The organism is Thalassospira sp. A3_1 (assembly GCF_017744215.1).
GTDB lineage: Bacteria > Pseudomonadota > Alphaproteobacteria > Rhodospirillales > Thalassospiraceae > Thalassospira > Thalassospira lucentensis_A.
Genome location: NZ_JAGHQQ010000001.1, coordinates 922,046 through 979,716, shown reverse-complemented (window position 1 = coordinate 979,716; position 57,671 = coordinate 922,046). Strand labels below are relative to the sequence as shown.

The following is a 57,671-nucleotide window of genomic DNA, read 5'->3' as shown; positions in this document are numbered from 1 at the left end:
TGTTTTTGCCTGTCAGGGATGCGGAACCGAAATAGTGTGAAAGTTATGCTCGTTCGGATAGCTTGACTTGTCACAGGCCGGACGCGAAAAGAAAATCCGTGCTCGCACCAAAGGCTTGCGGGTATTATGAACCACACAAGAATTCCGGTAAGGGACCGCATGTCGCGTTTATTTCAACGTAGCCATATTGCCTTTGTCCATGACGTGATGATGGCGGCGATTTCGTTACCCGCAGCATTGTATCTGCGGGTCGGCGATGGTGTGGTTTTTTACAATCCGCAAAACATCCTGTTTTCGGTATCGGTTTTTACCGTCATCGCCGCAATGACATTCTGGGTTTTCGGACTTTACCGTGGCATCTGGCGCTATGCATCACTGAACGATCTCATACGGATTGCCAAGGCGGTAACGGTTGCTGTTGGCGTACTGTTTCTGGTGCTGTTCCTTACTGCAAGGCTTGAGTGGTTGCCGCGATCAACGCCGATTATTCAATGGTTCCTGTTGATGGCGATGCTTGGCGGGTCAAGGCTGATTTACCGGGTTGCCAAGGACAAGACGACCGCTCGTGCCATGGTGCGACAGGGCACCCATCGTGTGCCGGTTCTTTTGATCGGAGCCGGAGACGAGGCCGAGGCCTTTATCCGTGAAACGTTTCGATCTGCGAACACCCCGTTTGACGTTATCGGTATTGTTTCCCTGACCGATAGCCGTGTCGGGCGGAATATGCATGGCATTGATGTGCTGGCGACCGCAGACAAGCTCGAAGAAACTTTGGGCAAGCTTGCAAAAAGCAAACGTGGTTTGCCGCGCCGTCTGGTTTTAACCGGTGACGCATTGCGTCATGCCGACATTACCAAATGGGTCGAAATTGCGGATCAGAACGGCATGACCCTGGCGCGCTTGCCAAAGCTGAGTGACTTGCGTGAGGGGCTTGCCGATCCGCTGCAAATTCGCCCGGTTGCGATTGAAGATTTGCTGGGACGGCCGCAGGCCCGACTTGATCGTGACAAGGTTCGTCAGATGATTGTCGGACGGCGGGTTCTGGTGACAGGCGCTGGTGGCTCAATCGGGTCGGAACTCGTGCGACAGATTGCGGCCTACGGTCCTGCAAGCATTACCTTGCTGGATGCGGGTGAATATAATCTCTATGCCATTGATATGGAGATGGCGGAAAAATATCCTGATCTTCCCCGCGAGAGTATTCTCGGTGATGTGCGTGATCGCCTCAGGATTGATCAGGTTTTTGCGGCCCGACAGCCGGAAATCGTTTTCCACGCAGCAGCCTACAAACATGTGCCGTTGGTTGAGCATAACCCGAATGAAGGCATTCTGACCAACACGCTTGGGACCCGTAACGTTGCCGAGGCGTGTCGTGCTGCTGGTGTTGAAACCATGGTTTTGATTTCAACAGATAAGGCCGTAAACCCTGCCAATGTCATGGGGGCGTCAAAACGTCTGGCAGAATGTTATTGTCAGGCGCTTGAAACTCTTCCGGCGGATCAGCGGGGGGGGACACGATTTGTCACCGTGCGGTTTGGTAATGTTCTGGGGTCGACAGGGTCGGTGGTGCCCTTGTTCCGCCGTCAGCTTGAGGCCGGTGGGCCGCTGACCGTGACACATGAGGGTATCACGCGATACTTTATGACGATTGCCGAAGCGGTCGAGCTTGTTTTGCAGGCTGCCGAGCTTGGCAAACATGGTGTTACAGAGGGTGGCAAGATTTTCGTTCTCGATATGGGACGACCGGTAAAGATCATCGATCTGGCGCGTCAGATGATTCTGCTGTCGGGGCTGCGGCCAGGTAAGGACATTGATATCAAGGTCACAGGCCTGCGCCCGGGCGAGAAGCTTTATGAAGAACTGTTCCATGATGGTGAGCCGCCGGAACCGACTGAAACCGATGGGGTTATGCTGGCCGCACCGCGTGTTGTTGATTATGCCCTGATCAAGCAGGTGTTCGATGAGCTCGGCGAGAGTGCTGCAAGTCGTGATACGCACAAGACCCTGGAATTGATGAGCCGTCTTGTTCCGGAATTTCAACCGCCTGAGATTGGTGTGAAATCCTTCTTTGCCAAGAGTGAACCCGAAAAGCTGGATAAAGCAGCAAGCGGTCAGTGATCTGATAATGGCTCCTGGCGCTGACATCTGCGCAGTCCGGCCTGCGGCCATGCAACATTTCGGGGTCCACATTTTGGCGCGTGCGTGATAAAGCTCCGCGCGAAACATGGTTCGGACTCATTGATCATGTGTCGGCCCGAATGAAAATCAGCGGTTTTCACTCATCATAAAGCCGATTGCCCGCAAACGTCATTACCCCGTATGCACCAGTAGCAATACGGAGTAGGCCGATATATCATCAATGGGTCCGGGGCCTTCATCATTGACGATGTATTGAAAGCGAACCCGATGACTGCTCGTATTGCGCGCGCGCTGATCTCCGTTTCCGACAAGACCGGTCTGGTCGAATTTGCCAAATCCCTTCATGAACAGGGTGTTGAAATCCTGTCCACCGGTGGTTCTGCCAAGGCCATCGAAGCTGCTGGTATTCCTGTAAAGGAAGTTGCCGATCACACCGGTTTTCCCGAAATCATGGACGGTCGCGTCAAGACTCTTCATCCGAAGATTCACGGCGGCCTTCTGGGCCGCCGTTCTCTTTCCAGCCATATGCAGGCGATGGAAGATAACGACATTTCACCGATCGATTTGGTTTGTGTGAACCTTTATCCGTTCGAGGAAACCGTTGCCAAGGGTGCCGATTTCGATACCTGCATCGAAAACATCGATATCGGCGGACCGAGCATGATCCGTTCGGCAGCAAAGAACCATGAATCGGTTACGGTTGTTGTCGATCCGTCTGATTACGACCGCGTTGTTGCCGAAATGAAAGACAATGCAGGTGCCACGACGGCTGAAACCCGTCGTATTCTGGCGGCCAAGGCTTTTGCCCGTACCGGTGCATATGATTCGGCCATTTCAAGCTGGTTTGCCGGTGAGCTTGGTGAAACCTTCCCGCAGCGCCTGAATGTTTCTGCCGAACTGAAACAGACCCTGCGTTACGGTGAAAACCCGCATCAGCAGGCTGCGTTCTACACCAACGGTAAAAACCGTCCGGGCGTTGCCACCGCAACCCAGCTTCAGGGTAAGGAACTGTCATTCAATAACCTGAATGATACGGATGCAGCGTTCGAACTGGTGTCCGAGTTTGATGAAAAACCGGCTGTTGCCATCATCAAGCACGCCAATCCGTGCGGTGTTGCCGAGGGGGCAACCCTGATTGAAGCCTATAACAAGGCGCTGTCCTGTGACCCGGTTTCGGCCTTTGGTGGCATCATCGCGGTTAACCGTACCCTTGATAAGGCCACTGCCGAAGAAATCGCCAAACTGTTTGCCGAAGTGGTGATTTGCCCGGATGCCGATGACGCGGCGAAGGAAGTTCTGGCAGCGAAGAAGAACCTGCGTCTTCTGGTGACCGGCGGCATGGCCGACCCGGAAGGCGAAGACATGACGCTTCGTTCGCTGGCCGGTGGTTATCTGCTTCAGAACCGTGATGCCGGTCGTGTAAAGCGCGACGAGCTTAAAGTCGTCACCAAGCGCAAGCCGACCGAGGCAGAGCTTGATGACCTGCTGTTTGCCTTCCGCGTTGGCAAGCACGTCAAATCAAATGCCATTGTCTATGTCAAAGACGGCAAGACCGTTGGTGTTGGTGCCGGGCAAATGAGCCGCGTTGACAGCTCGCGCATTGCGGCATGGAAAGCCGAAGAAGCCGGTAAAAATGCGGGTGAAACCGCACTGCGCACCATGGGCTCGGTGGTTTCGTCTGATGCGTTCTTCCCGTTTGCCGATGGCCTTCTGGCGGCGGTCAAGGCCGGGGCAACTGCCGTGATCCAGCCGGGTGGCTCGATGCGTGACGAAGAAGTCATTGCCGCAGCCGATGAGCATGACATTGCCATGGTCTTTACCGGCATGCGTCATTTCCGTCACTGATCCGAACCCGGACAGTCACAAGACAAAGGCCGCAGACAATTTTGTCTGCGGCCTTTTATGTTCGGCTATGTTCAGCGATTAGGCTTTACAATCAGACTACTGGTGACGGTTGATTCCGATTTTTACCAGCGGTTTCCGTGTCTGTCGGATCGGGATTGTCTATGATTGCGCCATCCTGCCTGATCGCGGCGGGTTCTTTTGGTTTGTGCGGATCAGATGAAGGCTCATTATTGTGAACGCGTATGGGTGCACGCCAGTCAATACTGCCAAATGAATGACAGGACGGGCAGGTAACGGCCCATTTGTCTGTTTCCGCACCGCATGCACCACACCGCCAACCCGGATCAGGATTGGCATGGCTTGCCTTTACCAGCAATTCACGGGCCTTGGTGGCATCTTTCTTTTCGCGGAATTCCAGATCGGCCAACATACGATAATGACGTGCCTGCGCCTTTTGGGCGATGGCCTTTTCCAGATTGTTGCGTGCCATACCCCACAAATCGGCATCAAGGGCGGCCTCGGCAATCAAAAGCTGGCTTTCCACATGGTCAGGATTGGTCGCAATCAGCTTTTCGATGCCTTTGACCTTGGTCAGGGCATCTCCGGAAAGGTTGGTCAGATAAATTTTGCCAAGTGCGGCTGATGGTGATGTATGCCAGCTTTGCAGGGCAATCTCGCGAGCCTTTGCAACCTGATCAATATCAGCATAAAGCTGTGCCAGCAGAACCGCCGCACCGGTGAAGTCAGGACGGACATTCAACGCTTTGCGAAGAAGTTTGACAGCTTCCGCATTTTCACCGCTGGCTATTGCTTCTTCGGCCTTGGCGGTAATCAGAAGCGCACGGCGACGGGTCAGTTCATCTTCGTTGAAGATACCCGCCTTTTGAGCATCAACCAGAAGCGTCAACGCCCGATCCCAGCGTTTGGCCCCAAGCAAAAGATCAAATAATGTTATCAGAACGGACGGATTGCGCGGGCGCAGGCGGTGAGCGCGTTCCGCGTAATCAAGTGCAGCCGACCGATTACCGGACTTAAGTGACAGTTGGAGCAATCCCCGCAATCCGAAGAAGGCAGAATCCGGCTTTTCCAGCATGGCTTCAAACTGACGCTTGGCGGCATCATTGTTACCGTCCAGTTCTGCTGCCTGTGCCGTCAGAAGGCGGGTCAGGGTGTCATCTTCAAGATACCTGTCAACTGCGCGAGTATGTTTTAGTGCCTGTCGCACATCGCCCGATGCCAGTTCGAGCAATCCCATGGTCAGGGCCTGCTGACCCTTCTTCCGGCGTCGGCTGCCCAGAATGCGGCCCAGCCAGTTTGGTGAATTTGCAATTGCCGACCAGCAGCGCCAGAGAATGACCAAAAGCCCTGTCAGCGCCAGCAGGCCAAGAGCAACCATGCCGATAGATCCATCAAACCGGTAGCCCAACCATACAATCGTCATGGTGCCGGGGTTATTGGCAAACCAGACGGTACAGGTAACGAGAATGATGGTGATCAGAATAAACAGGCCAAGACGTATCATTGGCTATCCCCCGCGCTGAGGGACTCATCGCCTGTCAGAAGATTGATCGCATGAGCACTGAGTGTGGCAATTGCGCTGTTCAGAAGCTGACGGCTTTTGGCGTCTTCCAACCATTCAGTAATAGCGGTTTTTGCGTTTTCGCCTTCGACACCATCCAGAGCGGCAATAGCCGCATCAAGATCGTCGTTTTCAAGGGCCGTCTCGGCAGTTACCAGACGTCCATCAAGTGAAGCTTCGCCAGCGACATCAACACGTCGAACCGGGATCAGTTTTTTGATATTTGCCCAAGTTGCGGCAAGAATACTGCCGGAATGGTCATCGCTTGCGGCTTGTACCGCTTGTTGTGCCATTGCAGGGAAGGATTGGCGCAGTTTTTCAATTGTCGGTGCGCCGTTGTCTGCGAGTGGTTTTAATGCAGCAATCTGTTCCGCAATAACCGGATCATCGGATCCGCTGCGTTCCAGTTGGTTCAGTGCAACCATGAACGGCCCACCGCGTTGCAATGCATCGCGAAGGAGCGTGACGGCCATGGCAATAGCCTGCCCGCGGCTTTCAACGCGGAGCCCGGCGGTTGCACGAGCTTCTTCTTCCATGGTGGACAGGCGGGCTGAAAGGTCACGCATTTCGGCGGCAACGCCGGAAAGTTCGGATTCAACTCGTGCCAGTTCCTCAATCGGGGCGGTGCGGGTTTCAATTTCTGCCATACGGCGTGCGACCGTATTGTTCAGCGTATCGCCCCGCTCATTGTTAAGCCGTTCGCGCAGCGCATTGATCGTGCCCTCAAGACGCGAAAGTCGTTCGGTCAAATCAGAATCAACAACAACCGTACCTTCGTTCATATCTGGCGAGTTGTCGGTATCGGCCAAAGGCGCGGTTTCGGGTTGCTGCGTCAGACTGTCTTCTTTGCCAATCATCGCATCGTCCCGTTCTGGGGCGCCGGGCGATGATGTAGCTGAAGTATCCGTACTGTTATCAACCGACGTGGATGGAGACGTGCTATCGGCTGCCGGTTCGTTTGTGGTTTCTGTGGGTGTGGGTTCCGCCATGCCTTCCGGAGTGATTTGGGAAAGAATTTCGGTCGGAACATATTGGTTCAATACGGGTTCCGCATCACGCCACCAAAGGGCGCGTGTGAGCCACCCGATTACCAGCGCACCGGCAATAATCAGCACAAACAAAAGAATGGCGCTGCCGCCCCGCTTTTTCGCAGCCGGTCTGGCTTTGTCCGAAACATTTTTATCAGAAGCCGATTTTTGGTTCATACCCGGCTTGATCTCAGGCTTTGTACCTGACGGGTTGCCGTCTGATTTTGTTTTGTCGGTTTTCGTGGTGCCGCTTGCATCAGTATTCGAAGCAGAGGCAGGCTTCGCATTCTCTGTTGCATTGGGGCTCGTTTCCGATTTCTGATCGGCAGAATTTTTGGCAAGGTTTGCATTGCCTTTACTGTCGATCGAAATGGTTCCGGACGAGTCGGCTTTTGTCTCGGCCGGTTTTGCGGAAGCGTCGGTTTTTGGCGTTTCTGGTTTTTTCACGGTCGGACCATTGCAGTTTGCGGTTGTTCCGAGACACCACAGGGCGCGGAAAATCAGGCGAATGCGTTCTCTAGTGCCGAAAGAAGGTATTCCTGTGTCGGGTGTTTTGCCACTTCTGTCTTATGCCATGTAAGGACGCCAAGGCGATCTTTCACCGCTTCACTAAGACAAATTGCACTTGTACCGACCAGATCTTTTTCCAGCTTGTATCTTTCGATCAGCTTAACAAAGCTTGTTGCCGTGCGGGGAGAGAAAAATAAAACCGCATCAACATGATGGGCAGAGATCGCGGTTATCACATCGTCGGGCAGATGATCGCATGGAATGGCATCATAGACGGTTTGGCGGCGAATATTGAAGCCACGGTCTTGCAAAAGTGAACCAAGATCACCTGCAACCTTGCGGGCCGCCGGATGGAAAAGATCCCCTTTTGTCGGGTCAATTTGATCACCAATTAGTCGCGCCAGATCTTCTATATCACCATCTGCGCTATGGATGTCGCCAAAACCGGCCTGGCGCGCCATACGTGCGGTGGCATCGCCAACACACAGTACCGGATAATGTCGTGCGTCGCATTGTTTTGCAAAGGCACGTACCCCGTTGGCCGAGGTAAAGATCAGCGCTTGCACGCCGTCAAGATCCAGACAGTCTGTATGCGGTGGAAACTCAATGCGCAACATGGGGGCTGAAAGCAGGTAATAGCCGCGCGCCAGTAACGCGGCTTCAAGTTCCTGCGAGTCGGTTTCCGGTCGGGTATTCAGGATCAATGGCCCCATGTCATCCCCGTCTATGGTCCTGAAAGCGTGGGCCGCAACTAGACTGAAATAAAGTCCGGCCCGCCACGTTCTTTGAGCTCGTTACCCGCATCTGTTCCGGCGTCTGCAGCACTTGCGATGTCCGGATCATCAATCAGCCGTTCGGTATCAAGCCGTTCGCTGCCGTCTGGTCGAACAATGCTAACCCGCAAACTCATCTTGCCATCCGGCAGATATTCGGCAAGGGCCGCAATAGGCGTACGACATGATCCGTCCAGCGCACGCAACGCAGCACGTTCGGCCGCGACGCGGATGGCAGAAGCCGGGCAGTTCAATGCCGAAAGCCAGTCAAGCGTCTGATTATCATTTTCCCTTATGGTAATGCCGATCGCACCCTGGGCAACCGCAGGCAGCATGTCGTCTTCCGAAATCGGGGCGGTTGCGACTTCCGGCCGGCCAAGCCGGTTCAACCCGGCCATCGCGAGCAGCGTGGCATCCACCTGTCCTTCTTCAAGCTTGCGAAGACGGGTCTGGACATTGCCGCGGAACGTCACGACCTTGAGGTCGGGATATTTGTTCAGGATCATGGCCTGACGGCGCAGAGATGCCGATCCGATCACCGATCCGGCGGGCATTTCAGCAAAGCTTTTGTATTTCAGCGAGATAAATGCATCGCGTACGTCTTCGCGCGGCAGGATCGTTGGCAAAATCATGCCATCGGGCAGCACGGTCGGGACATCTTTCATGCTGTGGACAGCAAGATCAATCTCGCCGCCCATCAGGGCATCATCAATTTCCTTGGTGAACAATCCCTTGCCGCCGATTTCCGACAAGGCGCGATCAAGAATTTTGTCGCCCGTTGTGGTGATAACGGTAATGGCAATCGCGCCTTCGGCTGCGAGCTCGGGATGTGCCTTCGCAAGTTTGTCCCGGACTTCATGCGCCTGCGCTATTGCCAGCGGAGAGCCACGAGTACCGATGCGAAGTTTTGCAGTGTCAGATATGTTTGTCATGAGGCCGAGTTGTAGTGATAAAATCGGTTGAAAACAAGGGTCGTGGCATGTGTGACGTTCCATGAACAGCACCGGATTATCACGGCGAATAACCCTGTTTCATTGACTTATGTGGTAGTGTTTTCGTTCTAGCGTCTTTCTTGCATGGGCCCATTGCATTGCCTTGGGGTGGAAAGCGGCCGCTGTTTGGGCTACATGACTGTCACAATTGTTGCCAATCAGGACGCGTCAGTCGGGACGCGACACATTGCCGGATCTGCATGACATGATCGTACTGGGTATCGAAACAAGCTGTGATGAAACGGCTGCGGCTGTCGTGAATGACAGGCGTGAAATTCTGTCCAACAGGGTTCTTTCACAACTTGACGATCATCGTCCGTATGGTGGGGTTGTTCCGGAAATTGCGGCACGTGCGCATCTTGAACATCTTGATCGTCTTGTGGCCGAAGCCATGGATGATGCCGGGATTGATTTTGCCGATCTTGATGCGGTGGCCTGTACGGGCGGCCCCGGTCTGATTGGTGGCGTTATGGTGGGCGCCATGACTGCCAAGGCGATTGCCTTTGCCGCGCAGAAGCCGTTTCTGGCGGTCAATCATCTTGAAGGTCATGCACTTACAGTGCGCCTTACGGATGATGTTGCATTTCCATACTTGCTGTTACTGGTTTCCGGCGGCCATTGTCAGGTCCTGATCGTTGAAGGTGTTGGCCAATACAAACGAATTGGTACCACCATTGATGACGCGGTGGGCGAGGCATTCGACAAAACCGCAAAAATGATGGGACTTGGTTATCCGGGCGGACCTGCGCTTGAGAAAACGGCGGAAGCCGGAAATCCGGATCGTTTCGGTCTGCCGCGTCCGTTGCGCGGTCGTCCGGGCTGTGAATTTTCGTTTTCGGGTTTGAAGACTGCGGTCCGCACCTATCTGGACGGGTTTCCTGTCGAACAGCAGACTGCTGAAGTCAAAGCTGATTTGGCGGCATCGTTCCAGCGGGCAGTCGGTGATACGCTTATTGACCGCACGCGAAATGCGATTTTCGAGTTCATGCGTGATTATCCGACAGGTAAAACTCTGGTGCTTGCCGGCGGGGTTGCCGCGAACAAGTATTTGCGGACGCGTTTGACGGAACTGACCGATCAGGCAGGCATGACATTGGTGGCACCCCCATTGGAATTATGCACCGACAATGCAGCGATGATTGCATGGGCCGGGCTGGAACGTTTTCGTTTGGGGCAGCATGATGATCTTGATTTCAAACCGCGTCCGCGTTGGCCGCTTGATCCGGAGGCACCAAAACGTCCGGGTGCGGGCGTGAAGGCCTGATTTTTTCCAAACGCCAAACTGTTCGAATATTTATCATCGGGGTCGAAAAGAACTATGTCGGATAAGCGCATAACGGTAGTCGGCGGGGGTGCGTGGGGTACTGCGCTGGCCATTCAGGCTGTGCGGGCGGGCGCTGATGTTGAGCTTGTTTTGCGTGACCGTGCGTTGGCCGAACGGATCGATACATCGGGTGAAAATGACGTCTACCTGCCCGGCATAAAGCTTCCCGAGGCATTAAGGGCAACAGTTGCGATTGATGGATTGCGAGAGTCAAACGCGGTTCTTCTGGTTACACCGGCACAACATCTTCGAAGCACCTTATCAAAGCTGGCACCCCATTGGCCCGAAACGCTTCCTGCCATTATTTGCGCCAAGGGGATCGAAAAAAAGACCGGTGCGCTTATGGCGCAGGTTGTGAACGAAACACTTGGCGATGTTCCGGTCGCGGTTCTGTCTGGGCCAACATTTGCCCAGGAAGTTGCGAAAGGTCTGCCCGCGGCGATTACACTTGCCTGTTCAGACAGGAATTTGGGCAAGGATCTGGTGGAATTGATCGGTACTTCAGCGTTTCGGCCCTATTTCAGTACCGATGTTGTTGGTGTTGAAGTTGCGGGGGCTATCAAAAACGTTCTGGCGATTGCAAGCGGCGTCGTCGCCGGGCTTGAGCTTGGTGACAATGCGCGCGCAGCCCTGATTACCCGTGGCCTTGCCGAAATGTCACGATTGGCGGTGGCGATGGGTGGCCGGATTGAAACCATGATGGGGCTCGCAGGACTTGGCGATCTGACACTGACCTGTACCGGTACGTTGTCGCGCAATTACACCTTCGGGTTTGCCCTTGGTCAGGGCAGCAAGGCCGAGGATATTCTGGCCGAACGCCGTTCCGTGACCGAAGGTGTGCATACTGCCGCATCAATTACGGCCGTTGCGTCGAAATACGGTATTGAAATGCCGATCTGCAGTGCCGTGGATCAGGTTGCCAACCATGATGCGGACCTGCGCAGCACGATCAACGCATTGTTGCAGCGACCGTTTCGTGATGAGCTTGAAACCGGAAAATAATCCGGTCACATCCACGCTATCAGCTTTTGTTCGGCTTGAGCCTTTGAGCAGGTTCTGTCAATTTACCGGTATCAAAACCAATTTTGACAGGGAACGCTGCCATGCATTTTTACATTCGTTGTGTCGACAAACCGGGTCATCTTGCCGTTCGCAAAGCGAACCGGGACGCTCATATTGCCTATATCAAGGACGGTTTCGCCGACAGGATCGTTGCAGCCGGTCCGACGCTTGATCCCGATCTTGAAGGTATGAATGGCTCCGTCTTCATTATCGAGTTTGACACGCAGGCCGAGGCCGAAGAATTTGCGGCCAACGATCCATACGGCAAGGCAGGTCTGTTTGAATCAGTGATTATTCGTCCGTTTAAAAAGGTATTCTGACCCATGGCGCATTGGCTGATCAAAACCGAGCCGGGAAGCTGGTCGTGGGACGATCAGGTCAGGAAAGGTGTCGAGGGATGGGATGGGGTTCGCAACCATCAGGCGGCAAAGAACCTTAAGACAATGCAGATCGGTGATCTGGCTTTCTTTTATCATTCGGTGAATGAAAAACGGATTGTCGGCATTGTCGAAGTGGTCCGCGACGCCTATCCCGATCCTACTGACGCCACCGGCAAATTTGTTCAGGTTGATTTCAAGACCGTCAAACCGGTGCCAAGGCCGGTGACGCTTGCCGATATCAAAGCTGATCCGCGATTTGCCGAATTGCCGTTGCTCAGACAGTCCCGTTTGTCGGTCATGCCGATAGATGATGCATCCTGGAAAGCGATTTGCGAAATGGGCGGTGTTTCGGCATGACGGTTGAGTTGCCGTCACCCGGAACAGTGTTATGCGAGCTTTCCGATCTGGATGCGACCGGGGCCAAGGGCATATCACTTGACGGAAATGCAGGCCGTGCCGGGATTTTTGTCGTGCGCGACGGCGCAGGGGTTTTCGGCTACGTCAACAGTTGCCCCCATATTGGTGTGCCGCTTGAACTTGAGCCCGACGAGTTCATCAGTGATCTTCACAATGAAATCATCTGCTCGACACATGGTGCGCGTTTCAATATTGAAGACGGCCTTTGCGTCGCTGGCCCCTGCGAGGGGGATATGCTGGAACCCGTCGCCGTAAAGATTGAGAACGAGAAAGTCGTTCTGGCCTGAAATTCTGCGTCATGGTGACGGTCCTAGCCGACCGTCACCTTTTCGATAATCTCATCAAGATGTTTGGTGATGACATCAAGCTGATCAGGTTCGGACAGGCGGTGATCACCGGTTTTGATCAAATCTATGCGGACATCTTTGGAAACCAGTGCTTCTGTCAGACGAATTGAGGTCTGCCATGGGACATCCGGGTCCTGCATGCCTTGGATCAGCCGCACCGGGCATTCAAGGTTGATCGGGTTTCGCAAAAGGAGCTGATTTCTGCCGTCTTCGATCAGGGCATGCGTGATCGTATAAGGATCGTCACCATACTCGGTCGGCTCTATCAGTGCGCCGTTTTCGACGATGTCGGATTTCTGGGCATCGGTGAATTGCGCCCACATAAGGTCTTCGGTGAAGTCGGGGGCTGCCGCAATGCCAACAAGTCCGGCGATGCGTTCTTTCCGCGCCAGTGCCGCCAACAGCATGATCCAGCCACCCATTGACGACCCGACCAGAATAAGTGGACCCGTGGTGATTTCGTCAATAATGGCAATGGCATCGCGTGCCCACTGTCCAATGGTTCCGTCTTTGAACATGCCTGCCGATTGTCCGTGACCCGAATAGTCAAAGCGGGTATAAGCCAGCCCCTGCTGTACGCAATGGGCCTCAAGATGGGTGGCCTTTGTGCCGGTCATATCGGACATGAAGCCCCCCAGAAACAGAACGCCAGGCTTTTGTTGGCCTTGTACTTCTGTCAGCTTGCCGGGAGTCGCATGGTATGCGATTTTTAATCCGTCAGGCCGCTCGAGATACTGAGGCGTCGGCATGTCATTTGTCATCCGGGAAGGGTATCCTTGGGTGTTAGTGGTTGGAATTGCATGAGCGCGTCAGAAATCAAGACCCAGTCAGTTTATCGTCCGGAACAGCAGGCGCAAGGTGCGGATTATCGCCCGGCGGTGATTCTGCAAGTTCTGCCGGAACTTGATACCGGTGGTGTGGAGCGCGGTACGGTTGATATCGCGCGCGCCATTGTCGATGGGGGTGGTGTTGCGCTGGTCGCCTCGCAGGGCGGGCGGCTTGAGCGCGAGCTTGACCGGTTTGGTGCCCGTCATATCACCCTGCCACTGAAGTCAAAAAACCTGTTTACCATGCGCCGTAATATTGATGCGCTGGTTGATCTTATTCGTGCCGAGGGCGTTGATATTATTCATGCGCGTTCGCGTGCGCCGGCCTGGAGTGCCTATTTCGCCGCGCGCAAGGCTGGCATTCCGTTCGTCACGACATTCCACGGCACTTATTCAGGTTACAACAACCTGTTCAAGAAGCGCTATAATGCGATCATGACGATGGGTGATCAGGTCATCGCCATTTCCAATCATATCGCAGACCATATTCGCAAATTTTATAAAATGGATCCTGCGCGCCTGAATATTGTGCCGCGCGGAACAAATACAGACTTGTTCAACCCGGAGAATGTCAGTCAGGAACGCCTGATTGCACTGTCAAATCAGTGGCGTTTGACCGGTGAAGAATATGTCATCATGCTGCCGGGACGCATTACCCGATGGAAAGGGCATTGTTTCCTGATAAAGGCTTTGCCCGCAGTGTTTGAAGCACTTGGCCACCGGAACGTGCGTTGCCTGATGGTTGGTTCCGATCAGGGGCGCACGGCTTATCGCGATGAAGTGCTGGCTTTGACCAAGAAGCTTGGCCTCGAAGATATTGTGCATATTGTTGATCACTGTGCCGATATGCCGGCGGCATACATGCTGGCGGATGTCGTGGCATGTCCCTCAATCGAGCCCGAGGCCTTTGGCCGAATTCCATCCGAAGCCCAGGCAATGGGGCGTCCGGTTGTCTCGACGGCCCATGGTGGCGCGATGGAGACCGTTTTGCCCGGTGAAACCGGCTGGCTGGTTACGCCAAATCAAGTTGATCAATTGTCTGTTGCATTGGTGCAGATATTGCGGCTGACGCCAGAAAAGCGTGCCGCTTTGGCGCAAAAAGGTCGCAGACACGTTATAGAAAACTACTCGCTGACCCAGATGGCAGAGAAAACGCTGGCGGTTTATGAAAAGGCGCTGAAAGGCGCGATCAGGAACGCTGCATGACAGAAACGATCACTTCGGACATGCCGCAAGATGCTGAAATTGTTGCGGGTGTGATGCCCGATGCCAAGCAGGAACGCATCCTCGTCATCAAGCTTTCTGCCCTGGGAGATATCATTCTTGCCATGGGGGCCTTCGCCGCGATCCGGGCTGCGCATCCACGCGCCCATATAACGGTGCTGACGACCCGGCTTTATGTCGATCTGATAAAATCGACAGGCTATTTTGATGCGATTGCGATTGATCGGCGTCCAAAGCTTTATCAGGTGCGTGAGGTTCTCGCACTGCGCCGATTCTTGCGAAACGGGAATTTTGACCGGGTCTATGATCTGCAAACATCGGATCGTAGCGGATTCTATTATCGTCTGTTCTGGCCGGGTAAGGCGCCCGAATGGTCGGGGATTGCACGGGGATGTTCGCATCCGCACGATAACCCGGATCGTGACAGCCTGCATACCATTGACCGGCTGGCAGATCAACTGCACCGTTCCGGGATTGAAAACGTGCCACCGCCGTTTATTGCCGGATCGGATATCGATCTGGAACGATTTGGCGTTCGAAGCCCATTTGTTATTATTTGTCCTGGCGGTGCCCCGCACCGTCCTGACAAGCGGTGGCCTGCCGAGCGGTTCGGTTTGCTGGCAAAAAAGATTGCCGACTATCGTCTGACGCCGGTGCTGATCGGGACTGATAAGGAAGCCGACGTTCTCAGCAAAATTGACAGCATGTGTCCCAAGGCACGAAACCTGATGGGGCGCACCGGGTTTCTGGATATTGCAGGGCTTGCGGCGCGATCCGTTCTGGCGATCGGAAATGACACCGGACCGATGCATATTGCCGCCGCTGCCGGGGCACCTTCCATTGTCCTGTTTTCACGCGACTCAGATCCGAAAAAGAGTGCGCCACGTGGAACAACAGACAATGCTGTCAGTATCGTACGTGAAAATGATTTGCGGGAATTGACAGTTAACCGGGTGATGGACGAGGTGCGTCATCGCCTTGATCTTGTCGATTAATATCGCGGTTTCTGCCATCTCGTTCGTCTGTCATTGTGTTCAGCAGGCTGCAAGGCTTTGAATACTGTTGCAGAAGGCTAAAATCATTGCTTTCTGACTGCGGCCCGATATGCTAGGCAAAGGTCCGTTTCACAGTATGCATGACGGGACGTGCGGCCCGGTGACTTTCTGTGTTACCCGTGACTTGTTTCTGTGCTTTTTGTTTGATTACCAAAGGAGATTATCCATAGCACGACCACGTAAACCGATGCAGCCGACCAAGGACGGTCCGCGCGTCAATGAGGATATCAAAGCTCGTGCCATCTGTGTTGTCGACGCTGAAGGCAACATGTCTGATCCGATGACGGTTCGTGAAGGCATTGAAATGGCGATGGAAGCTGGACTCGACCTTGTCGAAGTCGCTCCGAATGCCGAGCCTCCCGTCTGTAAGCTGATCGACTACGGCAAGTTCAAGTACGAACAAAGCAAGAAACAGAACGAAGCCAAAAAGAAACAGAAGGTTATCGAGGTCAAGGAAATCAAGCTCCGGCCGAACATCGATACCCATGATTACAATGTGAAGCTCCGTGCGGCACAGAAGTTTCTTGGCGGTGGAGACAAGGTGAAAGTCACGTTGCGTTTCCGCGGACGTGAAATGGCTCACCAGGACCTTGGTCTTGGCATGCTGCAGCGTTTTTCGGGAGATCTTGAAGATCTTGCCAAAACCGAACAGATGCCGAAGATGGAAGGTCGCATAATGATTATGGTGCTGGCGCCGCGTTAATCCGCGGCGTTTTGCCTTTCCAAGCAAGAGGGAATGCCATGGCAGCCGGGAATGATCTTCTGATCGTTGGAGTCGATGACGACCCCAAAAGTCTCGTGCTTCTAAAGCGGATCGTCGAAAGCGGCGGTTACAGTTTTGTTGGCGTTTCCTCTGGCAAGGAACTTCTTGAAACTCTGAAAACAAGAAAGCCCCGGATTATCCTGATGGATATCATGATGCCGGGTATGAATGGTTTTGAGGCCTCAATCCGGGTTCGGACCCGTTTCCCCGATCTTGCCTGTGCCATCATCTATGTGACGGCCCGTCAGGGGGAAGAAGACCTGCGGGGCGGTGTTGCCGCCGGCGGTAATGACTTTGTCCTCAAACCGATCAATCGTGAAAAGCTGCTAAGCCGAATCGAAAAGTGGATCGGCCGGGTTCATACAATCAAAACAGCGATTTAAGATTTTGATCTCGGGTCACGGATGGCCCGGTTTTCTCGTTGTCCTCGTGATGTAATGGTCGATGACGCCACCTTCTGGCAGTCTTGGCGGATCAGAAGGTGTTATGCCGGTTTTGGCATGCTCCTGACCGATGTTTCGTGATGATCGGCGAGAAGCCTAAAAATCCAAGAGAACCGTCGCGAAAAGGTCCTTGAAAAAGGAAGGGGTGGAGTCTATAACCACCCGTCCCCAAAACAGGTGGTGAGGCTGGAAAGATCATTTGATCTTTCAGGGCATGCCCAGCCGCCGTGGGGAATTTCGTGTTTCATTGCTTATGCAAGGATAGAAAAATGCCCAAGATGAAGACCAAAGCGAGCGCTAAAAAACGCTTTAGCCTGACCGCAAAGGGTAAAGTTCGTCGCAATGTCGCTAACAAGCGTCACCTGTTGACTGCGAAACCCACCAAGATGAAGCGCCAGGCACGTGGCACGGAGATTCTCTGTGACGCAGATGCCCGCATCGTCAAAAAATTCCTGCCGTACGGTTAAGGCTAAGGAGAGTTAAATGGCTCGTGTAAAAGGGGGCGTGTCTTCTCACGCCCGTCACCGCAAGGTTATCAAGGCTGCCAAAGGTTACCGCGGTCGCCGCAAGAATGCTTACCGCACTGCAGTGCAGGCCGTTGAAAAAGGTCTGCAGTATGCATATCGCGATCGTCGCGTTAAGAAACGCCAGTTCCGCAGCCTGTGGATTCAGCGTATCAACGCCGGTGCTCGTGAAAACGGTCTGAGCTACTCGCAGTTCATGAACGGCCTCAAGAAGGCTGGTGTTGAACTGGACCGCAAAGTGCTTGCCGACATCGCTGTGCGCGAACCGGAAGCTTTCAAAGCTCTGGTTACTCAGGCGCAGGCTGCACTCGGCTAATAAACCTTTTGTAAAAAGGTTTAATCGGCACTTGCCTGATTTGATCGGGGGCGGCCATATTGGCCGTCCCCTTTCTTTTGTTTATCCCAATTCACTTTAAGCAAAGCGTCGGAAGTTATGGAAAACATCGAAGCATTGCGCGAAGAGGTTCTGGCCGAAGTCGAAAAAGCAGCCGATTTACAGGCTCTTGAAGATGTTCGTATCAGCGCTCTTGGCAAAAAGGGCCGTATTACCGGCCTGATGAAAAACCTTGGTCAGATGGACCCGGATCAGCGCCGTGAATTCGGTCAGACGCTGAACGCTGTCAAAGATCAGGTTGCCGAGGCGATCGACACCCGCAAATCCGGCCTTGAAGATGCAGCATTGAATGCGCGTCTGATTGGCGAGCGGATCGATGTGACCCTGCCCGCGCGCATGGACGAAACTGCTGGTCGTATTCATCCGATCAGCCAGACGATGGATGAAATCATTTCGATCTTTGGCGAGATGGGCTTTGCTCTTGCCGAAGGTCCGGATGTCGAAGACGATTTCCATAACTTTACCGCCCTGAACATTCCGCCGGAACATCCGGCGCGTGAAATGCAGGACACTTTCTATCTGCCTGAGCAGGAAGATGGTTCGCGCCTTGTGCTGCGGACCCATACCTCACCGGTGCAGATCAGAACCATGCAGTCGAAAACCCCGCCGATCCGCATCATCGCGCCCGGTCGCACCTATCGTTCCGATAGCGATATGACCCATACGCCGATGTTCCATCAGGTTGAGGGACTGGTGATCGACAAGAAAACCCATATGGGCCATCTGAAAGGGTGTCTGCTGGAGTTTGTTAAAACCTATTTCGAACTGGACGAAGTTCCGGTTCGCTACCGTCCAAGCTTCTTCCCCTTTACCGAGCCGAGTGCCGAAATGGATATTGGCTGTTCGCGCAAGGGTGGGGAGCTCAAGATTGGTGAAGGCGACGACTGGCTGGAGATTCTGGGCTGCGGTATGGTTCACCCGCGCGTTCTGGCGGCTTGTGGACTTGATCCGAATGAATATCAGGGCTTTGCCTTTGGCATGGGGATTGAGCGTATCGCGATGCTGAAATACGGCATTCCCGATCTTCGCACCTTCTTCGATACCGATCTGCGCTGGCTGAAACACTATGGTTTCGTGCCGCTGGATGTACCGAATATGGTGAGAGGCTAAGACCATGAAATTCACACTCGACTGGCTGAAACAGCATCTTGAAACCGATGCTTCGATCGACGTGATTGCCGAAAAGCTCACCGATGTCGGACTGGAGATCGAAGGTGTCACGGATCGTGCGGCGGCGCTTAGGGATATCCGGGTCGCCTATATCGAAGAAGCGGGCCAGCATCCGGATGCGGATCGTCTGAAACTGTGCCGGGTCAATACCGGTGAAAAGATCATTCAGGTTGTCTGTGGTGCCCCCAATGCCCGAACCGGCATCAAGGTTGCCCTAGCACAACCGGGCGCGATTATTCCGATTGACGGCTCGAAACTGAAACCGGGCAAAATCCGTGGCGTCGAAAGCCAGGGCATGATGTGCTCGACCCGTGAACTTTGCCTTGGCGAGGATCATGACGGCATTATTGAACTGCCCGAAGATGCCCCGGTTGGTGCCCAGGTGGCGTCAGTGCTGGGAGCGGATGATCCGATCATTGAAATCGGTCTGACCCCGAACCGGCCGGATTGCACCGGTGTTCGCGGGATTGCGCGCGATCTGGCCGCTGCCGGCATTGGCACGCTAAAGGATGACTCGCGCCAGCAGGCGGTTGCGGGCACGTTTGACAGCCCCGTCGGTGTTTCGATTTCGGCCGATATTGCGCAGAATGCGGCGGTTCCGGCATTCTATGGTCGTTATATCCGCGGTGTTAAAAACGGCGAAAGCCCGGCGTGGCTGAAGGCCCGTCTCGAAGCCATCGGGCTGCGTCCGATTTCGGCACTTGTTGATATTACAAACCTTGTAACGCACGACCTTGCGCGTCCGTTGCACGTGTTTGATGCTGACAAGCTGTCGGGTGACATCAATGTCCGCTATGCCACCAATGGCGAGAAGATTGCGGCACTTGATAACAAGGAATACACGCTTTCCGACAGCATGGTCGTGATCGCCGATCAGGCAAAGGCACTTGGCCTTGGTGGTATCATCGGCGGCGAAGAAACCGGTTGTGTCGATGAAACGGTCAATGTCTTCGTTGAATGCGCCCTGTTTGATCCGATCAATGTCGCAAAGACCGGCCGTAAGCTGCAGATCAATTCCGATGCCCGTTACAGGTTCGAGCGCGGTGTCGACCCGCAGTCGATTTCCTGGGGTATAGAGGTTGCGACACGTCTGATTACCGAGATTTGCGGTGGTGAAGTTTCTGATGTCGTGAAGGCGGGCGAGGTCCCTAATCCGCGCAACAGCTTCGATCTTCGTATTGATCGTATTCGGGAGCTGGGCGGTGTTTCGGTTGACGCCGATCAGGCGATTGCGATTCTGAAATCGCTTGGTTTTGAGGTCAGCGGGTCCGCGCCTGTTATCACGGCGGTTGCACCAACCTGGCGTCCTGATGTCATCGGCGAAGCCGATCTGGTCGAGGAAGTTTTGCGCATTGTCGGATATGACAAAATTCCGACGGTGCCGCTGGAACGTGAAACCAGTTTGCCGGTTCCGGCCCTTAGCCCGTTCCAGAAGCGGGTTGGTCTGACCCGTCGGATACTGGCTTCGCGCGGGATGTTCGAGACCGTTACCTGGTCGTTCACGGACTCGCGTTGGGCAAAACTGTTTACCGATCTGAAACCAGGCCTGTTCCTTGCCAATCCGATCAGCTCGGATCTGGATGTGATGCGTCCGAACGTGCTTATCAATCTGATCGCGGCAGTTGGTCGCAACCAGTCACGCGGTTTTGCCGATCTGGCGTTGTTTGAGGCCGGGCCAGAATTCTTTGGCGATCAGCCGGGGGATCAGCGTCTGGTAGCTGCCGGTTTGCGATCAGGGGCAACCACCCCGCGCAGTTGGACCGGTTCGCGCCGTGATGTCGATCTGTTTGATGTTAAGGCAGACGCAGAAGCCCTGCTTGAAGCGCTTGGTACGGCATCAGCCAACGTACAGGTCAATGCCGAAGGGGCACCATCATGGTATCATCCTGGTCGTTCGGCGGCATTGCAGCTGGGCCCGAAAAATGTCCTTGGCTATTTTGGCGAACTGCACCCGAAAGTGTTGAAAGCACTGGGTGTTAAGGGGCGCGTTGTTGCCTTTGAACTGTTTGTTGAAAATGTACCGATGCCCAAGAAAAAGGGAACGGGACGGCCTTTGCTGAATGCATCAAGCTTCCAATCGGTTGAACGCGACTTTGCCTTCCTTCTGGATGCAAATGTTCAGTCCGAGGCCGTCGTCAAGGCAGCCCGCAGTGTCGACCGGAACCTGATTTCGGATGTTACGATCTTTGACCTTTATGCAGGCAAAGGTATCGAGGATGGCAAGAAATCGGTTGCTTTCTCGATCACCCTGCAGCCGACCAAGGCAACCCTGACCGAAGAGGAAATCGACGGGGTTTGCAAGAAGGTTGTTGCCGCTGTCGAAAAGGCAACAGGCGGTTCCCTGCGCGCCTGATGTGCAGTTGAAAGATTATATGAAAAACGGGCTGTCCATTGGATGGCCCGTTTTTTGTGGCAGGGGTGCGAAAAGTGGTTCTTATCCGCCGGGGCGTTTGCGCAGGATGGCAAATTCATCTTCATCAAGGTCGATGGCAATCATGTCCGGACCATTGGTGTATATGCGCCATTCCATGTCAGTATCATCGCATTCGATGTTGAGCTGATCGACCAGGTTGTTCCACGTGCAGCTTTCGCGTTCATCATCGGCGTCAAGTCGACCGGTTCCGTTATCAGAAAGATGCATCACCAGAAGTTCTTCGTCCTCGTCAACGGAATAAACGGCATAAGTTTCGTTGGCGAAACGATAATTGATTTCCGTGCCATTGAGCTGACGCCATCCCCGCGGCAAAGGCGCATCAACATCCCGCTCGGCGAACATATAGGCCAGTTTCTGCATGTGATTGTCGGGCATGGTTCTCATGTCGGAACCGCAGGCAGCTAGCAAAAGGGCTCCGCTTAGTGCGATGGCGATCCGGAAATTAATATCGGTCATATGATGCTCCGTAACGGTCGATGGGCATTCAAGCGGGCAGCTTTTACCGGCCCCGTCCTTCTGCGGATTTTCCAAGCAAGATGCTTGCCATCGGTAATTTTGCGGCAGGCGTTCGGTAGTTCTAGGGCGTTCCCCGCAACGTGAAAATGAACGTTGCCCCGGGATCGGTTATGGGGCGGGAGGTATCAAGCCATATCCTGCCACCATGCTGTTCGGCAATTTTGCGGCATAAAGAAAGGCCAAGACCGGTACCGCTGAATTCATCTTTATGCAGGCGCTGAAACAGGCGGAAAATACGTTGGGCATGTTCCGGATGAATGCCAATTCCATTGTCGCGAACCGAAAAACGCCAAAATCCCGGGGTCTCCGGATCGGGTATGACACGGATATCAATATGAGGCGGCACACCGGGACGACGGTATTTGATGGCATTCGACAGCAGGTTCTGAAACAGACGTGACAGACTGATACGGTCACCATTGATTACAGGCAGGTCATTATGGGTGATGGTGGCCTGTTCCTGAACAATAATGGCTTTGAGATCGGCCTGGGCTTCATTCAGCACCTGATTGCAGTCGATTTGGGTCATTTCATCGTCGCTGCTACCGGTCTTGGCATATTCCAGCAAATGACTGATCAGTTTATGCATGCGTTTTGCGCCATCGACTGCATAGTCGATATATTCGTCGGCCTCCTGGTCGAGTGACCCGCCATAACGACGTTTCAGAAGCTGGGTATAGCTTGCAACCATGCGTAATGGCTGTTGCAAGTCATGGGACGCGACATAGGCGAACTGTTCAAGATCTTCGTTGGTGCGTTTGAGCTGATCGAGGGTATCACGCAGCTTGTTCGCATTTTCGACAAACTGGGTTACATCCCGTGCACTGCTGAAGGTCATGCCTTCAAACGGTCCGATACCGTGCCAGGCAAGCCAGCGATTTTCTCCACGCTGATCGAGGATACGAAAAACCAGTTCGCTTTCCTGAAACTCGCCAGATGCCTGATCCATGAAACTGGCGCGAACCATTTCCCTGTCTTCCGGAAGAAAAAGGGCTTCGAATGGTTTTCCAATCAAATCATAAACCTGCTTGCCAGCGAGTTCGGCCAGTGCCGGGCTCAGGCCGCGCAGAATACCATTCGTATCCAAGGCAATAGAAGGTTCCGGCGTATGATGCAGGTAGGTTTCGAACGGATGGCAAAGTTCTTGCTGTGGTACGGTTTCCAACAACAGGACAGTGACGGTTTCAGCGTCTTCTTCGATCCGGTGTTGGGCCATCAGATAGAAACGCTGCATCTGGTCGGCGGATGTGCGTAAATCCACCATGGTGCCGATACGTTTGTCCCGCCACCGGTTTTCGATCAGGGGTGCGCGCAATTGCGCCCGTGATGCGTCGCTAAGCTGCGAAAGGAATGCCTCGGCGGTTGGCTTGATGTCGGCAAAGGCAAGTCCGAGTATTTCCGGCCAGTTAAGCCGGGACGTAAGAGTTCCCGCCGGATCCTTTGTCGACCAGCTTAAAATTGCACAGCCACAATCAGACAGGGTGTTTTCTGAATCGTTGAAATGTTCGGCCAGATCGGCAGCGCGCAAATGCTGTCGTTTCAGACGCTGCCAAAGCCAGACAGAAAGTCCCGCCATAATCAGCAGAACGATCAGAAACAACGATGCGTGAAGCATGATCGCTTCGCGCCAGTTGCCCAATAAAATGTGCCGGGGAATGTAGGTGACAACGATGCGGTCAAGCTGTGGCAGAATACTATATGCCAGCAGCATTACGGTGTTGCCATGCATGCATAACAAACTGCCGCGGGAGGCTTTTTGTTTGTCTATTTCATCAAAAAGATCATCAACCAAATGAGGCGGGATGGTGCCATTGATCTGATTGCGTTCATTATCCAGAACGCCAACGGAAAGATCGGGATTTTCATCAGTGACGCGTTGCAAGTCGATTGTGCTGTTTTGCGCAAGCACGGCACTCAGATGATAGGTGACCGCCATCATTTGTGCACGCGCCTGATCAATCGCGCTGTCGTAAAGCGTTTTCTGGATGAAGAAGAAGGAAAACAGTAGGATCACCATGCCGGTAATCGTAAGGGCGGCAAGACGCTTTCGCAGTTTGCTTAATCCGCGTCGGGACAATGACGGCTCAATGGATGTCAGAAACATTTTCTTTGTTGCACCCTTGCCTGATCCTGCCCAACTGCCCCGTCATCAAAGCCTATGTTTTTTTGGTTCGGTTGAAAAGCATTCAACCGGTAATAATGCGTCTGTTCTCATATAAAAAAACGCGCGATGACAGCAACTTGCCCTTGCTCGGGGCCTGTTGCGGTCATCAGGAAGGGACGATCATGCAAATCCGGGGTAGGCTGAAGGCGAATTCGCAGAACCGAATTCAAACACAGTGCTTCTAATTGCAGTTAAAAACCCCTATAAACCCGCTGTTGGCGATTGGTTTTTATCGCCAGGACGGCCAAGACGATCCGAGATTGCCGGTATCGCCCGCTTGTATCGCGGCAGAACAGCTTTTGCTGCCGCGCCTCTCCCAGATGTCGCTGCCCTGATCGGGTGGGCTGACCGGGAGGATGCAAACGGCGTGACACCGGCTTTGTGATAAATGATCGATGTTGAACGCGATCGTGTTTTGGCAATAACCGAACCGAATTTTTGACATAACCATCGCCCAGTGCCAGAAGCAGCCATATGACCGATCTTAAGAACATTCGAAACTTTTCGATTATCGCGCATATCGACCACGGTAAATCGACCCTGGCCGACCGTCTGATCCAGCTTACCGGTGGTCTTACCGATCGCGAGATGTCCGAGCAGGTCCTCGACTCGATGGATATCGAACGCGAACGCGGGATCACCATCAAGTCGCAGGCGGTGCGTCTGAAATACACGGCCAAGGACGGTCAGGAGTATACCCTGAACCTGATGGATACGCCGGGCCATGTGGACTTCGCCTATGAAGTGTCGCGTTCGCTTGCCGCGTGCGAGGGATCGCTTCTGGTGGTTGATGCCGCCCAGGGTGTCGAGGCGCAGACGCTGGCCAACGTTTATCAGGCGATTGATAACAACCACGAAATCGTGCCGGTCCTGAACAAGGTTGATCTGCCTGCCGCAGAACCGGATCGCGTCAAGGAACAGATCGAAGAAGTGATTGGCATTGACGCCAGTGACGCGCTGATGATTTCAGCCAAAACCGGACTGGGCGTGCCCGATGTGCTCGAAGCATTGGTGCATCGTCTTCCGGCGCCGACGGGTGATCCGGCGGCACCGCTTGAAGTTCTGCTGGTCGATAGCTGGTATGACTCCTATCTGGGTGTCATGATTCTGGTGCGTGTCAAAGAAGGCACGTTGAAAAAAGGCCAGAAAATCCGCTTCATGAATGCCAAGGTCACCCATACGGTTGACCGCGTCGGCGTGTTTACGCCCAAGCCGCTTGCGCTTGATGAAATGGGGCCGGGTGAAGTCGGCTTTATCAATTGCGGCATGAAAACCGTTGCCGAATGCGAAGTCGGCGACACGATTACCGAAGAAAAACGTCCCTGCGCAAAACCGCTTGCCGGTTTCAAGCCGTCCATCCCGGTGGTGTTCTGTGGCATTTTCCCGGTTGATACCAGCGAATATGATGTGCTTCGCGATGCGCTTGAAAAGCTGCACCTTAACGATGCATCCTTCCAGTTCGAACCGGAAAACTCGACCGCACTTGGTCTTGGTTTCCGCTGTGGCTTCCTTGGGCTTTTGCATCTGGAGATCATTCAGGAACGTCTTGAACGCGAGTTCGAACTTGATCTGATCACCACGGCGCCATCGGTTTCCTATAAAATCTCGATGACCAAAGGCGAAGATATTCTGCTGCATAACCCGGCGGATTTCCCTGATGTCACCAAGATCAAGGCGATTGAAGAACCCTGGATCAAGGCATCCATCATGGTGCCGGATGAGTATCTGGGCGGTATCCTGACACTCTGCACCGAACGCCGCGGCATTCAGCAGGACCTGACCTATGTCGGGAACCGGGCGATGGCGGTTTACAAACTGCCGCTGAACGAGGTGGTGTTTGATTTTTATGACCGTCTGAAATCGATTTCGCGTGGCTATGCCAGCTTTGATTACGAACTGGCCGGCTATGACGAAAGCGATCTGGTCAAGGTATCCATTCTGGTCAACGAAGAGCCGGTCGATGCGCTTGCATTGATGGTTCACCGTTCTGCTGCCGAACATCGTGGCCGCGAGATTTGCAAACGTCTTAAGGACCTTATCCCGCGCCAGATGTTCAAGGTCGCCATTCAGGCCGCCATCGGCGGCAAGGTGATCGCGCGTGAAACGGTTTCTGCAATGCGCAAGGACGTGACGGCCAAATGTTATGGCGGTGACGTTTCGCGTAAACGCAAACTTCTCGATAAGCAGAAGGCTGGTAAGAAAAAGATGCGCCAGTTCGGCAAGGTGGAAATTCCGCAGTCGGCATTTATCAACGCCCTTAAGATGAGCGACGATAAATAGAGCGAAATTACGGTATCGAAACAAAGGCTGCATCCCATTGTGGATGCAGCCTTTTTCTTTGAGGGCTTTCGGCAATTCGTGCCATGCGCTATGGATAGGTTCTCATACCGTTTTGTTGCAGGAGCCCGCCATGGATCTTGAAATTCTTCAACGCCAGGAAGCCATCCTTGTCTTTGATCGCTTTGACGAGGAAACGGCGTGGGAAATCGGATCGGCCCTTGTGGCGGTTGCACGGGCACAGAATGCCCCGGTTGTCGTCGACATCCGGACTTCGGATCGTACCCTGTTCCACGCAGCCCTTCTGGGGGCCAAGCCCGCCAACGATTCCTGGGCGCTTCGCAAAAGCAATCTGACCCTTCGCGAACATCAATCATCGATGCAGTTTGGCATGGCGTTGAAAGCCAAGGGCAAGACACTTTCCGATCACGGGATTGATTTTGCCGATTATGCCGACCACGGCGGCAGTTTTCCGGTTCGCGTCAAAGGCGTTGGCGTGATCGCGGCAATCACCGTATCCGGCCTTGCCTCGCCCGAGGATCACGGCATGATCGTTGGTGTTCTGGAAGATTTTCTTGGGGTTTCTGTCTGATCAGATTTGTCCGAGGCATATTGTCGTTACTGATTGTTGGTGTCTGGTAACGCGGAATCCTTGGGGCGTGCCTCGGCCCATTTGAGCAATGCATCAAGTGCCGGGCAAAGTGATTGCCCCCACTCACTCATGCGATACTCCACCTTGGGCGGAACCACCGGATAAACCTTGCGTTCGATTATACCATCGGCTTCAAGCTGGCGAAGCTGCTGGGCAAGCATCTTCTGCGAAATGCCGGGGATCAGCTTTTCCAGATCTGAATAGCGTTGGACCTTGCCACCGAACAGATGGAAAAGAATAATCAGTTTCCATCGGCCTTCGAGCATCTTGAAGATTGTTTCGACATCTGATGCCGCGGTGACCGGGGTGTAGGTTTTTGCCATGTTTGGAACCTGTTAGTTACTTACTTTAAAGTACGTACTTCCCAAAATGTGAGTTTGTTTGAAAAATGCCTGTCTGACAAGCAAGCAGACAGGAACAAACGACATGATCAAACTCCCCGAACCGATCACCGCATATTTTGATCCCGCCAATAGCGTTGAGCAGAAGGCGGCGGCTTTCAATGACACTGCAATTGTCGAAGATGAAAACCAACGCCATCAGGGACGACCTGAAATCGGGAAGTGGATGGCGGACGTCAAAGCAAAATACAACTTTGTGGCCGAGCCGATCGACGTTGTTCATGCAGATGAAAAATTTGCCGTGAAAGCCAAAGTCAGCGGTGACTTTCCCAACAGTCCGATTGAGCTTGATTACCGGTTCGAACTTGCGAATGGCAAGATCGAAAAGCTTTTGATCGGCTAATCGACCGCGATTTTTGACGTAACTTTCCCAACAAAACAAGCGACCCGAAAATGTTTCAGCTTCCAGATCCTGCGCAGGAATTTGCGCAAAAACGCATAATTGTAACCGGCGGTACCAAAGGTACAGGAAAAGCCGTTTTTGAACGCATGATGGCGGGTGGCGGAACCCTGCTTACGGCGGCGCGGGGCGAAAAACCCGATGATATCGCCAGCGATTGCTATGTGCAGGCGGACCTTTCGACCACGGCCGGCGTCGAAAAACTGGCCGCAGCCGCACGCGAACGCATGGGAGGGGTTGATATCCTGATCCACGTTCTGGGCGGGTCATCAAACCCGTCCGGTGGCTTTGCCGTGATCGACGATGCCAGTTGGGAAAAGGAACTGAACCTTAACCTGATGTCGGCTGTGCGACTTGATCGCTGTCTGGTGCCCGAAATGATCGCGCGTGGCAGCGGTATTGTTGTGCATACATCGTCAATTCAGCGCCGTTTGCCGCTATTTGACGCAACAACGGCCTATGCGGCGGCAAAGGCAGCACTCACGACTTACAGCAAGGTTCTTTCGAAGGAAGTTGGTCCCAAGGGCGTGCGGGTTAATGCTGTTGCGCCGGGGTGGATTTATACCGATGCATCAAAGGCGATGGTCGAACGGATTGCAGAAGGCGGCGGCATCACCCAGGAAGCCGCACGCCAAAGCATCCTTGACGCATTGGGAGGCATTCCATTAGGGCGTCCGGCACAGCCGGAGGAAGTGGCAGAATTGATTGCCTTTCTGGCATCAGATCGGGCGTCATCAATTCATGGCGCAGAATACACCATTGATGGCGGCACGGTGCCGACGGTCTAGGAAAAGTACAACGCAGCCCGGTCAGCTGGATTGATCGATATGTTCGATATCGGGGTCAATTCCCGCAAAGCTGGGCAGGGCTGTGCTCATCCATAGATGCTTTTTCGCCTTGAAAGGCGTCGGGTCGTCGAAGCTGCCAAGCCGGAAATCGAGGAAGTCGGGATGGTCGCCGTGCCGCCAGGTAAGGCTTGATCCGCATTTCGGACAAAAGCCGCGAAACCGGTTGGGCGAACTTTCAAACTCGGCCGGTTTGCCATCCCATTTCAGGGTTGCGGTCGCAAAGGTGACAAAGGTTGAGACGCCTGAGCCACTATCCTTGCGGCACATGCCGCAATGGCAGTGATTGCCGCCCGTCGGCTCGCCCGAAACAGAAAAGCGCACCGCGCCGCACAGACAGCCGCCGGTATGAAGATCGGTGGTTCTGGTGGTGGGCATGGTGCGCTTTTCCTTTTTGATCAGGGCTTATTCCGCCGGAACGCCTGTCGTGGTGGAATATTCGAAATGGAATTCCTTGTCCGGGAACAGGTAGCTGCGCGCGGAATGGATGGCGCTGGCCCCTTCGGCAAAGCCTGACAGGATCAGTTTCAGTTTGTGGTCATAGGTCGCGATATCGCCAATCGCGAAGATGCCCGGAACCGAAGTTGCCATGGTGGCCTGTGTGACACCAATATGGTTGCGATCAAGGTTAAGGCCCCAATCGGCAATCGGGCCAAGTTCCATGGCAAGGCCAAAGAACGGCAACAGGTGATCTGCTTCCAGTGCAAGTTCCTCGCCTTTGAGTGTCGCAACGACGACATGGGAAAGCTTGTCGTTGTCACCTTTCAGGCTTTTCAGCTGATAGGGAATGACCATCTCGATCTTTCCGGCTTCGGCCAGGGCCTGCAATTTGGCACTGCTGTCCGGGGCGGCACGGAATTTCGGGCGACGATGAACAACCATGACCTTTTCGGCAATGTCATGAAGGGAAAGCGCCCAATCCACAGCCGAATCACCACCACCGGCAATGACAACCTTTTTGCCCGCGAAATCGGCACGGCGTTTGACGTAATACTGAACGCCGCCGCTGCCTTCGTAATCTTCAAGGCCTTCCATCGGGGGCTTGTTCGGGCCAAAGGCACCGCAACCGGCCGCAATCACAACCGCACCCGCGTCAATGATGGTGCCGACGGATGTTTCCAGCGTGAAACGGCCATCGTCACGTTTTTCAAGCTTTGTGACCTGCTGACCGAGATGATAGGTCGGCTCGAACGGGGCGGCCTGTTTGGCAAGCTGATCAATCAGGTCCTGACCGGCGATCTGGGGATGTGCCGGAATATCGAAAATCGGCTTTTCCGGATAAAGCGCGCTGCATTGTCCGCCAACCATATCAAGCGCGTCGATGACATGAGTTTTAAGCCCAAGCATTCCGGCTTCGAAAACGGCGAAAAGACCGACAGGGCCGGCGCCAATGATGGCAATATCGGTGCTGTGCGACGCGTCTGACATGTTCATTCCATCCAAATAACATCAGGTCGATAAAAGCGACGGTAATTCTTTATCCAATCTATACATGTGCGAGATAGCATTTGGGACCCTTTATCGCAACGTAAACCGCCCTTTCTTGCAGGTTGTCCGGCAAACTGCTGCCTGCGTTATACGATGCATGTAAAATCATTGCGAAGGGTGGGTCCATCACCCTACAACTAGGATCACAACACAATTATTCGACGGATATCATGAGCAAGACAGTCACTGTCAGTGATCAGAAAGGTACCGAAACCCTTGCCGGACAGCTTGCCGCCCTGGCAAAAGCCGGTGACGTGATCCTGATGCACGGGACGTTGGGGATGGGGAAAAGCGCGTTTTGCCGCGCCTATATCCGCGCGCTTGCCGGTAATCCGCATGAAGAAGTCCCAAGCCCGACCTTTACACTGGTTCAGGTTTACGAACTTGATCCGGTCCCGGTCTGGCATTTCGATCTTTACCGGCTTTCCGATCCCGAAGAAGTCCACGAACTTGATATCGAGGACGCCTTTGCCGATGGTGTCAGTTTGATTGAATGGCCTGACCGGTTGGAATATCTGACGCCGCAAGACCGGCTTGATATTCATATCGAACCCGGATCAAACCCAGATGCGCGCGTTTTTCAACTGGTCCCGTATGGCGAGGATTGGGAAAAACGGATAACAAATCTGCCCGGGGTCGCATCATGACCGTGATGGGACGTCAGGATGTCATCGCCAGGTTTCTGCGCGAAAATGGCTGGGCTGATATTGAACCCGTCGCATTGGTTGATGATGCATCGGCGCGAAAATATTATCGTCTGGATAATGGGCGACAGACGGCCCTTCTGATGGATTTTCCGCCTGACGCGATCAGTGTCGACCCGCACGGTATTCATGAAAACCCGGAACGTCCGGCTTCGGTCACGCCGGTTATTGCAACGACATCACTGCTGTCGCAAGCCGGTTGGCGTATCCCCGCGATATATGCAAGCGATGTTGCGCTTGGCCTTGTCCTGATCGAGGATTTTGGCGATCTGACCTTTACCCGCGCGCTTGATCTGAGCGGGGCCTCCAAACCGGCACTTTATCTGCGTGCGGTGGATCAGCTCATCACCCTGCACCAATATTGTGATACCCGGTTTGAAAGTGCGGATTCCGGGCTGGTCCGATACGGACCAGACAATTTCAAGCGCATGCTGCAAAGCTTCAAGGACGATTATCTGCCGCTGATCGTGACGGATGTCGCAAAGCGCAGCCGTGCCATCAGCGAATTTGATGCGATGCTTGAGGCCGTGTTGCCGAACTGCTGGAAATCCGGCGAGGTGATCATTCACCGCGATTATCACGTTGATAATCTGATGCTGGTTGAAAATGACGAGGGCGGCGAGGATTGCGGCATCATTGATTTTCAGGACGCGGCAATTGCCCCGCGGCCCTATGATCTGGTGTCGCTTTTGCGCGATGTACGTCATGATATTGGGGTCGAACTTGAAAACAGCCTGAAGGACCGATATTGCGCCGCCTTTGAAAATCTTGATCGTTCCGATTTCGAAATGTCTTATGCGGCCTGCAATATGGTAAGGAATTTCAGGATATTGGGTCGGTTCGGCTGGCTCGCGATCAAGGCAGGCAAACGACGCTATTTTGATTTCATCCCGCGTTGCTGGGAATTGATCGTGCGCGATGCAGACCGCAATCTGCCGGAACTGGCCGCATGGATTGCACATCATATCCCGGTCGAGGCACGAATGGCTCCGTCACTTTTAAGCCGACAGCAATCGTCCGAACAGGGGGCATCCTGATGAGGGACAAGAACGCAAAGGCGCAAGCAATGGTTCTGGCTGCCGGGCTTGGCAAACGCATGCGTCCGATCACCGATCATATGCCAAAGCCGCTGGTGCCGGTTGCGGGCAAGCCGATGCTTGATCACGTACTGGATAAGCTGGCTTTGGCGGGCTTTGATCAGGCGGTGGTCAACAGCCATTATCTGGGGCAGATGATTGTAGACCACGTCGCGACCCGGACCCTGCCGCGGGTGCTTTGTTCGCCCGAGGAAGACCTGCTTGAAACAGGCGGCGGGGTGAAAAAGGCCCTGCCAATGTTGGATGATCAGGCCGTGCTGATTGCCAATGCGGATGTCTTCTGGACCGAAGGGGCGGAGCCGCTTTTTGATCGCCTGACAGAGGCATTCGATCCCGATCATATGGACGCGTTGCTTGCGATCTATCCGGTCGAAGGGGCGTTTGGTTATGACGGTGCGGGTGATTTCTTCTGGCAGGTCGATGGTCGGTTGAAGCGTCGCGGCGATGCCGTGTCTGCCCCGTATTTCTTTACCGGTGTTCAGATCCTGTCGCCGCGATTGTTTGAAAATACCCCTGATGGCGCGTTTTCATCAAATCTGGTTTACGACAAGGCATTGGCATCGGGGCGTTGCTTTGGTCTGGTTCATGACGGGGACTATTTCCATATCGGCACGCCAGAAGCATTGGCCGATGCCGAAATCGTCATTGCAGATGTATTGGCGCGCGAAAGTGCCGCCAGAACCGCCAAAGCCGGGGGCGGCTGATGGCGGATCTGTTCGATTATATGGACGCCGCCGATACCTTTGTCGCACCGGCGGCACAGCCGGAAAACCTGTTTTATATCCCGCCGGGTGCTGCTTTTGCCGATCTGATTGCAAAACAGCTGATTGCCGAAACGGCCAGCCAGCCCGTTGCCTTGTCCGACTATGTCCTGATGGTACCCAATCGCCGTTCGGCCAAGGTGATGCGCGATGCGTTCCTTCGTCAGTCGAATGGGGCGGTGACCATGCTGCCGACCATCCGCGCATTGGGCGAGGCTGACGAGGACGAACTGGCGATTTACGGTGCAGGTGGCGAACAGGCAGCCCTTGATCTGCCACCATCCATTCCGGATCTGCAACGGAAACTGCTGTTAACCCGCCTGATCATGAACCGGCCCGATCATAAGGGCGATAAACCAACCGCGGATCAGGCCGCCCGTCTTGCGGGCGAACTGGCGCGGTTTCTTGATCAGGTGCAGACCGAAAACTGCAAATTTGATGATCTTAAGGGACTGGTGCCTGCCGAATTTGCCGAACATTGGCAATTGACGCTGGAATTTCTGCAAATCCTCACCTTGCACTGGCCCGCCATTCTCGAAACCTATCAGGTCAGTGACCGGGCCATGCGCCGCAATGCCCTGATTGCCGCCCAGATCACGCTTTGGCGGGAGAACCCGCCGGCCACACCAATCATTGTCGCCGGATCGACCGGCCCGTTTCCGGCATTGCGCGATCTGATGAGTGCGGTTTTGAACATGCCGCATGGTCGTGTGGTCCTGCCGGGTCTGATGACGGGCTTGGGGCGTGACGACTGGCAGGCGATTGGCGAGGACGCCACCCACCCGCAGCATCTTTTGGGAACGACATTGCGTCATATCGGGCGTGATCCAGCGACGGTTCTGCTTTGGCCATCGGTGCCTGCGGCGAGCCCTGGGCAGGAAGAACGTCGGCGTTTGGCCCGCGAAGCCCTGCGCCCGGCGCAAACCACCGATCAGTGGCGCCATGTTGGCAATTTCGCATCCGATGTGCTTGATGGTGTGCTGCGTATCGATTGTTCCGGTGCCCGGGAGGAGGCCGCCACCATTGCCCTTCTGATGCGTGACGCGCTTGAAGTGCCGGGCAAGACATGCGCACTGGTAACACCAGACCGGGGATTGGCGAGGCGCGTGGCAACCGAACTTCGCCGCTGGGAGGTCGAGGTTGATGATTCGGCCGGTATCCCCTTGCACGACACCGCACCGGCGATTTATCTGCGCCTTGTCGTGCGCGCCGTGCAGGAACAGTTTGCTCCGGTCCCGTTGCTGGAGCTTCTGAAACATCCGCTCAGCGCGGCAGGGTTACCGCCCGAACAGTTCCGTGTCCTGACCCGGCAGATGGAACAATATGTTTTGCGTGGCGCACGCCCCGGTCCGGGTTTGGACGGGTTGCAGGTTGCGCTGGATGGCTGGCGTGATGAGACGATTGAGCGTATCACCGCGTCTGGTGCGGATAATGCGGCCCCGCGGATTGAACGCATCCGTGATGACCATGCGCGGCTTTCCGACCTGATCGCGCGGTTTGAAACCTGTTTGGCGCCGCTGCTTGATCTGATGGATGAAAAATCGATCTCGCCGGTTGGTGCATTGCGCTGTCATATTCAGACTGCCGAGGCCCTGGCGGCAAGCGATGTGCAGGACGGGGCGGAGCGCCTATGGCGCGGCGAAGCGGGCGAGGCCCTTGCCGATTTTGTCCATGAACTGCTTCAGGCATTAACCGATTTCGTCCCCATGCCGGGTATCCGGTATGCGGCCTTTCTGGATGCCTTGATGGCAGAGCGTGCCGTGCGTCCGAAGTTTGGCAAACATCCGCGCCTGTTTATCTGGGGCACGGTCGAAGCCCAGATGCAGCAGGCCGATCTGACCATTCTGGGTGGATTGAACGAAGGTGTCTGGCCCCCCGAAGCCGGTGCCGATCCATGGATGAGCCGCCCGATGCGGCGCAATTTCGGCTTGCCAGCGCCAGAACATCGCGTTGGCCAGTCGGCCCATGATTTTCAGCAGCTATTTTGTGCGCCAGACGTTGTGATGACCCGGGCCCTGCGCGTTGAAGGCACGCCAACCGTGCCGTCCCGCTGGTTGTTACGGATTGAAAACATTCTTCGGAAGTCGGGCGTTTCAATGGAAAAGTCCGACGCCCATGCGTGGCGTGCGATGGCCGATCTGCTCGATGAACCGCGCGATGACATGCGCCGCAAAATTGGCCGTCCGGCTCCGACACCACCGGTTTCGGCCCGCCCACAGCGGCTGTCGGTTACCCAGATTGAAACATGGATGCGTGATCCGTATGCGATCTATGCCCGGCATATCCTTGGTTTGCGCAAACTTGACGGGGTGGACGAAGATCCCGGTGCGGCGGATTACGGCAATCTGATCCATGATGCCCTTGATCAGTTTATTTCGAAATATCCCGATCACCTGCCGCCTGACGGCGAACATCAATTGATCATGATCGGGCGCGAGGTGTTCAAGCCGCTTGCTGCCCGTCCGGGTCTTTGGGCGTTCTGGTGGCCACGGTTCGAACGGATTGCCCGCTGGTTCATCCAGACGGAGGCCGCACGCCGTGATGATGTGCGCAAATCCTATACCGAACAATCCGGGACGCTTGAAACCGCGACAGGGTTCGAAGTCTATGCCCGTGCGGACCGGATTGACGTGCTGCGCGATGGCGGGATCGCGATCATTGACTACAAAACCGGGATGCCGCCCAGCCAAACCGATGTTGCCAGTGGTTTCGCACCGCAATTGCCGCTTGAAGCTGCCATTGCGCAGGACGGCGGATTTAAGGATGTCCCGGCGGGTCCCCCGGCTTCGATGGCGTTCTGGAAACTGTCCGGCGGTGATCCGGCGGGCGAAATCCGCGAGATCGATACCAAACGCATGAAAACCACGCCGGCAGAACTGGCGCGTGATGCGGTGGCCGGGGTGAATGTACTGGCCAAGGCCTTCGCAGATGAAAAAACGCCTTATCTCAGTGTGCCGCATCCTGATCATGCGCCAAAATATTCCGATTACATCCATCTGGCGCGCCTCCGCGAATGGATGGGCAGCGAGGATGTCGATACGACGGACGGTAACGAGAACAAGGATGGTGACGCATGACCGAAATTCGCGGCACCGATCCCAATATCCTGCAACGCAATGCGTCTGACCCGATGGCGTCGGTCTGGGTGTCGGCATCGGCCGGTGCGGGCAAGACCAAGGTTCTGTCGGATCGGGTGTTGCGCCTGATGCTGTCGGGGACCGAACCCCATCGTATTCTGTGTCTGACCTTTACCAAGGCTGCGGCGGCGGAAATGGCCAACCGTGTCAATGAACGGCTGGGTCATTGGGCCACAATGGAAGATCGTGAACTTCATGACGATCTTTTCAATCTGGCTGGCACCGCGCCAAGTGGCGATGAAACGCGTCGCGCGCGCCGCCTGTTTGCATCGGTCCTTGATGCGCCGGGCGGGATGAAAATCCAGACGATCCATGCTTTTTGCCAGTCATTGCTGCGTCGCTTCCCGCTTGAGGCCGGTCTGGCACCGCATTTTGAAATCATGGATGACCGGACTGCGGCCGAAACCATGGCCGATGTGCAGGAAGAAGTGCTGGCTTTTGCCCGAAATGGCCGGGACGACGATCTGGCGGATGCCCTGTCGGTCGTGACCGGACAGGTCCGCGAAGGTGCCTTTGGCGAGGTCATGGGTGAATTGGCGCGTGAACGCGGCCGTTTGAAACGCATGCTGGCCCATCATGGCGGTGCAAACCGGATGCGCGATGCGGTTTATGCGGCCCTTGGTGTTCCGGTCGGACAGGACGAAGACGCGGTATTGCGCAAGGCCCTGTCTGATGATGCGTTTGACCGCGACGGCCTGATGCGCGGCTTGGCCGCGTTGGAGGCCGGGACCAAAACAGATCAGGACCGTGTTCCGGCACTGGCCCAGTTTCTTGAAAAAACCGGTATCGAGGATCGGCTTGCGGTATTTTCAGATTATCGCGGTGTCTTCTTTACCGCTGCAGGCGAACCGCGTGCCAAGCTGATCACGAAAAAGGCCGCCGAAAATCACCCGATGGGGGCCGATGCACTGGAAGCCGAATGTGCGCGCCTGATCGAAGTCGACCGTTTGCGCAAGGCCGCAGCCCTGGCCGGGGCAACGGCGGCCCTGATCAGTATCGGAAATGCGATGCTGGATCGATATGCCGCGAAAAAGGCCCTGCATGCCCGCCTTGATTATGATGATCTGATCCTGACCAGCTTGCGGTTGTTGCAACAGCAGGCCGGGATTGCCGGGTGGGTGTTGTTCAAACTCGACGAAGGTCTTGATCATATCCTGATTGACGAGGCACAGGACACCAACCCCGAACAATGGGAAGTGGTGCGCATTCTGGCCGAGGAATTCTTTGCCGGTGCCGGGCAACATGATGAAAAGCCACGGACAATCTTTGCCGTTGGGGATGCGAAACAATCGATTTACAGCTTCCAGCGCGCCGATCCGGAAAAATTCACCCAGATGCGGGCCTATTTCCGCGAACGGGCACGCGAAATCGAAGCCGAGTGGCGCGAAGTCCCGATGAACATATCCTTCCGTTCGACCGATGCGGTTTTGGGTACGGTGGACCGGGTCTTTGCCGGGATGATAGCGAAGCAGGGTGTCGGTGATGATGGCGCTGATGTCAGCCACAGCCCGTTCCGCGTCGGGCAGGCCGGGCGGATTGAATTGTGGCCCGCAGTCGAGCCGCAGGAACGTGATGCCGAAGACCCATGGACGCCGCCAACCCGCATCGTGCGCCTCGAAGACCCGGAAATCAGGCTGGCGCGGGTGATTGCCGGGCGTATCCGCCATGCCATCGATACGGACGAGAAACTGATATCGCGTGACCGTCCAGTGCGGGCGGGTGATTTCATGATCCTGGTGCGACGTCGTACCGCCTTTGTCGACGAGGTCGTCAAGGCGCTGAAGGAACGAAACGTTCCTGTCGCTGGTGTTGACCGCATGCAGATCACCGATCAGCTTGCGGTGATGGACCTGATCGCCTTTGGCCGATTCCTTTTGATGCCCGAAGATGACCTGACATTGGCCGAGGTCCTCAAAAGCCCGCTGATCGGGTTTGACGATGATCAGTTGTTTGCGATTGCCCATAACCGTCCGCGCACCCTTTGGCTTGCCTTGCGCGAAAAGGCCGGTGCGGGCGATGCTGATCCGGCCTTCCTTGCGGCCTATGAATTTCTGTTCAAATGGCTGGGGCGGGTTGATTACGAACGTCCGTTCGAACTGTTTGCCGAACTTCTGGGTGGGCGCGGTGATGATGCGCGCGGGGTGCGCGCACGTCTGGTCGGGCGGCTCGGGATCGAAGCAAACGACCCGATTGACGAATTCCTTAACCTCGCGATGGGATACGAAGCCGATCACGCGCCAACCTTGCAGGGGTTCCTGCACTGGCTGATGGCAGGCGACGCCGAAATCAAGCGTGACCTTGAACAAAGCGGCCGTGATGAGGTCCGGATCATGACGGTGCATGGGGCCAAGGGCCTGCAGGCGCCCATCGTATTCCTGCCCGATACCATGCAGGTACCAACACAGGCGCCCAACCTGTTCTGGCAGGAAGATCGCGACCTGATGTATTGGCTGCCGCGTGTGGCACTGGAAACCGATGTGGTGTCGCGTCTGCGTGATGGTATCGCGATCAAGCGCGATCAGGAATATAACCGCCTGCTTTATGTGGCGCTGACGCGCGCCGAAGACCGGCTTTATATCTGCGGCTGGCAGGGCAAGCGCAAGGCACCCGATCATTGCTGGTACAATCTGTGCCAGCAGGCCATGGAGGGCTATGCCCGGTCCGAGCCGTTTGATTTTTCCGATTTTTCTGGGTCCGGCTGGGCCGGTGATGGCTGGGTATGGGAAACCGATCAGCGCGAAGCACCCCGGGCCGACAAGGTCGAAACCGCAAGCGGTGCGGCAGATTTGCCCAAACGGGCCCTGATTCGCGATATCGCCCCGATCGAGGCCTTCCCGCCCAGGCCATTGGCCCCCAGCCGCCCGCTGGAAGAAGAACCGTCTGTGCAATCGCCATTGGGCGGTGATCAGGGCCAAAGCTTCAAACGCGGGCTTCTGATTCACAAGCTGCTTGAATTGTTGCCCGACCTGCCTGAAGCCAAAAGGCGGGCGGCTGCCGAACGGTTCCTTGCCCAGCCGGTTCATGCGCTTGATGCAGACCAGCAGCGCGAAATCACCAATGAAACAATCGCGATTTTTGAGAATCCCGAATTCGCACCTGTTTTTGATGCCGGATCAAAGGCCGAGGTGCCGCTGGTCGGGATCGTCGGCGGGGACGTCGTTTCCGCACAGATTGACCGTCTGGTTGTGCGCGAAAACGAGGTCATGATCGTTGATTTTAAAACAAATCGTCCGCCCCCGCGCGATGTCGAGGGGACACCACGTGCTTATCGTCGGCAGATGTCGATTTACCGGGCCGCATTAAGCCAGATGTATCCGGACAAACGCATTCGCTGTTTCATCCTTTGGACCAACGGACCATGGATGGTAGAGCTGCCCGAACACATCATGAGACTGTAACGCGCTTGACGTTTGCGTCAGTGCTGCCTACCTTTGCCTCCATACAGCGGATCGAGGTGAGCGGTTTACCCCACTTGGCCTCGTAACAACCAGGAACTGATAGTATGACCACGATTAAAGTATCCGATACTTCGTTCGATTCCGACGTTCTGGGTTCCAACGACCCGGTTCTCGTCGATTTCTGGGCGGAATGGTGTGGCCCGTGTAAACAGATCGCGCCGTATCTGGACGAAATTGCTGGCGAACTGGGCGGCAAGCTCAAGATTGCCAAAGTGAACATCGACGAAAACCCGAACACCCCGGCGAAATACGGTGTGCGCGGTATCCCGACCCTGATGATCTTCAAGGGTGGCGAAGTTGCAGCGATGAAAGTTGGCGCGCTGCCGAAAAGCGCTCTGGTTGACTGGATCAATCAGTCGATCTGATCATCTGATCGGTGACGATCTTAAAACATCAAAAGGCGGGCTGTGTCATGCAGCCCGCCTTTTTTGTCAGATTGGCGCTAACAATCACGCAGCCCTGATATCGTTCAGGAACTGCTTTATCTGAGTCATCAGATTCTGTGATTTGTTGTTCAGGCTGCCGGATGCCGCCAGAACCTGACCGGATGCCTCGCGTTCTTCTTCGGCCGCCTCGCGCAGGCCGATAACATTTTGCGCGACGTCCTTGGTGCCGGTTGCCGCTTCGGCGACATTGCGGGCAATTTCGGCGGTGGCGGCATCCTGTTCGCGGACGGCTGCGGAAATGCTGGCCGCGACCTCGTTCAATTCCTTCATGCGACCGGAAAGATGCTTGATTGCGCCAAGTGCATTCTGCGTCGATTCCTGAATGCCACCGATTTGGCCCGCGATATCTTCGGTTGCGCGTGTGGTCTGGTTGGCAAGGTTTTTGACCTCGGCGGCGACAACCGCAAAGCCCTTGCCGGCATCACCGGCACGTGCGGCCTCGATGGTGGCGTTAAGCGCCAGAAGGTTTGTCTGTTCGGCAATTGACTGAATAAGTTCAACCACCTCGCCGATCTTGTCGGATGCTGTCCCCAGTTCGGCAAAAATCGTGCTGGCTTCGTCGGCTTCGGTTGCACCTGATTGGGCGATGTCCGAACTCCGCGAAACCTGCGATGTGATTTCGTCGATGGACGCGGCAAGCTGTTCTGCGGCGGCGGCAACGGTGTCCACATTGGCCGCTGCCTGTTCGGTTGCTGCCGCAACATTGGCTGCCCGCCCGGTGGTTGCGTCGGACTGGCTGGCCATGCCTGTGGCCGTGGCGCGTAATTGCTCCAGCGCGCTGTGAACCGTCGACAGGTTCCCCTCAACCTCGGTCTCAAAGCTTTTAATCAGCTTTTCGACCTTTTCCGCACGGGCAATCTGGGTCTTGTGCGTATCTTTCTGTTCCCGTTCAAGCTTTTCGGCCTGTTCGCGGTTTGATCTGAAAACGTCAAGTGACCGGGCCAGAGCACCGATTTCATCACGCCGATCTGTTTCGTCTGTGGTGACACTGGTATCGCCCTGTGCCAGTTTGTTAAGCGCCTCGGTGATTGTCCGCAAGGGTCGGGTTGTCGATCTGTCAATCGCAAGTCCGGCCATTCCGATGACGATCAGCATGGCAATCGCGACCGCGATATCATTGATGGCGGTCTGCCAGAAAATCCCGTCAACATCGTCGATATAAACGCCGGTTGTTACCACCCAGCCCCACGGCTTGAATGTTTCGGCATAGGCCAGTTTGGGAAATACCCCGTCATGCCCCGGTTTGTTCCACTCATAAGTCAGGAAACCGCCTTCGGGATTGCGGGCCGCCTTGACCATTTCATCAAGGATCGGAACACCATTGACGTCAATCACCTGTTTGCCGTTCTGACCGTTCAGTTTTGGCTGGATCGGATGCAGGATAACCTTGGTATCAAGGCCCAGTACAAACACATAGTTGTTGCCGGCGTAACGGGCATTCTGAATGAACTCTGTCGCGCGGGTTTGCGCTTCTTCAAGGGTGATCTCGCCAGATTTGACGAGCTGATCATAATGGCTAAAGGTCGAACGGGTCATATCGACGATTTGCCGGACATTGGCTTTCTTTTCTTCGACCAGTGCAGATCGCAGTGTCACAAGATCAAAGATCGCCAGACCACCCAGCGCAAAAGCCGTCATTACCAGTACCATCCGCAATTTGGCGGAAAGCGAGAAATTGGAGAGTTTCATCGGGTTCTCCGTGTTTGGACGTTAACGGCGGGAAACTGCATTCAGCAAAAGCTGTCAGACCAGCATAACTGCAACATAGGGTTGTGCAGATGTGCGGTTTTATAAAAAGAGCTTTGCCATTTGTTCCTGATCGAAATCAAAAAACCCGTGGTAAAATGAAGAATCCTCAGTGAAATGAGTACTGCGACGAAATCTGCAAACGAAAGAGGGATGCACATGGCATCCCTCTTTCATTTGTCGATGATATTTTTGGTTGCAGGCGGATCAGTATTCGTAAGGTGATCCGTCCATGTTTTCCATCAGGACTTCGCGTTTGCCAACATGGTTGGCGGATGAAACAATCCCGTTTTCTTCCATCTGTTCGATGATGCGGGCGGCACGGTTATAGCCGATCGACAGTTTGCGCTGGATGAAACTGGTGGATGCCTTTTTCTCACGCAGGACAATGCCGACAGCCTGATTATACAGGTCATCATCCGATCCGTTCCCGCCGCCATCTGAACCGCCACCACCGGCCATATAGGCCGCGACCGGATCTTCTTCCGGTTCTTCGGTAACGGTTTCAAGATAGGCCGGATCACCCTGATCGCGCAGATGGGCAACGATGCTTTCGACTTCCTCGTCCGATACAAACGGACCATGGACGCGCTGCAATCGGCCGCCTTGGCCCATATACAGCATATCCCCCTGACCCAGAAGCTGTTCGGCACCCATTTCACCAAGAATGGTCCGGGAATCGATTTTCGAGGTAACGGAATAGGAAATACGTGTCGGGAAGTTCGCCTTGATCGTACCGGTGATCACGTCGACCGACGGACGCTGGGTTGCCATGATCAGGTGCAGGCCCGCCGCACGTGCCATCTGTGCCAGACGCTGGATCGATGCCTCGACATCCTTGCCCGCCACCAGCATCAGGTCGGCCATTTCGTCGACGATAACCACGATAAACGGCAGCGGCTCCATCGGCAGTTCCTGATCTTCAAAGATCGGTTTGCCGGTTTCCGGATCAAAGCCCGTCTGGACGCGGCGGGTAAGCTGTTCGCCCTTGGCGGCTGCTTCCTTGATGCGTTTGTTATAGCCCGCGATGTTACGCACACCGACCTGGCTCATGGCGCGATAACGGTCTTCCATTTCGCGCACCGCCCATTTAAGGGCGACAACCGCCTTGTGCGGGTCGGTCACAACCGGCGTCAGAAGATGCGGGATACCATCGTAAATCGACAGTTCCAGCATCTTCGGATCGATCATGATGAAGCGGCATTCTTCCGGTTTCAGGCGATAAAGCAGCGACAGGATCATCGCATTTACACCAACCGACTTACCCGAACCGGTCGTACCGGCAATCAGCAGGTGCGGCATTTTCGCCAGATCGGCAATCACCGGCGTACCGCCGATATCCTTGCCAAGGCTCATATTAAGCTTGCCGGTATTCTTTTCAAAATCGCTGGATGCCAGAATTTCATGCAGATGCACGGTTTCACGGCGCGAATTCGGCAATTCGATACCGATCACATTGCGTCCCGGTACAACCGCCACACGGGCAGCAATCGCGCTCATGGAACGTGCGATATCATCGGCAAGACCGATCACGCGTGATGACTTAACACCTGCGGCCGGTTCAAGTTCATAAAGGGTAACGACCGGGCCGGGGCGAACCTGAACGATCTCACCCTTAACGCCGAAGTCCTGAAGAACGGTTTCCAGAAGGCGGGCATTTTGCGCCAATGCTTCCTGATCGATCTGCGTCGCGTCGGCAGGGTCGGGTTCATGCAGAAGGCTAAGCGGCGGGAACCGGTAATCATCTGATCCAAGATCAAAGGATGCCTGACGCTGGGCCGATGCCTTTTCGCCGGGCTGCAATTTTGCTGCCGGTGCGGCGACGATATGAACCGGCGGGGCATGGTCCGCTTCATTGTAATCATCATCGAAATCATCGTCGTCATTGTTGTTATTTGACGATGTTGCCGCTTGCAGGCGGGTACTGATCGCAGCACCGAGGCCGGGTTTCCCCTTATCAAGTGACGGTTCCTGACGCATGCGCGGATTACGGGCGGCTGTACGTTCGCCCGGGCGTTCATCTGCTGAATTGCTGGGAATGGCACGACCAATTCCGGAAATAATACCGCCAGCGATACGCGTCAGGATCGATCCAACCTTTTGCCATTCAGACATATGATAGGCCATGCAGAACATGGTCAGGAACAGGCCGAGCACCATTGAAATCAGCGCAATCAGCGGACGTGCACCCGGCACACCAATTATTTCGAACCCGTATTGAAGCTTGGAAAGCAACAGATCACCGGCAAAACCGCCAAACCCGACCGTAAGCGGCCAATGCATGCCCGGACGAATGGCCGCAGCCGCCGTCGCGACGAGCAACAGGGCGAGCGGCAGAACCAGAAACCGTGCCCACATCCAGTTAAACGGACGAACCGCAATCAGCCGCAGGCCCCAGCCAAGGAGCAGAACCGTCAGCAGGGCAGATGCTAGACCGAGCGTACGAAGCAAGAGATCGGCGGTATAAGCCCCGAATGTGCCAAGCGGGTTAAAGATCACATTGCGATCAGCTGCATGGTTGAAGGACGGGTCACCGGGATGGAAGCCGATCAGCATCATGAAAACGGCAACTGCCGCACCAACCAGGACAAGCCCGCAGATTTGCAACCCGCTTCGTTTCAGCAGATTGACAAGACTGCCCGGCATGAAGGCGGTGCTGCGTGCGAGAAGGTTGGACTGACTGCTCATCGGGGTATCCGTTGTCGTTTCGTCGCTATTGGTCAGGGATCGTGGTTCAGCTCAGCGCGTCGGCAATACGTCGAAGCCCTTCGCGGGTGGTTTCAAGGTCATGGACAAGCGCAATGCGGATAAAGCGTTTTCCGGGATTGTTGCCATCTGCATCCGTGATCGACAGATAGCTGCCCGGAATGACTTTCACACCTTCCTCTGCCCATATTTTGCGGGTGGCGGCTTCATCATCACCGACATCAAGCCACAGGAAAAAGCCCCCCGGCGGGCGATAGAAGCCAAACCGGTTGCCAAAGATTTCCTGCGCGACATCAATCTTGGCGCGGTAAAGATCGCGGTTTTGCGATGCATGGGCATCATCGGCCCAAAGTTCGGCGGATGCGGCCATGATCGGCATTGGAACGGTGGCCGAACAATAACTGCGCAAGGCATTGAAACGTTTGATGATCACCGGGTCGCCCGCGACAAAACCGGAACGCAATCCCGGCGCGCTGGACCGTTTCGACAGGCTGTGGAAAACAACTACATTATCCATCCGGCCGCCCTGTGCTGCACAGATTTCAAGTGCACCAACCGGGGCTTCGCGATCATAGATATCGGCGTAGCATTCATCCATCGCCAGAACGAAATCATGTTCCTGTGCCATGGCGATGATACGTTCAAGATAGTCCCGTGATGCAACAGACCCTTGCGGATTGGCTGGTGAACACAGGAAAAACAGGCTGCAGGCTTTAATCGTTTCGATATCGATCTGATCAAGGTCAGGCAAGAAATCCGTTTCCGGATCTGCTGCCAGCGGCACCATTTCCGCGTCATTAAGTACCGCGGCACCGCAATAGACCTGATAGAACGGATTGGGTAGAAGAACCTTGGGCTTCGGGCCGGGCTGATCCTGCGGGATGACACAGGTTGCAATCAGATAAAGGGCCTCGCGGGTTCCCGCGACCGGCAGGATATGAGCATCCCGATCAATCATGTCCGCAGGCAGGCTGTAACGGCGGTCAAGCCATCCCTTGATGGCGCTTCGCAGCTCGGGCGTGCCGTTTCCTGGCGGGTATTTGTGCCAGAGACTTGCATACTTCACCATCGCCTCAGTGATCATCGCGGGCGGTTCGTGCTGCGGCTCGCCAATCGACATCACCAAGGGCGTCTTGCCGGGTTCAATCCCCTCCAGCAGGGCGGCAAGCCGTGGGAACGGATAGGCAGGCAACTGATCAAGGCGCTGGTTAAACATCGCGTTCGGTATTCCGGTCATGAATGGATCCGTCACATATCAACAGGCGTCAAAATGCGGGTGTCCGTAAAATGTGGGCAATCTCCCCTGACTTTACCCCTATGCCAAAAATACAAAGAAAGATTTAAGGGCAGGGGTTCGAATAACGAAAAAGCCCGGAAAGATGCGCTTTCCGGGCTTTTGACAGGAAATCAGGGCAAAGAATTGGCAGATCAGCTTGCGCGCAGATCATCCTCGGGATAGGCACCGATTTTGTGGATGGATATATCCGCCCCGTCGAACTCGTCTTCTTCAGACAATCGAAGGCCGATGGTCCGTTTGATCGTGCCGTAAACCACAAATCCCGCGATTGCGGCAAACACGGCACCGATCAGTGATCCGGCAAGCTGGGCGCCAAACGAAACGCCGCCCATGCCGCCAAGGGTTTCGAGTCCGAAAATGCCGCATGCAATGCCCCCCATCAGGCCGCACATGCCATGTAACGGCCAGACACCCAGCACGTCGTCGATCTTCCATCTGGTCTGGCACTGGTTGAAGCCCCAGACGAACAGAACACCGGCAATACCGCCAGTGACCAGTGCGCCGATCGGGTGCATGACGTCCGACCCGGCGCAAACGGCAACCAGTCCGGCAAGTGCACCGTTGTGAACGAAACCGGGATCGTTACGTCCTGCGACCAGTGCCGTCAGAATGCCGCCAACCATTGCCATCAGCGAATTGACGGCCACCAGCCCGGTAATGCCGCTAATCGATTGGGCCGACATGACGTTGAAGCCAAACCAGCCAACGCAAAGTACCCATGATCCCAGTGCCAGAAACGGGATGTTGGATGGCGGAATACCAACCAGTCCACCGGTTTTGGTGTAACGCCCGCGCCGGACTCCAAGCGATGCAACGGCACCAAGGGCAATCCAGCCACCAACCGCGTGGACAACAATGGAACCTGCAAAATCGTGGAAAGGTGCGCCAAAGGTGGCCTCAATCATATCCTGGAAGCCAAAATTATTGTTCCAGACCAATCCTTCAAACAGCGGATAAAAGATGCCAACCAGAATGGCGGTGGCAATCAGCTGCGGATAAAACCGCGCCCGTTCGGCAATGCCACCGGAAATGATTGCGGGGATTGCAGCCGCAAAGGTCAGCAGGAAGAAGAATTTAACCAGATCATAGCCGCTGGACGCAAAAAGATGCTGTCCGTCAACCATCGCAGATCCGCTAAGAACCGCGGCATTGCTAAAGAAATCAACACCATAGGCAACGCCATAGCCGATGAAAAAATAGGCAATGGTGGAAACGGCAAAATCGACGATGATTTTAACCAGTGCGTTCACCTGGTTTTTCTTGCGTACGGTTCCGACTTCAAGAAAGGCGAAACCGGCATGCATGGCGAGCACCATAATAGCGCCCATCAGGACGAAAAATACGTCCGAGGCGGTCTGGAATGCCTCCATCGGGCAACCCCCATTTGTTAAATGCGTTTCCTCACGGTCCGGTCTGCGGGGCGCAGCCGGATTCTTGTTCAGGGGCCCCAACATCAATTTCTGTGCCAACAGGGCAAACTGATTGATCGGAACAATGGAAAACGGGTCTTTGCCGGGGGGAAATCGATCACGCTCATATCGGGCGGGGTAACAGCCGGATGGGGCTGTTTGCATGTCTTGTGATCATAATCGTGCCTAAAAAGGCAGCATGGGCAGAATACAAAAGACCCGCCACTGGGATATCCCAAGGCGGGTCAGTCGGTCTGACAGGCAGGGTGCCATGCAGGCATGGCACCCGTCAGGAAATCTGATCGCTTAGAAGCGCTGCGAACCTTTACCGAATTCCGGATAGGCTTCGAGGCCAAGCTCGACAGCATCGCTGCCCAGTGCTTCGTCTTCTTCGCTAAGGCGAATGCCAACCGTGAATTTCAGGATCAGCCACACGATTGCCGATGCGATGATGGTGAAGGCACCCATCGCAACAACACCGGTCAGCTGAACACCAAACGATGCACCGTCATTGGTGAACGGAACCGCCATGGTGCCCCAGATACCGCAAACAAGGTGAACCGAAACAGCACCGACAACGTCGTCGATTTTCAGTTTGTCGAGCAGCGGAACTGCAACAACAACCAGAATACCGCCGATGGCGCCGATGATGATGGCGGAACCGATGGTCGGGGTATCCGGACCGGCAGTGATCGAGACCAGACCAGCCAGTGCACCGTTAAGCGCCATGGTAAGGTCGACCTTTTTGTAAAGGATCTGGGTCAGGATTGCTGCGGCAACAACACCACCGGCAGCAGCCATCGAGGTGTTGCCATAGATGTTGGCAATCGCGATGACGTCAGCAGCAGAACCCATTGCAAGCTGCGAACCACCGTTGAAGCCAAACCAGCCGAGCCACAGAACGAAGGTACCAAGTGTTGCCAGCGGCAGGTTCGAACCGGGCATCGGATGAACCGAACCGTCCGCGCCGTATTTGCCTTTACGTGCACCAAGGATGATTGCGCCGGTCAAGGCAGCCCAGCCGCCAACCGAGTGAACAATGGTCGAGCCCGCGAAATCGGCAAAGCCCATTTCCGACAGCCAGCCACCGCCCCATGTCCATGCACCGGTAATCGGATACAGAACACCGGTCAGGACAACGACGAAGATCATGAACGGCCACAGTTTGATACGTTCGGCAACGGTACCGGAAACGATCGAAGCTGCGGTTGCAACGAACACCATCTGGAAGAACCAGTCGGAAGTCGCCGAATACCCGCCGGAGAAATCGCCACCAAGTGCAGCAGCGTCATCAGCGCTCCACAGGCTGAGCGAACCGATCCAGCCGGAAACGTCCATATACATAAGGTTGTAGCCGATCAGGTAATACATGATACCTGCAACAGCGAAGAGGCCGATATTCTTGAAAAGAATGGTCGATACGTTTTTGGTGCGAACCAGGCCGGATTCCAGCATGGCGAAGCCTGCAGCCATCCACATCACCAGCGCACCACTAAACAGGAAGCTGAAGGTGTTGAGGATGTATTGGGTCTCGGCCGAAACGCCCGCGTCCTGAGCAAAGGCCGGTGATGTGATTGCCAGCGCAGCGGCCCCGGCAAGAGCGGCAAAGCCGGTTTTCTTCATCGGAATGTTCATAATGTCTCCCCTTGTCTCTGGACTTACAGGGCGTCGTCGCCGGTTTCACCCGTGCGGATACGTACCGCCTGGCTCACATCAAGAACGAAAATCTTTCCGTCCCCGATTTTCCCGGTCTGAGCAGTTTTGGTGATGGCTTCGACAACCTGATCAACCAGATTATCCGTGATCGCGACTTCCAGCTTCACTTTCGGCAGGAAGCTGACCATGTATTCAGCGCCACGATAAATTTCAGTCTGGCCTTTCTGGCGGCCAAAACCTTTGACTTCAGTGACCGTCAGGCCCTGAACGCCAAGCGCGCTAAGCGCTTCACGAACTTCATCGAGCTTGAACGGCTTAATGACAGCAGTAACGAGTTTCATAATATTGCGACCTCCCGGCATATCCGTTGAGTACCGACGTGGTAATCACGATTTCGCAGTCGCAACCTACAAACCAAGAATCGTGCCAGATTCAAAAATCATCTTTTAACCAATTGAAATTAAATGATTAATTATGGTTAAGAGGTGATTTTTCGCCAAGGATGGAATAGGGCGCAGAATATAAAATGTGCATAGATTTTGGCGCTGTTTAAAATTTGTGCATAAATTTTAATCAACTATAGCGATCCGAAAAACTTGTTTTACGTCAAGGTGATGTAATACCGGGATCGCTATAGCCAAGGCTCGGACTATTCAACAGATACGATTCCCGGTCTTTTCCCGGCTGATCTGCTTTGACGTTGTGATATCCGGCATCAATTTATCGCTCTGGCTTGTGGCCGGGATCGCGAGGGGTTAAATCAGATACATCTTTCGATGGCGGATTTGCGTAAAAACTGTCGAAAATGGATTCTCCGGTCAGAAGTCAGGTGACTTTGTCCGGCTGGCTTGGAAAGCAAAGGTGTCACAATGGTTGCTCAGCAGGAACAGATTCAGACCGATGTCATCATTCTTGGCGGGGGGCTGAATGGTGCTGCGATGGGGCTTGCGCTTGCGCATGGTGGCCTGCGTTCGGTTGTGATCGATTATGCTGATCCGAAAACCATCCTTACGGCCAATTATGACGGGCGCACTTGTGCGATTGCCGCGGCTTCCCGCTCGGTGCTTGATGTAATTGGTGCGTGGAAATATATGGCAGACGAGGCCGAGCCGATCCTTGATATCAGGATTGCCGATGGCACAAGTCCGCTATTCCTTCATTACGATCACAAGGATGTCGGAAACCAGCCGCTGGGCTACATTGTTGAAAACCTGATCACGCGGGGCGCGCTTTATCGGGCGATTGCCGAAACCGATCTGGTTGACATGATCGCGCCGGCAAGTGTTGAAACCATCGCACGTGATCAGGGTGGTATGACGGTGACACTGGCAGATGGCCGGTCTATCCGCGGCTCACTGGCCATCGGGGCCGAAGGGCGCAATTCGATGTTGCGCAAATGGGCTGGTATCAAGACCTACCAATGGAGCTACAAGCAAAGTGCCGTGGTCTGTACCGTGAAGCACAAGGTGCCCCATAATGGCCTTGCCGTGGAACATTTCCTGCCCGCTGGCCCGTTCGCGATCTTGCCGATGACCGACGACCGCTGTTCGATCGTCTGGACCGAAACAACCGATCTTGCCAATTACCTGGTCAATCTTGACGAGGAGACCTTTGTCGATGAACTGCATCGACGGTTTGATGGTTATCTTGGCGATCTTGAAGTCATCGGTCCGCGTTTCTGTTACCCGCTTGGTCTGCAGCATGCCTATCGCTACACCGACCCGCGCATCGCCCTGATCGGGGATGCGGCCCATGGCATGCATCCGATTGCCGGGCAGGGGTTGAATATGGGCATACGCGATGTTGCCGCGCTTGCCGAAATTCTCGTCGAAGCCCGCCGTATCGGTCGTGATATCGGTGGTTTGGATGTTCTGGCTGAATATGAACAATGGCGCCGGTTTGACAACACGGTGATGCTGGCGGTTACCGATGTGACCAATCGGTTGTTTTCCAATGATGTTGCACCGGTGCGCTGGGCGCGCGATATCGGGCTTGCCGTTGTGCAGAAAATCCCGCCGCTCAAGAAAACCTTCATGTCGCACGCCATGGGGTATGCGGGGACTCTGCCGCGCTTGATGCAGGGTAAGTCGCTTTAATCTTCCCCCTACCCAAGATAGTGATCGATGTCAAAAGGCGATCTTTAGGAATTAAAGATCGCCTTTTGGTTTGGTTATCTGTGCGCAGTTAAAAACAATTCAAAATTGTGTCGCTTTTCATCGGCTTATGTTGATTTGAGTCAAGCTTTTCGCGTTTGCGAAGGCGCAGTGTCCCCGTGACGTATTTTTGAATGCAGGGGATAAACATGACACTTACCCGGAAATTGATGGCCACTGTGGCCTGCTGTGCTGTTGTTGGCACAATGATGATTGCGGCAACCGGCGCACAGGCGCAGGAAGCAGCATTTAAAACCAAACAGGCAGGCGATATTCTCATTCGCGGCCGTGTTATCGGTGTAGTGCCGGACGAAGATACCTCGACCGGTGACATTGCTACCGGGGAAGGCAAGGTCAGCAATGATTACGTTCCCGAGGTGGATTTTTCTTACTTCATTACCGACAACATTGCTCTCGAGTTGATCGCCGCAACGACCAAGCATGATGTTAAATGGCAGAATCCCGATGTTGATCTCGGCTCGGTTAATCTGCTTCCGCCAACTTTGACGGTGCAATACCACTTCCTCTCGGATCAGCGTTTCAGCCCGTATGTTGGTGCAGGTTTGAACTACACCATGTTCTATAACGAGAAATCTGGCGCTGCGAACTCGGTTAAATATGACGATGGCTTTGGCTATGCGTTCCAGGCTGGTTTTGACTATGCAATATCTGGCCCTTGGTCGTTGAACGTTGACGTCAAGAAACTCTTCCTGAACACAACGGTAACTGCCGACCTTGGCGGGGCATCGCCGGCCAAGGTTGATGTGGATCTTGATCCGTGGGTCTTCGGTATCGGCGTCGGTTACCGCTTCTGATCACTGCCGACGGCAAACTTTCCGGTTTGTTGTCTGATCCCAAGAACGGTCCTGTCACATGGCAGGGCCGTTTTTGCTTATGGGTCGGATCAGAGGCGGTCTGTTGCTTTAACGACGCACGGGATCGCGTGACAGGCCGCGTGTTTCAAGGGCGCGAAGGTAATCCGCCCAAAGCTGGTCCTGATTGGCATGAAGGTCGCGCAGATACTGCCAGCTATAAAGGCCGCTATCATGCAGGTCATCAAATGTGATGCGCACCGCATAGTTCCCGACCGGAACGATGTCGATGATGCCGACATGGCGGCGGCCGGGAATGATTTTCTTTTCGGACGGGTGGTGCCCTTGCACCTCGGCAGACGGGCTTTCGACCCGCAGCAGTTCGGCGCTAAATCTTGATGTCAGCCCATCATCCCAGACGACTTCCAGAATATGGTCGTCACGCAGATAGTTGATTTCAACCGGGCTGAAGCGCGGGGTAAAGCTGTCTTCCGACATGAAAACCGTCACAATCAGTCTTCGATGACGCGGGCTTCATCAGGCAGCATGATCGGAATGCCGTCACGGATGGGGTATGCAAGGCCCGCCTTGACGCTGATCAGCTCGTTCTGTTCGCGATTATATTCCAGTGTCTCTTTGGTGACCGGGCAAACAAGGATTTCAAGCAGTTTCGGGTCTACCGGGCTGTGAGTCGCGGTCATTGTTCTGGGCCTTCATATTACGTTTAGTTGCTGGCGGTTTGGGGGGCCCGTGGGTGGGCTGCCATTTCCAGCAGGGTTGTCAGCATATCGCCGCGATCATACAGGCTTGCGCATTCGAGCAAAGCCTGTTTTTCGAGCGGGCTGAGCCGGCAGCCCATCGCGATGGCGGTTACCAGCATTTCATCGTCGGTATCGCTAAGTGTATCCCAGCAGGATCGCAATGAATGCTGGGCGAAATAGCTTTCCAGTGCCTGCCGGAGACGGTCACGATCAATCGGTTTCAAATCCGCCGATGGCAACAGCAAATCATCCTTCCACGGGGTGAAATCACCGCGAACAGCGCGATAACCGCCGCCCTGCATCGAAAGTTCTTCGACGATGTTAAACCGGCAGACGCCCGTCAGGGTGATCAGGAAACGACCATCATCGGTTTCGCTGAACGCCGTGATGCGACCGGCACAGCCGGTCTGGAAGACCGGTGGATTGTCCGGGTCCATGTAATAGGTATTGCGCCCGTCCGGGCGTGGCTGAACCATGCCGATCATGCGGTCCTGCCCCAGGGCATCGGTGATCATGTTCAGATAACGCGGCTCAAAGATATTAAGCGGCAGATGGCCACGCGGCAGCAGAAGCGCGCCACTTAGCGGAAAGACCGGCAATGTATCTGGAAGATCCGAAAAACTGGGATCGAAAGGACCGCATATGCTCATGAAAATAAAACCGTCGAGAGTGCGCGGCGCCCCGCAACGCTGGCCGGGTCCATTGGGCCCCATGCCTCGAAAAACTTGATCAGTTGGGTGCGACCGGCATCGTCGTTCCAGCTGCGATCTTTGCGAATGATCGCAATCATGGCGTTGACGGCTTCTTCGCGCTTGTTGGTGGCAAAGCAGGCCATGCCCAAATCAAACTGTGCCTGCAGGTCATCCGGATTGGCGGCGACTTTTGCGCGTGCGACATCAAGGTCTTCCTTGCTGTAACCGGTTTCCGCCAGTTCAAGCGCGCTGATCGCAGATGCAATCGGTGCCTTCAGACGATCTGCTTCGGCCATGTTGTCGACAAAATGGCGGGTTTCTTCAACTTCTCCCATTGCGACCATGCAGCGGATCATGCCGCCAATCGCTGTTTCATTCTGAGGTTCACGTTCAAGTACGCCAACATAAAGGCCATGGGCTGTTTCATGGTCGTCATCCGCAAGTGCTCCAGCCGCCTGATCCAGAATTGCTGCAATCGGGCTTTCGATCGGGCCGCCTGCAAGACGCTCGTAAAACGCACGGACTTCGCTTTCTGGCTGCGCGCCCTGAAAACCGTCAACCGGACGGCCGCCTTTGAAGGCATAGACCGTCGGAACCGATTGGATGCGCAATTGCATCGCCAGTTCCTGGTTTTCATCGATATTGACCTTGACCAGCTTTACGCGCCCGCCAGCCTCGCGTGTCACCTTTTCGATGGTTGGCGTCAGGCTTTTGCACGGGCCACACCAGGGGGCCCAGAAATCGACGACAACAGGGACTTCCATCGAGGGTTCGATGACGTCCTGGACAAAGGTTTCAATGCCGCTGTCCTTGATCAGGTCTTTGTCCTGTCCAGCGGTGGGGGTGGCATTCGGGGCGGTGGCGTCAAGAATGATAGACATTATCGTTTACTCACTAATTCTCAATTCTAGATGATGCCTCAACCGCCGTTCGACAAGAGGCTTCTGCATAACATTAGGAAAATCTTATAGTTTAATGTTTCGCGGTAAAAGGCTTTATGAGCATTTGTGCGGAATCAGAACGAATCTATTTTTTCATCAAAATCGATAATTCTGATTTCGTAGCCAAGACTGGTGACAAATCGAAGCAGGTCATCAGACTGAATTGTCGTGGTTCTGTCATTCCGCAAGGGGTGGAAGTTAAGAATGTCTCCGTTGGCCAGCTTCGCATCCAGGGCGAAGTTGATCTTTCGCGAATGATCGTTGATCAGGGCAAAGGGTGTGACCGATCCCGGAATGACGCCAAGCGTTTCAAGCAGCAGTTCCGGTTTGCCAAACGAAAGCCGCGCGCAACCCAGTGTCTTGTGCAGGTGGTTCATGCGGATTTCGGTATTTTCCTCAGCCACGACAAGCCACAGGGCATCCTTCTTGTCTTTGACAAAAAGGTTCTTGGAATGAAGGCCCGGCAGATCCCCGCGCAGCTTTTGCGAATCCTCGACCGTAAACAGCGGCACATGCTCGTGCGTGCGGGTTTCGATCCCAAGATTTTCGAGATAATCGAAAAGTGCGGTTGATGGATCACTCATCCTGTTTTCCTTCTGGCTGGGTCGCGCGAAGATGGTCAGATTGCAATTAGGACGCAAATTGCAGCATGTTGGCGTGATTTCCCTGTTTTAAGGGTAAAAAGTCAAGGAAAACCGCCATTTTGGATGTGGTGGCGATTTGATGGAAAAAAGGGTTGCAATCACGTTTTGTTGGGCTATTATCCGCGCCGCTCCACAGGGGCAGGAAATACTGATGAATGCGGGCGTAGCTCAGGGGTAGAGCATAACCTTGCCAAGGTTAGGGTCGAGAGTTCGAATCTCTTCGCCCGCTCCATCAGGTGGTTTCCTCATCATGCTTTCATGATGATGCGGGCGTAGCTCAGGGGTAGAGCATAACCTTGCCAAGGTTAGGGTCGAGAGTTCGAATCTCTTCGCCCGCTCCATGATGAAAGTTCAAAGGCCGTCCTTCGGGGCGGCCTTTTGCTTTTGGGCCTTTTGCGTTCGGGAAATCCGCGCATTTCTCTCCTTTTCCCGATCATCAAAGCCTTTGATCCCGTCCGATTACCCGCCTATTGCCCTGCGCGATAGGTCAGGCGCGATACGAGTTAGCCATGATGCCTATTGAATTTGGTCGCCAGACAGCAAATCTTTTTAGTAACTGATTAGCCCTTCGTAAGAATAGGCCGCCACTAGCCTTTTGGGCTTGAACTGGTGCGATCGAGGACACGAAAATTAATCAAAAGCACTACCTTCTTAGCCGCATTCTTCCTGCTGTGATTGTTGCCCTGGTGTTGAATTTCGCGGGTTTCGGATTGCTGTACTGGTCAACGCACGGAGCAGATAAGGTCGCGATTGACCGCCAGGGGCGGCTGTTTGCGCGTGTTATTTCCGATACGCGCAATCTGATCGCACATGATCAGGAAAGCGTTACCGTTTGGGATGACACGGTTAATGCCGTCCGAAAACGCGATCTTGAATGGCTGGACTGGAATCTCGGTGTCTGGATGGAGGATTATTTTCACCATGACGGATCATTCGTTGTCGCGCCGGATGACCGGCTTGTTTACGCCTATGTTCCTGAAAATATTGCGAACGCCGTCTTTTACGGAACGATTCAGGAGCCTGCGGCCAGCCTTGTTGCCGAGTTGCGCGACAAGATGCGCAATATTGAAGCCTTCGAGCCGGATGCAAATCTCGATACGCCCGGTGCCGCGGATGTCCGCATTATTATGGGACGTCCGGCAATTGTCAGCGCCAAACCCATCATTTCGGATACCGGTGACATCGAAGAGGTGCCGGGGCAGCAATATACCCACTTGGCCGTCCGCTTTCTGGACGATGGATTTCTAAGCGAAATCGAACAGAAATATCAGTTTGACGGTATTCGTTTTTCCCGGATCGACGACAGTAGTGCTCTTGAGAAAGTGCTGGGCCTGCACGATGAAGGCGGTGATACGATAGGGTACTTTATCTGGACGCCCTATCTGCCGGGCTCGACGGTTTTCGCGTATCTTTTGCCGTTGCTGATTGTGATCGGTGTCGTTCTGGTGGCGATCGTCGCAGGGTATTTGATTCTGCTTCGGCGCCATAACCAAAGCCGGTTACAGGCCGAAGCCAGCATGCTTCATCTGGCAAAGCATGATCCGTTAACAGGGCTGCCTAATCGCAGCCATTTCAATGACAGCGTTGATGATATTCTGGTCGAACATCAATCGAAAGGGCACGGGATTGCCTTGTTGTTTGTTGATCTTGACCACTTTAAGCAGATCAACGACACAATGGGGCATCCGGCGGGGGATGCCCTGATTTGTAACATCGCCGATCGTTTGCGTAATCTGGTGGGCAATAACGGCATCGTGGCACGGGTCGGAGGCGACGAGTTTACCGTTCTTCTTACCAATGTTGACGAACTTGGTGCGGCCGAAATTTTCTGTGACGCGATATTTGATGCCTGTCGCAAACCATTGCGGTTTGGTGGACGGCACATAAACATTCGACTCAGCATTGGTGTCGCGTTTTGCCGGGACGGAAAGATTGACCGCAACGAGTTGATCCGTCGGGCAGACGTTGCGCTTTATCGGGCTAAATCGATCGGTAGGAACCGATATGTTGGCTTTGATGAAAATATGGATGCCGCCCAGCGTGAAAAACGCAATATCGAGGTGGATCTTCGCCGGGCTCTGCACCAACAGGGGCAGGATCAGTTAAAATTACTGTTTCAACCGATCTACCGGCTTCGTGATGATCGCATCCGTGGTGTGGAAGCCCTGATGCGCTGGCAGCATCCTGAACACGGAAACATCCCCCCTGACACCTTCATTCCGATTGCCGAAGAAGCAGGCCTGATCCGCGAGCTTGGCGCATGGGTTTTGCGTGCTGCCTGCGAGGCGGGCATGCATTGGCCCGATATCGTTGTCGCGGTAAACGTCTCGGTGCTTGAATTTGATGATCCGGATTATGTTGGTCGTGTCAGTCAGGTCCTGCAGGACACCGGAATGGCGCCCGAACAGCTTGAAATCGAGGTGACCGAGACCGTGATGGCCAATTCCCCGCAATGCCAGCTCAGTCTGAAAGAACTCAAGGCGCTCGGTATAAAGGTTGCAATTGATGATTTCGGGACAGGCTTCTCGTCGCTTGGCCGGTTGCGGCAACTTGATGTTGATCTGATCAAAATTGATCGCAGTTTTGTCGATGGCTTGGAGCAGTCTGGCTATGACCGCGAGATGGTGCGTGCGATCATTGATTTTGCCCATGTTGCCGGATTGGAAGCGACGGCCGAGGGTGTTGAAACTGCTGGCCAGTTATCGTATCTGCGCCAGCTTGGCTGTGATCACGTGCAGGGGTATTATTTCTCTCGTCCGGTCGGGGCTGCCATGGTCGATGACCTGATGGGCTTGAAGCAAATGCAGGTCAATGGCGTGGTTTAGGTCCGGTTTTCCCCGATCTGATAGGGACTTGCCAATTTATCTGAAATGCGTTGTCTTGAATGCATGGCTGATGACAAAACTTCCATCAACATTATCTGGACCGTCGGTTATGCCGGGCATGATCGGGACAGTTTGCTTGCCCTTTTAAAGGGGCAGGGCATTACGGCCGTGGCCGATATCCGGACTTTCCGGGGATCGAATTACTGGAAGGCGTTTGATGCCGATACCTTTGGTCCGTTCCTGCGCGAGAACGGTATTGCTTACGTTTTCATGGGGGATGTTCTGGGCGGAAAGCCGCAGGACCCGACATTGTATCCCGATGGTCGGCTAAGCTACGACCTGATGGCAGCACGCCCGGAATTCAAAGCCGGGATTGATCGTCTGATCTCGGGCGCAGGCAAATACCGCATCTGCCTGATGTGCGCGGAAAAGGATCCGCTGGACTGCCATCGC

52 protein-coding genes and 2 tRNA genes (2 of these 54 running past the window's edge) are annotated in these 57,671 nt (G+C 54.6%); 33 read left to right on the top strand and 21 right to left on the bottom strand.

Annotated elements, in window-relative coordinates; genetic code table 11:
- From J7395_RS04330 to purH, 3 genes are all read left to right on the top strand, one after another.
- Window positions 1-35 carry the 3' portion of a glycosyltransferase family 4 protein gene (locus J7395_RS04330; protein ID WP_209220639.1) on the top strand. Its footprint begins 979 nt before the window's first position, so only the last 35 of its 1,014 coding nucleotides appear in the window; its start codon lies off the left edge, out of view; it ends in the stop codon at window positions 33-35.
- 124 nt (window positions 36-159) lie between these two features.
- Window positions 160-2,118, top strand: coding sequence for a nucleoside-diphosphate sugar epimerase/dehydratase (locus J7395_RS04325; protein WP_209220638.1), 1,959 nt, complete (start codon window positions 160-162; stop codon window positions 2,116-2,118).
- Window positions 2,119-2,406: 288 nt separating this feature from the next.
- Complete coding sequence (gene purH, locus J7395_RS04320; protein ID WP_209220637.1) at window positions 2,407-3,984, top strand: bifunctional phosphoribosylaminoimidazolecarboxamide formyltransferase/IMP cyclohydrolase; 1,578 nt, start codon at window positions 2,407-2,409, stop codon at window positions 3,982-3,984.
- A 91-nt stretch (window positions 3,985-4,075) separates the two neighbouring features.
- Here purH and J7395_RS04315 read toward each other — a convergent pair whose 3' ends face one another.
- Window positions 4,076-5,506 carry a heme biosynthesis HemY N-terminal domain-containing protein gene (locus J7395_RS04315; RefSeq protein ID WP_209220636.1) on the bottom strand — a complete coding sequence of 477 codons (1,431 nt, stop codon included), beginning with the start codon at window positions 5,504-5,506 and terminating at the stop codon, window positions 4,076-4,078.
- Entirely contained in the window at window positions 5,503-6,420 is a 918-nt protein-coding gene (locus J7395_RS20860; protein WP_247741953.1) for a mitofilin family membrane protein, read from the bottom strand. Before J7395_RS20860 ends, J7395_RS04315 begins: the two co-directional genes overlap by 4 nt.
- Here J7395_RS20860 and J7395_RS20855 point away from each other — a divergent pair.
- Complete coding sequence (locus J7395_RS20855) at window positions 6,410-6,913, top strand: hypothetical protein (protein ID WP_247741952.1); 504 nt, start codon at window positions 6,410-6,412, stop codon at window positions 6,911-6,913. The two genes, J7395_RS20860 and J7395_RS20855, sit on opposite strands and share 11 nt — an antisense overlap.
- A gap of 178 nt (window positions 6,914-7,091) precedes the next feature.
- On the opposite strand, the gene J7395_RS04305 is transcribed toward J7395_RS20855, so the two are convergent.
- Together J7395_RS04305 and hemC are read right to left on the bottom strand one after the other, a co-directional pair.
- Window positions 7,092-7,814, bottom strand: coding sequence for a uroporphyrinogen-III synthase (locus J7395_RS04305; protein ID WP_209220634.1), 723 nt, complete (start codon window positions 7,812-7,814; stop codon window positions 7,092-7,094).
- A 38-nt stretch (window positions 7,815-7,852) separates the two neighbouring features.
- The gene (gene hemC / locus J7395_RS04300; protein ID WP_209220633.1) at window positions 7,853-8,806 is read right to left on the bottom strand and encodes a hydroxymethylbilane synthase; all 954 of its coding nucleotides are present in this window, start codon (window positions 8,804-8,806) and stop codon (window positions 7,853-7,855) included.
- Between the two features lie 265 nt (window positions 8,807-9,071).
- On the opposite strand from hemC, the gene tsaD reads away from it, so the two are divergent.
- The 5 genes from tsaD (at window position 9,072) to J7395_RS04275 (ending at window position 12,336) form a co-directional block, all read left to right on the top strand.
- Window positions 9,072-10,130 carry a tRNA (adenosine(37)-N6)-threonylcarbamoyltransferase complex transferase subunit TsaD gene (tsaD, locus tag J7395_RS04295; RefSeq protein WP_209220632.1) on the top strand — a complete coding sequence of 353 codons (1,059 nt, stop codon included), beginning with the start codon at window positions 9,072-9,074 and terminating at the stop codon, window positions 10,128-10,130.
- Between the two features lie 54 nt (window positions 10,131-10,184).
- Complete coding sequence (locus J7395_RS04290) at window positions 10,185-11,192, top strand: NAD(P)H-dependent glycerol-3-phosphate dehydrogenase (protein WP_114109367.1); 1,008 nt, start codon at window positions 10,185-10,187, stop codon at window positions 11,190-11,192.
- A 101-nt stretch (window positions 11,193-11,293) separates the two neighbouring features.
- Window positions 11,294-11,572 (top strand): YciI family protein, encoded by a 279-nt coding sequence (locus J7395_RS04285; protein ID WP_097051719.1) that lies wholly within the window; start codon window positions 11,294-11,296, stop codon window positions 11,570-11,572.
- A gap of 3 nt (window positions 11,573-11,575) precedes the next feature.
- Entirely contained in the window at window positions 11,576-11,989 is a 414-nt protein-coding gene (locus tag J7395_RS04280; protein ID WP_209220631.1) for an EVE domain-containing protein, read from the top strand.
- Complete coding sequence (locus J7395_RS04275; RefSeq protein WP_209220630.1) at window positions 11,986-12,336, top strand: Rieske (2Fe-2S) protein; 351 nt, start codon at window positions 11,986-11,988, stop codon at window positions 12,334-12,336. The genes J7395_RS04280 and J7395_RS04275 overlap by 4 nt, the downstream gene beginning before the upstream one ends.
- Window positions 12,337-12,359: 23 nt before the next feature.
- Here the strand turns inward: J7395_RS04275 and J7395_RS04270 are convergent, their stop codons facing one another.
- The gene (locus J7395_RS04270) at window positions 12,360-13,022 is read right to left on the bottom strand and encodes an alpha/beta hydrolase (protein ID WP_209220629.1); all 663 of its coding nucleotides are present in this window, start codon (window positions 13,020-13,022) and stop codon (window positions 12,360-12,362) included.
- A gap of 174 nt (window positions 13,023-13,196) precedes the next feature.
- Here J7395_RS04270 and J7395_RS04265 point away from each other — a divergent pair, with 174 nt between their 5' ends.
- The 8 genes from J7395_RS04265 to pheT all read left to right on the top strand — a co-directional run bounded on the left by J7395_RS04265 (window position 13,197) and on the right by pheT (window position 21,149).
- Entirely contained in the window at window positions 13,197-14,429 is a 1,233-nt protein-coding gene (locus tag J7395_RS04265) for a glycosyltransferase family 4 protein (protein ID WP_209220628.1), read from the top strand.
- On the top strand, window positions 14,426-15,442 hold the full coding sequence (locus J7395_RS04260) for a glycosyltransferase family 9 protein (RefSeq protein WP_247741951.1): 1,017 nt from the start codon (window positions 14,426-14,428) through the stop codon (window positions 15,440-15,442). Before J7395_RS04265 ends, J7395_RS04260 begins: the two co-directional genes overlap by 4 nt.
- 247 nt (window positions 15,443-15,689) lie before the next feature.
- Window positions 15,690-16,205, top strand: a complete 516-nt coding sequence (gene infC, locus J7395_RS04255) for a translation initiation factor IF-3 (protein WP_062950436.1) — start codon at window positions 15,690-15,692, stop codon at window positions 16,203-16,205.
- Window positions 16,206-16,243: 38 nt separating this feature from the next.
- Window positions 16,244-16,648, top strand: a complete 405-nt coding sequence (locus tag J7395_RS04250) for a response regulator (protein ID WP_062950438.1) — start codon at window positions 16,244-16,246, stop codon at window positions 16,646-16,648.
- A 329-nt stretch (window positions 16,649-16,977) separates the two neighbouring features.
- A complete protein-coding gene (rpmI, locus tag J7395_RS04245) occupies window positions 16,978-17,175 on the top strand; it encodes a 50S ribosomal protein L35 (protein WP_007088699.1) in 198 nt (65 codons plus the stop codon).
- Between the two features lie 16 nt (window positions 17,176-17,191).
- A complete protein-coding gene (rplT, locus tag J7395_RS04240; protein ID WP_062950441.1) occupies window positions 17,192-17,548 on the top strand; it encodes a 50S ribosomal protein L20 in 357 nt (118 codons plus the stop codon).
- A 117-nt stretch (window positions 17,549-17,665) separates the two neighbouring features.
- Window positions 17,666-18,736 carry a phenylalanine--tRNA ligase subunit alpha gene (pheS, locus tag J7395_RS04235; protein WP_062950443.1) on the top strand — a complete coding sequence of 357 codons (1,071 nt, stop codon included), beginning with the start codon at window positions 17,666-17,668 and terminating at the stop codon, window positions 18,734-18,736.
- Between the two features lie 4 nt (window positions 18,737-18,740).
- A complete protein-coding gene (pheT, locus tag J7395_RS04230; protein ID WP_209220627.1) occupies window positions 18,741-21,149 on the top strand; it encodes a phenylalanine--tRNA ligase subunit beta in 2,409 nt (802 codons plus the stop codon).
- Between the two features lie 81 nt (window positions 21,150-21,230).
- Here the strand turns inward: pheT and J7395_RS04225 are convergent, their stop codons facing one another.
- Together J7395_RS04225 and J7395_RS04220 are read right to left on the bottom strand one after the other, a co-directional pair.
- Complete coding sequence (locus J7395_RS04225; RefSeq protein ID WP_114109373.1) at window positions 21,231-21,686, bottom strand: hypothetical protein; 456 nt, start codon at window positions 21,684-21,686, stop codon at window positions 21,231-21,233.
- Between the two features lie 121 nt (window positions 21,687-21,807).
- Window positions 21,808-23,850: an ATP-binding protein gene (locus J7395_RS04220; protein ID WP_209220626.1), complete on the bottom strand. Its 2,043-nt coding sequence runs from the start codon at window positions 23,848-23,850 to the stop codon at window positions 21,808-21,810.
- A gap of 534 nt (window positions 23,851-24,384) precedes the next feature.
- Between J7395_RS04220 and lepA the strand changes: the two genes are divergently transcribed.
- Together lepA and J7395_RS04210 are read left to right on the top strand one after the other, a co-directional pair.
- Window positions 24,385-26,190 (top strand): translation elongation factor 4, encoded by a 1,806-nt coding sequence (lepA, locus tag J7395_RS04215; protein WP_007088706.1) that lies wholly within the window; start codon window positions 24,385-24,387, stop codon window positions 26,188-26,190.
- A gap of 130 nt (window positions 26,191-26,320) precedes the next feature.
- Complete coding sequence (locus J7395_RS04210; RefSeq protein WP_209220625.1) at window positions 26,321-26,779, top strand: heme-degrading domain-containing protein; 459 nt, start codon at window positions 26,321-26,323, stop codon at window positions 26,777-26,779.
- A 26-nt stretch (window positions 26,780-26,805) separates the two neighbouring features.
- On the opposite strand, the gene J7395_RS04205 is transcribed toward J7395_RS04210, so the two are convergent.
- Window positions 26,806-27,162 (bottom strand): winged helix-turn-helix transcriptional regulator, encoded by a 357-nt coding sequence (locus J7395_RS04205; protein WP_209220624.1) that lies wholly within the window; start codon window positions 27,160-27,162, stop codon window positions 26,806-26,808.
- A 103-nt stretch (window positions 27,163-27,265) separates the two neighbouring features.
- On the opposite strand from J7395_RS04205, the gene J7395_RS04200 reads away from it, so the two are divergent.
- Window positions 27,266-27,583, top strand: coding sequence for a nuclear transport factor 2 family protein (locus J7395_RS04200; protein ID WP_209220623.1), 318 nt, complete (start codon window positions 27,266-27,268; stop codon window positions 27,581-27,583).
- A 50-nt stretch (window positions 27,584-27,633) separates the two neighbouring features.
- Entirely contained in the window at window positions 27,634-28,428 is a 795-nt protein-coding gene (locus J7395_RS04195; RefSeq protein WP_209220622.1) for an SDR family oxidoreductase, read from the top strand.
- 21 nt (window positions 28,429-28,449) lie between these two features.
- Here J7395_RS04195 and J7395_RS04190 read toward each other — a convergent pair whose 3' ends face one another.
- Entirely contained in the window at window positions 28,450-28,863 is a 414-nt protein-coding gene (locus tag J7395_RS04190; protein ID WP_209220621.1) for a GFA family protein, read from the bottom strand.
- Between the two features lie 27 nt (window positions 28,864-28,890).
- The gene (locus tag J7395_RS04185) at window positions 28,891-29,913 is read right to left on the bottom strand and encodes an NAD(P)/FAD-dependent oxidoreductase (protein WP_209220620.1); all 1,023 of its coding nucleotides are present in this window, start codon (window positions 29,911-29,913) and stop codon (window positions 28,891-28,893) included.
- Window positions 29,914-30,143: 230 nt separating this feature from the next.
- Between J7395_RS04185 and tsaE the strand changes: the two genes are divergently transcribed.
- The 6 genes from tsaE (at window position 30,144) to trxA (J7395_RS04155) (ending at window position 39,495) form a co-directional block, all read left to right on the top strand.
- Entirely contained in the window at window positions 30,144-30,620 is a 477-nt protein-coding gene (gene tsaE, locus J7395_RS04180; protein ID WP_209220619.1) for a tRNA (adenosine(37)-N6)-threonylcarbamoyltransferase complex ATPase subunit type 1 TsaE, read from the top strand.
- Complete coding sequence (locus J7395_RS04175; RefSeq protein WP_209220618.1) at window positions 30,617-31,714, top strand: phosphotransferase; 1,098 nt, start codon at window positions 30,617-30,619, stop codon at window positions 31,712-31,714. Before tsaE ends, J7395_RS04175 begins: the two co-directional genes overlap by 4 nt.
- Window positions 31,714-32,478 (top strand): nucleotidyltransferase family protein, encoded by a 765-nt coding sequence (locus J7395_RS04170; RefSeq protein ID WP_209220617.1) that lies wholly within the window; start codon window positions 31,714-31,716, stop codon window positions 32,476-32,478. The genes J7395_RS04175 and J7395_RS04170 overlap by 1 nt, the downstream gene beginning before the upstream one ends.
- The gene (gene addB, locus J7395_RS04165; protein ID WP_209220616.1) at window positions 32,478-35,612 is read left to right on the top strand and encodes a double-strand break repair protein AddB; all 3,135 of its coding nucleotides are present in this window, start codon (window positions 32,478-32,480) and stop codon (window positions 35,610-35,612) included. The genes J7395_RS04170 and addB overlap by 1 nt, the downstream gene beginning before the upstream one ends.
- Window positions 35,609-39,070, top strand: a complete 3,462-nt coding sequence (gene addA, locus J7395_RS04160) for a double-strand break repair helicase AddA (protein ID WP_209220615.1) — start codon at window positions 35,609-35,611, stop codon at window positions 39,068-39,070. The genes addB and addA overlap by 4 nt, the downstream gene beginning before the upstream one ends.
- Before the next feature lie 104 nt (window positions 39,071-39,174).
- Window positions 39,175-39,495, top strand: coding sequence for a thioredoxin TrxA (gene trxA / locus J7395_RS04155; RefSeq protein ID WP_007088718.1), 321 nt, complete (start codon window positions 39,175-39,177; stop codon window positions 39,493-39,495).
- 84 nt (window positions 39,496-39,579) lie between these two features.
- Here trxA (J7395_RS04155) and J7395_RS04150 read toward each other — a convergent pair whose 3' ends face one another.
- From J7395_RS04150 to J7395_RS04125, 6 genes are all read right to left on the bottom strand, one after another.
- Window positions 39,580-41,265 carry a cache domain-containing protein gene (locus J7395_RS04150; protein WP_062950476.1) on the bottom strand — a complete coding sequence of 562 codons (1,686 nt, stop codon included), beginning with the start codon at window positions 41,263-41,265 and terminating at the stop codon, window positions 39,580-39,582.
- A 264-nt stretch (window positions 41,266-41,529) separates the two neighbouring features.
- On the bottom strand, window positions 41,530-44,010 hold the full coding sequence (locus J7395_RS04145; protein ID WP_097051701.1) for a DNA translocase FtsK: 2,481 nt from the start codon (window positions 44,008-44,010) through the stop codon (window positions 41,530-41,532).
- A 46-nt stretch (window positions 44,011-44,056) separates the two neighbouring features.
- Window positions 44,057-45,265 carry an aminotransferase class I/II-fold pyridoxal phosphate-dependent enzyme gene (locus tag J7395_RS04140; protein ID WP_209220614.1) on the bottom strand — a complete coding sequence of 403 codons (1,209 nt, stop codon included), beginning with the start codon at window positions 45,263-45,265 and terminating at the stop codon, window positions 44,057-44,059.
- Between the two features lie 191 nt (window positions 45,266-45,456).
- On the bottom strand, window positions 45,457-46,695 hold the full coding sequence (locus J7395_RS04135; RefSeq protein WP_209220613.1) for an ammonium transporter: 1,239 nt from the start codon (window positions 46,693-46,695) through the stop codon (window positions 45,457-45,459).
- A gap of 345 nt (window positions 46,696-47,040) precedes the next feature.
- Entirely contained in the window at window positions 47,041-48,369 is a 1,329-nt protein-coding gene (locus tag J7395_RS04130) for an ammonium transporter (protein ID WP_062950926.1), read from the bottom strand.
- Between the two features lie 23 nt (window positions 48,370-48,392).
- On the bottom strand, window positions 48,393-48,731 hold the full coding sequence (locus J7395_RS04125; protein WP_007088725.1) for a P-II family nitrogen regulator: 339 nt from the start codon (window positions 48,729-48,731) through the stop codon (window positions 48,393-48,395).
- 528 nt (window positions 48,732-49,259) lie between these two features.
- Here J7395_RS04125 and J7395_RS04120 point away from each other — a divergent pair.
- Complete coding sequence (locus tag J7395_RS04120) at window positions 49,260-50,486, top strand: UbiH/UbiF/VisC/COQ6 family ubiquinone biosynthesis hydroxylase (protein ID WP_209220612.1); 1,227 nt, start codon at window positions 49,260-49,262, stop codon at window positions 50,484-50,486.
- A 206-nt stretch (window positions 50,487-50,692) separates the two neighbouring features.
- Window positions 50,693-51,358 carry an OmpW family protein gene (locus tag J7395_RS04115; protein ID WP_209220611.1) on the top strand — a complete coding sequence of 222 codons (666 nt, stop codon included), beginning with the start codon at window positions 50,693-50,695 and terminating at the stop codon, window positions 51,356-51,358.
- A 108-nt stretch (window positions 51,359-51,466) separates the two neighbouring features.
- Here J7395_RS04115 and J7395_RS04110 read toward each other — a convergent pair whose 3' ends face one another.
- The 5 genes from J7395_RS04110 to J7395_RS04090 form a co-directional block, all read right to left on the bottom strand.
- On the bottom strand, window positions 51,467-51,853 hold the full coding sequence (locus J7395_RS04110) for a DUF971 domain-containing protein (protein WP_062950933.1): 387 nt from the start codon (window positions 51,851-51,853) through the stop codon (window positions 51,467-51,469).
- A 14-nt stretch (window positions 51,854-51,867) separates the two neighbouring features.
- Window positions 51,868-52,056 carry a Trm112 family protein gene (locus J7395_RS04105; protein WP_062950936.1) on the bottom strand — a complete coding sequence of 63 codons (189 nt, stop codon included), beginning with the start codon at window positions 52,054-52,056 and terminating at the stop codon, window positions 51,868-51,870.
- Window positions 52,057-52,079: 23 nt separating this feature from the next.
- On the bottom strand, window positions 52,080-52,766 hold the full coding sequence (locus J7395_RS04100; protein WP_209220610.1) for an LON peptidase substrate-binding domain-containing protein: 687 nt from the start codon (window positions 52,764-52,766) through the stop codon (window positions 52,080-52,082).
- Complete coding sequence (gene trxA / locus J7395_RS04095) at window positions 52,763-53,689, bottom strand: thioredoxin (RefSeq protein ID WP_209220609.1); 927 nt, start codon at window positions 53,687-53,689, stop codon at window positions 52,763-52,765. Before trxA (J7395_RS04095) ends, J7395_RS04100 begins: the two co-directional genes overlap by 4 nt.
- A 134-nt stretch (window positions 53,690-53,823) precedes the next feature.
- Window positions 53,824-54,333, bottom strand: a complete 510-nt coding sequence (locus J7395_RS04090; protein ID WP_062950940.1) for a prolyl-tRNA synthetase associated domain-containing protein — start codon at window positions 54,331-54,333, stop codon at window positions 53,824-53,826.
- 217 nt (window positions 54,334-54,550) lie between these two features.
- Here J7395_RS04090 and J7395_RS04085 point away from each other — a divergent pair.
- The 4 genes from J7395_RS04085 to J7395_RS04070 all read left to right on the top strand — a co-directional run.
- Window positions 54,551-54,625, top strand: a tRNA-Gly gene (locus J7395_RS04085).
- 34 nt (window positions 54,626-54,659) lie between these two features.
- A tRNA-Gly gene (locus J7395_RS04080) sits at window positions 54,660-54,734 on the top strand.
- A gap of 369 nt (window positions 54,735-55,103) precedes the next feature.
- On the top strand, window positions 55,104-57,218 hold the full coding sequence (locus J7395_RS04075) for a bifunctional diguanylate cyclase/phosphodiesterase (RefSeq protein ID WP_209220608.1): 2,115 nt from the start codon (window positions 55,104-55,106) through the stop codon (window positions 57,216-57,218).
- Window positions 57,219-57,281: 63 nt separating this feature from the next.
- Window positions 57,282-57,671, top strand: the 5' portion of a protein-coding gene (locus tag J7395_RS04070; protein WP_247741950.1) for a DUF488 domain-containing protein. Its footprint extends 258 nt past the window's final position; the window shows 390 of its 648 coding nt (coding positions 1-390); the start codon lies at window positions 57,282-57,284; its stop codon lies off the right edge, out of view.

Excerpts from the sequence above, each read along its gene's own strand:
- J7395_RS04325 (WP_209220638.1), top strand. The coding sequence starts at position 160 with ATGTCGCGTTTATTTCAACGTAGCCATATTGCCTTTGTCCATGACGTG.
- purH (WP_209220637.1), top strand. The coding sequence starts at position 2,407 with ATGACTGCTCGTATTGCGCGCGCGCTGATCTCCGTTTCCGACAAGACC.
- J7395_RS04315 (WP_209220636.1), bottom strand. The coding sequence starts at position 5,506 with ATGATACGTCTTGGCCTGTTTATTCTGATCACCATCATTCTCGTTACC.
- J7395_RS20860 (WP_247741953.1), bottom strand. The coding sequence starts at position 6,420 with ATGATTGGCAAAGAAGACAGTCTGACGCAGCAACCCGAAACCGCGCCT.
- J7395_RS04305 (WP_209220634.1), bottom strand. The coding sequence starts at position 7,814 with ATGGGGCCATTGATCCTGAATACCCGACCGGAAACCGACTCGCAGGAA.
- hemC (WP_209220633.1), bottom strand. The coding sequence starts at position 8,806 with ATGACAAACATATCTGACACTGCAAAACTTCGCATCGGTACTCGTGGC.
- tsaD (WP_209220632.1), top strand. The coding sequence starts at position 9,072 with ATGATCGTACTGGGTATCGAAACAAGCTGTGATGAAACGGCTGCGGCT.
- J7395_RS04290 (WP_114109367.1), top strand. The coding sequence starts at position 10,185 with ATGTCGGATAAGCGCATAACGGTAGTCGGCGGGGGTGCGTGGGGTACT.
- J7395_RS04285 (WP_097051719.1), top strand. The coding sequence starts at position 11,294 with ATGCATTTTTACATTCGTTGTGTCGACAAACCGGGTCATCTTGCCGTT.
- J7395_RS04280 (WP_209220631.1), top strand. The coding sequence starts at position 11,576 with ATGGCGCATTGGCTGATCAAAACCGAGCCGGGAAGCTGGTCGTGGGAC.
- J7395_RS04275 (WP_209220630.1), top strand. The coding sequence starts at position 11,986 with ATGACGGTTGAGTTGCCGTCACCCGGAACAGTGTTATGCGAGCTTTCC.
- J7395_RS04270 (WP_209220629.1), bottom strand. The coding sequence starts at position 13,022 with ATGTCCGATATGACCGGCACAAAGGCCACCCATCTTGAGGCCCATTGC.
- J7395_RS04265 (WP_209220628.1), top strand. The coding sequence starts at position 13,197 with ATGAGCGCGTCAGAAATCAAGACCCAGTCAGTTTATCGTCCGGAACAG.
- J7395_RS04260 (WP_247741951.1), top strand. The coding sequence starts at position 14,426 with ATGACAGAAACGATCACTTCGGACATGCCGCAAGATGCTGAAATTGTT.
- infC (WP_062950436.1), top strand. The coding sequence starts at position 15,690 with ATGCAGCCGACCAAGGACGGTCCGCGCGTCAATGAGGATATCAAAGCT.
- J7395_RS04250 (WP_062950438.1), top strand. The coding sequence starts at position 16,244 with ATGGCAGCCGGGAATGATCTTCTGATCGTTGGAGTCGATGACGACCCC.
- rpmI (WP_007088699.1), top strand. The coding sequence starts at position 16,978 with ATGCCCAAGATGAAGACCAAAGCGAGCGCTAAAAAACGCTTTAGCCTG.
- rplT (WP_062950441.1), top strand. The coding sequence starts at position 17,192 with ATGGCTCGTGTAAAAGGGGGCGTGTCTTCTCACGCCCGTCACCGCAAG.
- pheS (WP_062950443.1), top strand. The coding sequence starts at position 17,666 with ATGGAAAACATCGAAGCATTGCGCGAAGAGGTTCTGGCCGAAGTCGAA.
- pheT (WP_209220627.1), top strand. The coding sequence starts at position 18,741 with ATGAAATTCACACTCGACTGGCTGAAACAGCATCTTGAAACCGATGCT.
- J7395_RS04225 (WP_114109373.1), bottom strand. The coding sequence starts at position 21,686 with ATGACCGATATTAATTTCCGGATCGCCATCGCACTAAGCGGAGCCCTT.
- J7395_RS04220 (WP_209220626.1), bottom strand. The coding sequence starts at position 23,850 with ATGTTTCTGACATCCATTGAGCCGTCATTGTCCCGACGCGGATTAAGC.
- lepA (WP_007088706.1), top strand. The coding sequence starts at position 24,385 with ATGACCGATCTTAAGAACATTCGAAACTTTTCGATTATCGCGCATATC.
- J7395_RS04210 (WP_209220625.1), top strand. The coding sequence starts at position 26,321 with ATGGATCTTGAAATTCTTCAACGCCAGGAAGCCATCCTTGTCTTTGAT.
- J7395_RS04205 (WP_209220624.1), bottom strand. The coding sequence starts at position 27,162 with ATGGCAAAAACCTACACCCCGGTCACCGCGGCATCAGATGTCGAAACA.
- J7395_RS04200 (WP_209220623.1), top strand. The coding sequence starts at position 27,266 with ATGATCAAACTCCCCGAACCGATCACCGCATATTTTGATCCCGCCAAT.
- J7395_RS04195 (WP_209220622.1), top strand. The coding sequence starts at position 27,634 with ATGTTTCAGCTTCCAGATCCTGCGCAGGAATTTGCGCAAAAACGCATA.
- J7395_RS04190 (WP_209220621.1), bottom strand. The coding sequence starts at position 28,863 with ATGCCCACCACCAGAACCACCGATCTTCATACCGGCGGCTGTCTGTGC.
- J7395_RS04185 (WP_209220620.1), bottom strand. The coding sequence starts at position 29,913 with ATGTCAGACGCGTCGCACAGCACCGATATTGCCATCATTGGCGCCGGC.
- tsaE (WP_209220619.1), top strand. The coding sequence starts at position 30,144 with ATGAGCAAGACAGTCACTGTCAGTGATCAGAAAGGTACCGAAACCCTT.
- J7395_RS04175 (WP_209220618.1), top strand. The coding sequence starts at position 30,617 with ATGACCGTGATGGGACGTCAGGATGTCATCGCCAGGTTTCTGCGCGAA.
- J7395_RS04170 (WP_209220617.1), top strand. The coding sequence starts at position 31,714 with ATGAGGGACAAGAACGCAAAGGCGCAAGCAATGGTTCTGGCTGCCGGG.
- addB (WP_209220616.1), top strand. The coding sequence starts at position 32,478 with ATGGCGGATCTGTTCGATTATATGGACGCCGCCGATACCTTTGTCGCA.
- addA (WP_209220615.1), top strand. The coding sequence starts at position 35,609 with ATGACCGAAATTCGCGGCACCGATCCCAATATCCTGCAACGCAATGCG.
- trxA (WP_007088718.1), top strand. The coding sequence starts at position 39,175 with ATGACCACGATTAAAGTATCCGATACTTCGTTCGATTCCGACGTTCTG.
- J7395_RS04150 (WP_062950476.1), bottom strand. The coding sequence starts at position 41,265 with ATGAAACTCTCCAATTTCTCGCTTTCCGCCAAATTGCGGATGGTACTG.
- J7395_RS04145 (WP_097051701.1), bottom strand. The coding sequence starts at position 44,010 with ATGAGCAGTCAGTCCAACCTTCTCGCACGCAGCACCGCCTTCATGCCG.
- J7395_RS04140 (WP_209220614.1), bottom strand. The coding sequence starts at position 45,265 with ATGACCGGAATACCGAACGCGATGTTTAACCAGCGCCTTGATCAGTTG.
- J7395_RS04135 (WP_209220613.1), bottom strand. The coding sequence starts at position 46,695 with ATGGAGGCATTCCAGACCGCCTCGGACGTATTTTTCGTCCTGATGGGC.
- J7395_RS04130 (WP_062950926.1), bottom strand. The coding sequence starts at position 48,369 with ATGAACATTCCGATGAAGAAAACCGGCTTTGCCGCTCTTGCCGGGGCC.
- J7395_RS04125 (WP_007088725.1), bottom strand. The coding sequence starts at position 48,731 with ATGAAACTCGTTACTGCTGTCATTAAGCCGTTCAAGCTCGATGAAGTT.
- J7395_RS04120 (WP_209220612.1), top strand. The coding sequence starts at position 49,260 with ATGGTTGCTCAGCAGGAACAGATTCAGACCGATGTCATCATTCTTGGC.
- J7395_RS04115 (WP_209220611.1), top strand. The coding sequence starts at position 50,693 with ATGACACTTACCCGGAAATTGATGGCCACTGTGGCCTGCTGTGCTGTT.
- J7395_RS04110 (WP_062950933.1), bottom strand. The coding sequence starts at position 51,853 with ATGTCGGAAGACAGCTTTACCCCGCGCTTCAGCCCGGTTGAAATCAAC.
- J7395_RS04105 (WP_062950936.1), bottom strand. The coding sequence starts at position 52,056 with ATGACCGCGACTCACAGCCCGGTAGACCCGAAACTGCTTGAAATCCTT.
- J7395_RS04100 (WP_209220610.1), bottom strand. The coding sequence starts at position 52,766 with ATGAGCATATGCGGTCCTTTCGATCCCAGTTTTTCGGATCTTCCAGAT.
- trxA (WP_209220609.1), bottom strand. The coding sequence starts at position 53,689 with ATGTCTATCATTCTTGACGCCACCGCCCCGAATGCCACCCCCACCGCT.
- J7395_RS04090 (WP_062950940.1), bottom strand. The coding sequence starts at position 54,333 with ATGAGTGATCCATCAACCGCACTTTTCGATTATCTCGAAAATCTTGGG.